The sequence below is a fragment of the Dyella silvatica genome, from assembly GCF_026283955.1.
Taxonomy (GTDB): Bacteria; Pseudomonadota; Gammaproteobacteria; order Xanthomonadales; family Rhodanobacteraceae; genus Dyella_C; species Dyella_C silvatica.
Window position 1 is genome coordinate 1 of record NZ_JAPDPE010000012.1, and the last position, 57,671, is coordinate 57,671.

A 57,671-nucleotide genomic window follows, 5' to 3' on the forward strand; every position below is an offset into this window, starting at 1 on the left:
GCATGAGCCCAACCAAACGCCCCCGCCGCCCCTCGGCGGGCGGTTACGCACGCGGCGACGAAACCCGCCAGCGAATCATCGCCGCGGCCGTGAAGCTATTCGGCGAGCATGGTTTTGCCGGCGCGTCGACACGCGACATCGCCGCTGCCGCCGGGGTCAACGCGCCAGCGTTGCAGTACTACTTCGAAAACAAAGAAGGCGTGTATCACGCCTGCGTCGAATACGTTACCAACGATCTCAGGGACCGCTTCGCACCGGCCATGCAGAAAGCCAATGACGCATTGAAAAACCAGGGCGACATGGACGCGCTGATCGACGCGTTCATCGGTATCCAGGAAGTGACTTTGGACAGTGTGCTTTTGAAATCGCATACGTCGAAAAGAAGACTCTTCGTTGCGCGAGAGCTGGGCGACGAAGAAGCCGATGTCGCCTCCAAACTACTGCACCGACGATTAAAGCAGCCACTGAACAAGGTCACGCTGGCGTTGCTCTCGCGCATTACCGGAGCCATGCTCACGCTCAAAGGCCAGATCATGCCGTTCTACCACCCTCCAGGCGCCTGCCTCGATGTGCTCGGATGGAAAGAGATCGATGCGGCGAAAGGTGCTTTGCTGAAGGCCAACGTGCTGGAACAGACCCGCACCTTGCTCAATAGCTGGCGTGCGGCATAGGCCACACGCCCTCGGCTTAAGTGTCCATCCTGTGACCTGTTGATCGGTTGAGGCCACCACCCAAGGCAGACCTCGCGAACTAGCTAAGCGATTGATAAGTAGCCTGTGTTTTCGCTTGATCAGGGATGCCTTGGCGCTGACTGCTGACAAGACGTTGGCAGCAGGCCTCTTCTATAACGTCTCTTTACGAAGCTCACCGAGATCGAAAGGGACCTGCCATGAAGTTCGCCTCCACCCGGATCATTGTTCGAGATATCAAAGCTGTCGTCGGTTTTTATGAAAAGCTGACTGATCAAAAAGCGGAGTGGCTTGCGCCCGTATTCGCCGAGATCGTGACACCAGGCGCCACGCTAGCGATAGGCAGCGCTGAAACCGTCGCCCTTTTCAAAGAGGGCACGATTGAGCCGGCAGCTAACCGCACGGCCATCATCGAATTTCAGGTCGACAATGTGGAACAGGAGTTCACCCGACTCAAAGACCAGCTGGAGGTAGTCCTTGAACCGAAGATGATGCCATGGGGCAACCTCGTGGCACAGTTTCGCGATCCTGAAGGCACTATCGTGGGCCTGTATACGCCGATATCCGAAGCGGCCAAGCAACGATTTGCTTCGCGTTAATCAGGCGCCCCTGACCGGCATGAATGCGCAACACTAGGCGCAGGACCGCCTTGCCACTTGGCCGCAGAGTTACCGGCGTACACTCTTTAGGCTTCATGCCCTGCCCCGCAAGCGCTTGACCCAGCCCAAGGGGAAATATTGGACAATCCGCCGAGTGGATAAGCAAGCCATGGGCTATGGCTACTGGCTTTATATTCAATCACTTGATCCCTCCGGGGCATGACGTAGCGCACCAACCGAAACAGCTCTTCGTGGTCGCTGGAACTCAATATGACTCTCCCAGAATTAATATTTTCGTCACCAGAAATTCACGCATTGCAACGTCGCTATCGCGAGGTGCGCGAATACAGTCTGGCGCTGGCAGCCCCCTTGTCCGACGAGGATCAATGCATCCAGTCCATGGCCGAGACGAGTCCGACCAAGTGGCATCTCGCGCATACCACCTGGTTTTTTGAAACGCTGTTATTGCAATGCCACGCTCAGGGTTACCAGGTATTCAACCCTCGCTTCGAATATCTGTTCAATTCGTACTATGACGCGCTGGGGCCTCGCCACCCACGCTCGCAACGCGGCCTGTTGACGCGGCCAGCACGGCAGGAGGTGCATGCTTATCGGCGCTATGTCGATCACGCCGTGCTGAGCCTGATGAGCCAGGCCGATACGAAATTATGGGCCGACATCGAGCCGATCATCACGCTCGGCCTTCAGCATGAGCAACAACATCAGGAGTTGATCCTGACGGATATGCTTCATGCCTTGTCGTGCAATCCCCTGCAACCGGCCTATCGGGCAAGCAACACCCAGCTACCAACTCAAGCCATGCAGACAAACCCAATGCACTGGATCGAGCTTGCCGGTGGCGCTGTCGACATCGGCCACGACAACAGCGATGGCAGTTTTGGGTTTGACAATGAAGGCCCACGCCACAAGGTTCTTCTTCGCCCCTATGCGATCAGCGACCGACTGGTCACCTGCGGCGACTATGCTCAGTTCGTTGCCGCAAACGGCTATCTGCGCGCCGACCCCTGGTTGTCGGACGGCTGGGCCATCGTGCAGGCCCAGGGTTGGCGACACCCCGCCTACTGGCTGCCACCTAACGACCCACGACTGTTTCATCTGGGCGAGGCGGCGCATCAGTGGCATGTGTTCGGGCTGGACGGGCTCCAGCCGCTGGATCCGAACGCACCGGTATCGCAGCTGAGCTTTTACGAGGCGGCGGCTTACGCCCAATGGGTAGGCGCAAGACTGCCTACCGAATTTGAATGGGAAGCCGCCTTCGCTGCGCCAGGTATCTCGCAGATGACCGGGCATGTATGGCAATGGACGCGATCTTCCTACGACCCGTATCCAGGCTTCAAACCGCTAGCCGGCGTAGCCTCGGAATACAACGGCAAATTCATGGTCGGCCAGTTGGTGCTTCGCGGTGGCAGCGCCGCAACACCGGCGGGCCATACGCGTTCGACCTACCGAAATTTCTTTCCACCGTCCGCGCGTTGGCAGCTCTCAGGCCTACGCCTAGCTCGTGACCTATAAAATGAAAAATTCCATTTCTGCCAATGCCCTGCCACGCCTGGACTCCGACGTCGCAACCTCGGAGTTCGCCCGCGACTTGCGTAACGGGCTAGCTCAGAGCCCGCGCAGCATCCCACCCAAATACTTTTACGACGCGGCGGGCTCGGAACTGTTTGATCGTATTTGCGAGCTGCCGGAGTACTACCTGACGCGAACCGAGCAAATGATTCTGTCCGAGCACGCCGCGGAGATCGCCGAGTGGATCGGCCCGAATGCGGAGATCATCGAGTTCGGTGCCGGATCGCTTAAAAAAATTCAGACCTTGCTGGATGCCTTTGACGATGAGCAGTCGCCCGCGCGATATCTTCCGATCGACATCTCAGGCGAACATATCGCCAGCGCGGCGAAACAGCTGAGAGCGCGTTACCCGCACCTGCTGATTCAACCGATCATCGGAGACTACACCGCGCCACTTAGCTTGCCGACCGCCGATGCGCGCATCGGGCAACGCGTGGGTTTCTTTCCCGGCTCCACGCTCGGCAACTTTCATCCCGATGAAGCGCTTGCATTTCTGCGTTCGGCCGCTGCCATGCTGCGTGGCGGCAGTTTGCTGATCGGCATCGATCTCATTAAAGATCCAGCCACGCTTCATGCCGCTTATAACGATAGCCAGGGTGTTACGGCAGCCTTCAACTTGAATGTTCTGCGCCGGGCGAACAACGAGCTTGGCGCCGACTTCAGCGTCGATGCGTTCCACCATCACGCGATCTACCACCCTGTACATCAACGCATCGAAATGCACTTGATCAGTCGGCGTGAGCAAACCGTCCATATCGATGGCCAGCGCTTTTTATTCAGTGAAGGCCAGACGATTCATACCGAGAGCTCTTACAAGTACAGCATCGATGGTTTTCGGTCGCTGGCCATGAAAGTAGGTTTTCGACCAGGCCCGGTCTGGACCGATCCGCAACGCCTGTTCAGCGTGCACTGGCTGCATGCGCCGGCGTAGTGGAACCGCCAGCAATCGGGCCACGCCCAGCGCAATCAGGCCAGGCGGGTACCGTTAGGTACAGCGCGCTCGATCGCCGTCACCACCACACCGTCATCGGTCGGAAAGCCGGTCAGCAAGAACTGGGAGCGGAATGGACCGATCTGCTTTTCGGGAAAATTGATAATGCCGACGATTTGCCGGCCCAGCAAATCTTCGGCGCGATACAAAGCGGCAATCTGTGCGCTGGTTTTCTTTTCGCCATAGGGGCCGAAATCCACCCATACTTTCCAGGCCGGTTTGCGTGCCTCGGGGAACGGCTCCACCCGTACCACGGTGCCAGCGACGATCACGACTTTCTCGAAATCGGCCCAGCTGATCTCGGCCTGGCCTTGTGCTTGCGTCTCGCTCATCCTTCCAACCTCGTCTTGAACCAGTCCTTGCCTTGCTGCCACCAGTAGCTGGCCTGCGCGGCGACATAACCGGCCGGCCGATGCGTATGGGCCAGGCCGTAAGGGGCGAAGGCCTTCCAGCCGTCATCGCCATCGGCCAGTGCCGCAGCGAGCAGACCACCGGCGGCGCAGGTCGGCGCCAAACCATGGCCGCCAAAGGCCTGCGCCCACCACAAACCATCGCCACTGCCGCCGATCTGCGGCATTTGATGGGTGGCATAACTCATCAGACCCGACCAGGCGTAGTCTATTTTTACGCCTTTCAACTGCGGAAACACCCGCAATAAGTCATGCATCAGTACATGCTGGACCGCGCGCGGGGAGCGATTGCGTATGGAGATGCGCCCACCCCATAGCAAGCGCGTATCGGGCAAGCCGCGGTAGTAGTCGAAAGCAAAACGCGTGTCGTACACCGCCGCCTGCGTTTGCAGGCATTCGTTGAGCCGGTCGTGCAGTGGCTCGGTCACCATCACATACGTGGCGATGGGCAAGATGGCACGGTCGATCCGTGGCTGCAGCCCGGCAAGATAACCGCCACAGGCCAGCACCACCTGATCGGCCAGCACCTCGCCTTGCGGCGCACTGATACACCAGCGCCGGCCTTCACGGCGCAGGCGCCAGACATCGCTGTTTTCATGGATACGCACACCCTGCCCGCTTGCCGCTGCCGCCAGGCCGATGGCGAAATTGAGCGGATGCAGGTGCAACGCATCGCGCTCATACAAGCCATCGTAATAGCGCTCGCTGCGAATCTTTTCGCGCAGTTCTTCTTGCGGTATCCAATCCCAATAGGCAGCGTAGTGCTCGGCCAGCAAGGATTGCCGCCGCCGCAATACCGATGGATCGCGAAACCGGTTCGCCCAGATCACCCCTTTGTCGACCAGCTCGCAGGGGATCGCATAACGCGCTACTTGCTGGCGAATACGCTCGACCGCTGCGCTGGTCAGCCCGAACATCGCTTTCGCCTGCAGTGCTCCGCGCTGATCGAGCAAGTCTTGCTCACCCAGCGAATAACCGGCAAAAACGAAACCGCCATTGCGGCCCGAGGCGCCAAAGCCGATTTGTTCGCGCTCCAGCAGCACGACATCGCGCACGCCGCGTTCGGCTAACCCGAGCGCCGTCTGCAGCCCGGCATAGCCACCGCCGATGATGGCAATAGCTGCCTCGGTACGGCCTTGTAAAGGCGCATACGCTTCATACGGTGTCGCCGTAGCGCGGTAATACGATGGAACCGGTGGCTGTTTCATGGGCGTGTCAGTAGTGCCTCACGGATCAGACTAGCAAGCATAGGTTAGAAACGCGCCTTGCGCGCCGTGACAGAATCTTTCCCATCACGATCTCGTGGTGAGATGCAGCACCGAAGCTTTTCGCTTAGAAGGCGCTGGCCCGAACAGATTACTCGACCAGGCTCACCCCAAGCGGGCGTTGATCGCTACGACCGCGATCATCCACCACGCGCAGTTCGTAATTGCCTGCCGTCGGCGGCTGCCAAAACAGTAATTCGCCGGGGGTACTGCGACCGATATAAGCATCGTTGACGAACCAGTACAGCTCACGCACCGATGCATCGCTGTTTGCACTGAAGGCTATGCGATCTTCGCCCTTTTGCTTCAAGCGCATGGTGTAGATGCTGCCGCGCAGCGGTGAGGTAATCCGCGGCGGATCGCCATCGGCGACACCACTGTCATCGCAGGCATCGTTATGCGGCGGCAAGCGGCGCGGCATACCCGCTTGCGCAAAAACCCGCTGCAACTCGGAGGGCCAGAATTCGTAGATCTCGGTATGCGTACGCTTGCCCGCATAAGGCGGACACGCGGGCTTGCCGGTAGCTTCGTCAATCACCACCGGCCGGTGTACCTGGCTGACCCGGATCGGTGACTTACCAGGAATGAACCAGGTCCAGCCGGTCTGTGGACACCATTGGTTCGGCAGCTCACCGCTGGCCAGGCAAACCTGCACACGCTTCAGGTTGGCCGGCATATGGCGTACCGGCTCGGCCAGGTTGGGCTGTTCGGCGTGGATCGCGTCAACGATTTGAAAAAACAGCGGCGCCGCCGCTTCGACACCGACAAAGGCCGGGTTGCCGCCGCCATCGAAATTGCCGACCCAGACCACCAGTACGTACGGGCCGAAACCGCCGGCGGTCCAGGCATCGTGGAAACCCCATGAGGTGCCGGTTTTCCAGTACACCGGCAAACGCGACGGTTGCGCACCGGTGGTTTCATCGGGGCGCGGGTTCTGCAACAACATGTCTTTGACCATGTAGCTCGCCTCGTCGCTCAGCAAGCGCGTGCCGCGTGTCTGCGGCTCATCGGCGAGCAAGCGCAGCGGCTTCAGTTCGCCGCGATTGGCGAGCATGGCGTAAAGCCCGGCCAGCTCCTGCATGGTGACCTCGCCACCACCGAGCACCAAGGCCAGGCCGTAGTGTTTTTCGCTGGCCATGCGGCTGATGCCGGCATCGCGCAGAAACTGATAAAAGCTCGGTTGTTGCAGCTGCGAGGCCACCCATACCGCGGGAATATTGCGGCTGCGAATCAACGCTGCCGTCGCGGTAACCGGGCCGAGGAAATGGCCGTCGAAATTCTCTGGCGTGTAAGGACCAAACGAGGTCGGTACATCGCGCAGCACCGTCTGCGGATGCAAGACACCTTGATCGAAACCGAGCGCATAGATAAAGGGTTTTAGCGTGGAACCTGGCGAACGCTTGGCCAGGGTGCCGTTTACCTGGCCCTGGATGCTGGCATCGGCATAGTTGGCCGAGCCCACCATTGCCTTTACCCCCATATCGCGCGTATCGACCAGGATAGCCGCCACGTTACGGATACCGCGGGCGCTATTGCGTTCGATGTAGCGGCCAACCTGCCGTTCAAGATTGCGTTGCAGGTCTAGATCCAGCGTGGTGGTGACACGGCTATCACTAGCCGTCGTGTCCGAAGCGGTGATCCGGCGAGCCGCCAGTACTTGCTCGACGGCATGTGGCGCATCGAACGGCAGCTGCGATAACGGGCGCAGGTTCAAAGGCAATTTGAACAATGGCTGCAAAGCCACGTCTTGCGGATGCCGATGTGTCCAGCGCGCATAAAGCCGGTTACGCGATTCGCTCAAGCGCGGATTGATGACATCCAGCGAGGCGCTGTCGTCATCGGGTGTGCTGGTATCGCCAGCAGGCATTGATGCTGGCGCGGGTTGCGCCGGGGCACGCAGGCGCCGGGTCGGATCTTGCGGGATCACTGCCAAGGTCAGCGCTTCAGGCAAGCTCAATGCGTTCGCTGATTTGTTGAAATAGGCCAGGCTGGCGGCGCCGACACCTTCGACATTGCGGCCGTAAGGCGCGTAGTTGAGATAAGCCTCAAGAATCTGCCGCTTCGAATAAAACAGCTCCAGTTGCACCGCTCGGCCGAGCTGACGCAACTTGCCCATCGGGGTGCGTGTATTGAGCCGCCACAACAGGCGCGCCAGCTGCATGGTGACGGTAGAACCACCTTGTGGGTTGCCATGCCGAACATAGGTCACCCACGCGCCACGCGCCAATCCATAAGGATTGAAACCGGGGTGCCAGCGGTACCAGTCGTCCTCGTGCAGCAGCACGCCCTCGACCAGCTGCGGCGAGATATCTTTCAGCGGCACCCATAAGCGATAGCGGTCATCGCTGGCCAGGGTCAAGCGCAGCAGGCGGCCGCGGGTGTCGTAGACCGCCGTAGACGACGGCAGCCAATCGCGCAAAGGCTGGTGCGGCCAGACCCGCAAACCTACCAGCACGGCAGCCAGCAAAACGGCGCCGACCAGCCAGTTTTGCCAGCGATGCAGCCAGCGAATAAACAAGGCAAGGAGTTTCATGGATAGGGTTCTAGCAGCAAGCCGCCGCTCGCCGCCCTCTCCCCGGCAGGGGGAAAGGGCAGCGATCAAGCTTACGGCTTGCGCACCACGGTCAAGCTGCCGCCGCCCGGCGCACGTGCCTGGACGCGACGGTCGTACAGCGATTCACCGAACGCAGGCGGCACGATGAATTTGCCGGCATTGGTCGCCTTGATGCGATAGACGAACTCAGCCACATCTGGACTCGCCATGCCGTAGAGCACCACACGATCCTCGCGGATATCGGCGTATCGCAGTTTCCAGGTGGAAGTACCCAGGCCGATCGGCGAACGCCAGGCGCTTGCCGCAACCGTGCTATCGCCACCTTCGTCGTGCTGCTCGCTGCCGTCGTCCTGATGATCGGTGACCACCGGTGCCGGCTCGATCACCGGCTCAAAACCACCCGGCAGCAGGTCGACGATGGCGACATCGTCGACCTCGCCGTCGGTCGCGCGGATTTTCACGTGGACGTCGATCTCTTCACCGATGGTTACCTGATCCAGCTTCTTGCCATTCGTATCGGTGTAATCACGCGTGATTTCGACACCCTCGCGCAGGGCTTTGCTCGGTGCATCGCGATCGTAGCCACCCTGGCTCGCCACGAACCACGCAGGCAGGTTGCTGCCGTTGGTAAAGCGCAGGCGAGCGGTCTGGTCGTCCCAGGTCGCGCTCTGCACCATACCTTCGGGCTTGCCGACCGGAACCACGCTGCCGTCCTTGATCTTCACCGCGCCAATACCCAGCAATGCGGTGTTATCCGGGGCCTGGGTGGCATAGGCATCCAAGGCCAAGACCGTCATGGACGATGACAAGGTGTTGAAGTTGCCGCGTTGCAGTGGGCCGACGATGTTGTTCAACGCTTCGGGCGGCAGTGCCTTGACCCGTTCCGGGAAGTGCTTGGCCAGCAGGTACAGCACCGTCGCGTCGCGCACCAGCGGATCGTAATAGTAGTCGTACTGCCAATCGCGACCGTTATCGCTGCGGGTAAGCAGTTTTTGCGGACCGGCGATCAAGTCGCTGGCCTGCTTGTCCTGCTTGAGCAACTGATACGAGGCAGCCAACCAGGCAGCGGCGAGATCGTTCTTCCACTCCTTCGCATAGCCTTCCTGCAGGCGCTTCTGCACCGCAGCCAGATAGTTGGTGGTGACGTTACCCTGGCGCGTCAGCAAGTACACCGCATAAGCACGCTGGCGCAAGCTTTTCAGCGAGTCCGCACCCTCGTCCGCCGCAATCTGTTTCAGGTAGGTATTGCCGGCGTCGAACATATCGCGCGGCACGCTCATATTGCGGTCGCGGGCCTCCAGCATAAAATGCATGGCGTAGTTGCTGAGGAAAGCATCGCCATCGGGCGTAGCCGACCACAAGCCAAAACCGCCCTGCCCGTTCTGCCGCGTATGCAGCACATCGAACAAGCTGGTCAGTGCATCGGCTTCGGTCGGGCTACTGCTGACTTCCGAGACTGCGGCAAACGACGATTTCAGCACACGCTTGAACTCCGGCCGTTGTCCGAAGATCAACGCCGGCATGGCGCGGCTAAGCACCTGCTCGGTGCAGTAGTGCTGAAAATCAGCCAGGTATGCGGTCAAACCCTGTGCCAACACCAGCGGCAGGCTGGAGATCGACACATCGCGTTTGGCATAGGCGTCGTACATCTTGCGCAGATCCGGCAGGTCAGCCTTGCCATTCGCCTCGACCCGGCCCACGCTGACCGTAGTGCGGAAGGTCGCTGCCGGGCGCACCGAAAGATCGACGCTTTGCTTGGCTGACTTGTCGCCATAGCCGGCGGTAAAGGTCAGATTGGCCGAACCCAGCACATCGGTAGCCTTGAGCCGGAACAGCGCCACGCCTTCGCGCATTTCACCCAGGCTGAGGCTTTGGCTGGCATTGCCGACCATTTGCAACTGCGGCCCAGTCTTCAACGACACCGCGACCGGTACCTGCTTGCCGCCCAGACCAGTGAGATTGTTGGCCACGCCGACGCTGACCTCTACCTCGTCGCCGGGCGCCAGTGTGGTCGGCACGTTGGGCGACAAGACGAAATCGCCGCGTACCGTCGTGGCCCCTTCGTAGGTGCCAATACGATCCGGTGCCACCGATACTGCCATGACGCGCAGCTTGCCGTTGAAATAGTCCGGCACTTTGTAGGTCAGGTCTTTCTCGCCATCCACGTCGACGATGCCGGACCAGTAAGCCACAGGTTTGTCGCGCTTACGCTTGAACGGGTTCAACTGACGGCCAATCGCCCCATCGGCATCGCCGCCCGGTGCTGCCATCGCCATCAGTTTTTCGAAGTCCGGCAAGATCAGATCGAGGATCTGCGAGGTGTTGACCTCCAGCATTCGCTTGCGGAAAAAGAACTTCACCGGATCGCCCAGCTTGTAGCGGGCCACTTGCAGAATGCCTTCGTCCACCACGAACACGACGGCCTTGGTCGGCTGCGGCGAACTGAGCTTGAAGGTCACCGTGTCACCGGGTTTCACCAGCGCGGGCGATGCCACCGTGATCGGATTGCGCCGCGCATCCAGATTCACCGAGAACGGCACCACGCCATAGCTCAGCGGGCTCATGAAGATCTCGTCCGAAGACGGATCGCGGATGTACTGCACGTTGATATAGCCGTTGCCTTCGAAATCGGCCGGCACGGTAATGTGTTGCACCGAGCTTGTGGTATCGGCATGGAACCAGGCGTGCGCATAGACCTTGTCGCGCTCGATGGTGATCAAACCGCTACCCGCATACGGTGCGTGCACCGCGATCTCCACCGCCTCGCCCTGCTTGTAATCCTGCTTGCTTAGATTGAGGTGCAGCTCGGCATTGCGATCCAGCGAACGCGACACATTGGCGGCACCGGCCACCGAGTATTCGACCCGATTCACTTCCGTGCGATCCATGCGCCGGATCACCACGGCATAGTTGCCTGGCTTATCGGTCGGCAAGCTGTAATCCATACCGCCCGCAGCGATGTTCAACGGCTGCTCGCTGATCGGCACTTCCTTGAGCTTGGACTCGTACTTATAGACGCCCGAATTTTGTTTGGTCAGCACCGAGATATAGCGACGTTCGATCAACTGGGCTTTCAAGTCCTTCAGTTCGATCGACTTGGCCTGATGATCGATCGCCACCAGGTGCACGCTGCGGCTGGCGCCGCGACTGACGTAGTCGAGCGCATCGGCGGCCTTGTAGCCGACCAGCCAGTCATTGCTTGAGATCAAGGTCTGCGCGGCGGCAGCCACACTGCGGCCGCCTTCGGCCTCGTAGGCCTTGCTGAGGAAGTACAGCTGATAGGTGGCATCCGCGTACTTTTTCAGGTCGAGCGCAAACTCGGCGTGACCTTTTTCATCGGTCTTGCCGTCTTGCAAGGCTTCTTCGTAACCCTCTTTGGCGCGGCGAACATCGTAGAAGTGATACGACGGCCAGCTGCGGAACTCCGGCCACGCGGGACGCAAGGTCAGCGAGGCTTCGACACGGCGATCCGCCGCCGGTGTGCCGAACAGGTTCTGCACATCGACGATGCCCTTGAGCTGATCGGGCTTGACCCAGCCTTCGGCGACTTGCTCCGAGAGCTTGGCATCGACCTTCCTGCGATCGGGCAAGAACTCCTTCACCTGCACCGTCGTGCTGCCAATCTGTGCACCGGACTTGCCGTCTTTGACGATATGCAAGTTCACCGTCCAGGTGCCGGTAGGCGCGGTTTCCGCCGGGGCGTAGGACAACTCACCGAAGCCGGACGGATCCATCGACAGCGGCACTTGCTTCACCATCACACCGCGCGGGTCGATGATTTCCGCCTGCAATGGAATGCCGGCGACGCTGTGGGTCCAACTGGCCGCGCGCACGATAAGACCGATATTAAAGGTATCGCCCGGGCGATAAATGCCCCGGTCAGAGAACAGATAGCTGGAAAGCTGGCCTTGGCTCGAGGCGTTGCGCTCTCCGCCGATATCGAAACGCGAATAGTCCAGCTGGCGGTCATAGCCATTGATCGGCAGGAAGGACAAATCGTCAGCCTTCTTCACCACATACAGCGTCGGGCGTTTGTCGCGCTCAAGACCCTTGAAGGTGGGGAAGTGCACCATGCCATCGGCGCTTGTCGTTTCGCTATAAAGCGTTTGCCCATTCAAGGCGAGCACGGACACACTGGCGCCGGCCACCGGCTGGCCATTGCGGATCGACTGCACAAACACATCTTGGCTGCCATCCAGTGCGCGCTTGACCAACATGCCGAGATCGGTGATGACGACCAGACGGGTATCGCCGGCGACTTGTGAATCACTATCGGTGTTATCGGCGTTGTTGCCGCTGTCATCGCCCTCGGCCATATCGCCTTCGCCTTCAGCCGTCTGTGCCTGATCGGCGGCATTGGTCGGCGCAGCGCCTTCCTGTTCGTCGGCCTCGGCCTTGGCGGCGGCTTTGGCGCGCTTGGCCTCGGCAGCCGGGTTGTAGCTCGACAGGTGCAGCAAGAACACGCCGCGCTTGCCTTCTTTCAGGTACTGACCGAGATCGACACCCTCGTAATGAGCCTTGCCCGGATCGCCCTTGGGGAAACCACGGGTTTGCTCGAAACGGTCGGTAATGTGATCTTCGCTGAAGCCGTAGCTCAACTCCGGGCGAGCGTAGTTGCCATTGTTCAAGCTCACCAGATGCTGCAACTGATCGGGCAAGACGCGGCCGATCTCGACCTTCATGCCGGGCAAGTTGCGCGATACCACCGAGACACGTTTGCTGCCGCTCATCGACAACAGCGAACCGTCTGCCATAAAGCGCAGCAGCTTCGGATAATCGGGCACGGTAACCAAGGTGGCGCGCGGCTCACCCAAAATATAACCACCGAACGATTTCAGCCCTTTCTCGACCCGCACATAGAGTTGCTGACCAGGCTCGGCGTGGTATTTGAAGCTTTGCAGCGCCGCGTAATCACCTTCGGTCGGCACCAGCTCCAGCTTCAGTGGCTGAGACTTGCGCAACACCTCCTCGCTGACCTTAGAGGCCGGCCAGCTATACGGCGCCTCGTCATCGTCTTGCTTCACTTCGGGGTTGCGCTTGGGCAGCACCCAGGCCTTGGTCAGCCCAGCCAGCTCGCTGTCGTGCACCGCACCGCTGACATTGACTACCAGCACCTGCTCGGGCTCGTACTTGTCGTTATCGACCAGGGTCGGGTCAATGCTTTGGATGGCCAAACTGTATAGGCCGGGCACCGCTATGCTGGCCTCGATCGGCTTGTCGGTGGCGTCGCCCCCACGCGAGCTGCGTACGCCTTTGCCAATGCTGTATCGCACTGAGCCGTCATCGCGCGGCAAGGCGAGAGGCTGCGAGTGAATCCATGCATTCAATTTGTACTGATCGTAGGTAACCGTGAACTTCAGCGAGCTGTCTTTGGCTCCGCGCTGGGATAGCGACAGCTCGATCTGCTTTTCAAACTGCGCCGGATCCACCGGGTAGTTGAATGCCACCGGCAGAATGGTTTTCTTCGCGGTAGCGTCTTGCGGATCTTGATAGAACTCGCCGCTGCCGGGCTTCGCCGTAAAGGCGACCGTATCGAAGGTGAATTGATCCTCAGCCATCAACACGTGGCCGGCAAAGGCCTTGGCGACGTCGAAACGAACCTCGTAGTGCTTGCCGACGGGCCAGTCTTCCGCGGGTACGAAGCGCAAAGTGCGGTCATCCAGCCAGCTCCACTGCCCTTTGACGGCCGGCTGTACGGCAATACCCGTGGTCACCGGCTTGCCGACCAGTTCAATCGGCGCCGCCGATTGCGAAAACTTGACCTGCAAGGGATGGATGGTGATGGGCTGCACGGTGTAATCCGTCAGCTCGGGGCGCTGCACCTGGAAGGTAATGCGCTGCGGCTCGACCGGCTTGGGGCGGTTCTTGTACCACTGCCAACCAAACCAGCCACCGGCCGCCAGCGCCAAGACGGCCACCAAAACCCCCGCGGCGTGTAGCGGGCGTCGACGAACCAGGGCTCCAGTCGCCGGCATCCACTGGGGCGCCGACCAGGAAACATGACCGATCAACGGCCGGAGGATTAGCGCGACCAGGTAAAGAAGGCCGTGTACCAGCCGTACCGGCAACATGAGCAGAAACCGCAACAGATCCATGATGATTCCTGACTATCGTCCAATGAAGAGAGACGGCACCATGCCGGCCCTGGGTCTATCAATGATGGGCTATGAAACCTGAGACTTCGATTGGTACGCATTGACACGCCCCGTTTGCACGGGACGCGGGATACATAGGCTCAATCGATTTCCCCATCCGCATACTGCCTGCTAAACATGGCAGAACGCGGCGCTGATTCTGACATGTTGCGAAGGCAACTTCAGTGGCGTTCGCTTATCGGCCTCGCGGGAAGCCCCACGGGCCGCGACAGCCGCCCTTGCCTTATGGACTGCGGCGGGCGGCGTCCAGCCAATGGCTTTACAGGTTGGCGAGGAACTCGCGCACGGTCGGCGCCAGCTTGGGATCCTGCATCGCCATATGCATGGTGGCGCGGACCAGCCCAGCCTTGTTGCCGCAGTCGAAGCGCGTGCCTTCAAAGCGGTAGGCCAGCACCTTGCCCTGCTCTTTCAATAGGGCATCAATGGCGTCGGTGAGCTGAATTTCACCACCGGCGCCGGGTGTGGTCTGCTCCAACAGCTCGAAGATGCGTCCCGGCAGCACGTAGCGCCCGACCACGGCGAGGTTGGAGGGTGCATCTGCGGGCTTGGGCTTTTCCACCATGTGGCGGATTTGCGCACTACGTGCGTCGATCGGAGTGGCGTCGACGATGCCGTATTTATCGGTCTCGTTATGCGGTACTTCCTCTACCGCGATGACTCCGGCCTGCTGAGCCTGGGCCAGCTCGGCCATCTGCCGCAGTGCGCCCTTGCCCTGGGCCCAGATCAAATCGTCCGGCAAAACCACGCCAAACGGCTCGTCGCCAACCACCGGCTTGGCGCAGAGCACGGCATGGCCCAGGCCAAGCGCCTCGGGCTGGGTGACGAAAATGGCGCGAACATGCCGCGGCAAGGTGCCCTGCACCAGCGCGAGTAATTCATCCTTGCCCTTTTCTTGCAGCTTGGACTCGAGCTCGTAGGCTTTATCGAAATAGTCGGCGATGGCGTGCTTATAGCGGTTGGTGACGAAGATCAATGTATCGGCACCGGCATCTACCGCTTCGTCGACCGCGTATTGAATCAGCGGGCGATCCAGTACGGGAAGCATTTCCTTGGCAACCACCTTGGTGGCCGGCAAAAAACGGGTACCGAGACCGGCAACAGGGAAAACCACCTTGCGCAAGGGCTTGCTCACTCACTTCTCTCCAGATTCACTGCGACGAATGGATACCACATTGCCCGGCTGCGCCGAGTCGCTCCAACGGAACGACGGCAACAAGCTGGATACGCAAGAGCGCAACCCCTCCTCGTCGAAAACAAGTGTCGCTTCACTTGCCTTCGCCAATTGGGCTTGCAGCAACTCCCACGGCACCTGCCGGTGCTGGGCCAGGAAAATCTTGGCATGCGTGGTTGCGCTGTAGTTCTCCAGCGGATGAAACAACTCTTCGAACAGCTTCTCGCCCGAACGCAAACCGGTGTAGATGATGGGAATTTCGCTGCCTGGCTTTTTGCCGGCCAGACGAATCATCTGTTCGGCCAAGTCGCGAATCTTTACCGGATCGCCCATATCGAGCGCGAAAATTTCTCCGCCGTTGCCAAGGCTGGCAGCCTGCAAGATCAACTGGCAGGCTTCGGGGATGGTCATGAAATAGCGCGACATCTCCGGATGCGTAATGGTTACCGGACCGCCGCTTTGAATCTGCCGACGGAATAGCGGCACCACCGACCCGGCTGAATCGAGCACATTGCCGAAGCGCACGGTAATGAAGTGGGTATTCGAATGCGCATTCAAATTCTGGCACCAGATTTCAGCGACGCGCTTGCAGGCGCCCATCACACTGGTCGGGTTGACGGCCTTGTCGGTGGAGATCAAGACGAAGCACTCGACTTGATTCAGATCAGACAGATCAGCCACGTTGCGCGTAGCCAGCACGTTATTACGGAAGGCCTGACGCAATTGCCCTTGCAGCATCGGCACATGCTTATAAGCGGCGGCGTGAAAAACCACTTGCGGCTTCATCTCGCCAAACAATTTGCGCATGGCGGCATGATCGCCGCAATCGGCCAGAATGCTTTCAAAAATCAGCTCAGGATATTCGGCACGCAGTTCCTGGGTGATCTGATAAAGATTGAACTCGCTGTGATCGACCACGGCCAAGGAATGTGCGCCCAGCCTGGCGATCTGGCGGCAAAGTTCGGAACCGATCGAGCCACCGCCACCGGTCACCAACACCCGGCGGCCGGTCAGGGTTTCACGAATAGCCGTCCAGTCCAGTTCAACCGGATCACGACCGAGCAAGTCTTCAATCGCGACCTCTTTGATCTCGTTGAACTGGGCGCGGCCGGCAATGACATCTTCCAGCTTGGGTACCGTGCGGTAGGGCAGCCCGGTCAAATCGCATAATTCTACGATGCGGCGCATCTCTGCGGTCGAGGCGCTGGGCATGGCGATTAACAGCATTTGCACGGCGGCTTCACGGGTCAACTCGGGCAGTTGCTCGATCCGGCCGAGGACCAGCCTACCATTGATGCTGGCCCCGCGCAGGCTTTCCCGGTCATCCACAAAACCGACCACGCTATAGCGCTTGTCGCGCTGCAAATCGCGGGTCAAGGCCTCGCCGGCACGATCGGCGCCGACGATCAATACCCGTTGCGCACCGTCTGCAGTAAACAGGTCGAGACGGCTATCCTTCCAAAACCGGTAAGCAAGGCGCGGCGCGCCCAGCAATACCGCCAGCACCACCGGATAGATGAGCAAGACCGATCGCGGCACCTCTTCGAGGCGGTTGTATAAGAACAACACCAGGCCGATGGCCAACGCACCGATCACCGTCGCACGCAGGATGTTCCATAGATCCGGCAGGCTGGCGAAGCGCCAAACCCCTCGATACAGGCCAGTCCAGCTCAGCACCGCGGCCTGTACCAGCAGCACCAGGGGGAATTCCAGCGAGTGAAAACTGTAGGAGTGATCGCTCATCAGCGCATAGCGCAGCGTCTTGGCAATCCACCAAGCCAACGCCGCCATGAACAGGTCGTGGGTCACGACCGCTGTCCGCGGATGAATCAAGCCGATCAGTTTACGTAGTGACATGATGAGCCTTGTGCGAAACGCGCCGCAGACAGTGGCGCTTGGCGAGCGTCCATGCTGCACACGCAGCCAGGTACACAACGGCACAAATCAGAAACGCCAGACGAGGAAAAACCCACGCCAGCATTGCCAAGGGTGCAGCAACCAAAACATTCCAAGCCAAATAGCACCCACCCCCCGATGAATGCGTAAAACCACTACGAACCAGCCATTGATACAGGTGTTCGCGGTGCGCAGTGTACCAGCGCCGACCGCGCCACATCCTGTTCAATAGCGTAAGCGCAGCGTCCACCATGAAAGCTGAACTAAGGATCAGCGCCGGCCACAGCAGGTCGGTTTCGACCCGCCACAGCATGGCCGTCAGCATAAAAATCAGCAGGCCCACCGTGCCGCTGCCCACATCCCCCATGAAAATGCGAGCGCGCGGTCGGTTGTACCACCAAAAACCCAGGCTAGCCGTTGCCAGACAGGCTGCCGAGGTTGCCAACGCAGGCTGCCCGGCAGCGACACCCAGCAAGGCCAGACCCAAGCCCACAAAGATGACTTGCTGCGCCAGCAAGCCGTCGATACCGTCCATGAAATTATGCAGGTTGACGCTCCATACACCGGCAAGCAGCAACAGCGGAAGCCATAGCCACGACAAGGCTCCGACCATCATGGCCGCAGAAAACAGCAGTACCGCAAGCAATTGCACGCCCAGTCGCGGCAACACCGGTAGCGCGTGATGGTCGTCCCACCAGCCCACGGCTGCCACCAACAGGGTAGCGATGGCCGATCCAGTGACTAGAACGGACGGCCAAACACCCGGCATAGTCGCCATGGCCGACGTCATGGTGAGCACTACCGCAACGACCAAGCCTGCCCCACCGCCGCGTGGCGTGGGTATGGAATGCGAGCGGCGCTGCCCCGGCTGATCGAGCATACCGCGACGATGCGCATAGGCAATCGCCGCGCGCACTAAAAGCATAGACAGCAGCAAAGACGCCAGCATCCATGCGATGGCCTGTACGAGCTGGGACATGCTTATCTCACTCGTTAGCTACGCCATGGATCGGACGAATCGTGCTCCAACCTTTGCAGCTTGGACACTGCCAATGATGCGCCTTGGCACCAAAGCCGCAGCGGCTGCAACGGTACATAGCCTGCCCCTCCAGCAGCTTTTTGGTGAGGTCGCGCAAGATCAGGAAATTCTCGCGCGCCTCACCTTCGATCTTGTCCATGGTGGCATCGATCAAAGCCATCAGGCCACGCACCGAAGGGCGCTGCCTGAGCTGCGAGGTAAGAAAGTCAATCGCCACACGTTCGCCATCACGTTGTTGATACAAATGAGTCAACGCCAATACCGGCGAAACACCATGATAACGAGCGAGTATGTCACGCAAGAAACGCTCGGCCCGCTCCATTTGCTGTGAGCGCGCATAGCTATTTAAAAGCGGCGGCAAAATTTCTGGCACGAAAGCGATGTCAGCCTCGACCGCAGCCTCGTAGACATCGACTGCTTCGGCATGCTCGCCATCTTCAGCATGCAAGCGCCCGGTCAGCATGAATGCGCGTACGCAATCGGCCTGGCTGATAAAAGCCTGCCTCAGGTATTCCCGTGCATCCTGTCGCGCGCCGTGCTGCCGCGACTGATCGGCCAACTCGCAATAAAACTGCGCGACCATGCCCGACTCGTCCTCACCGACCATCGCCTCCAGCCGGCGCGCGTGATCGATCGCCTTATGCCAATCGCGCTCGTGCTGATAAATAGCGATCAGATGCCGTAGCGCCGACGGGGCGTGGGCATCCATAGCCACCAGGTCGGAAAACAAGGTCTCGGCGCGATCGAGCAGACCGGCCCGCATATAGTCCTCACCCAGCTCGAGCAAGGCCACGGTCTTCATGGCGTCGGACAATCCCGGCCGCGATACCAAATGCTGGTGCAAGCGAATCGCCCGATCGACCTCACCGCGCCGACGAAAAAGATTGCCCAGCGCAAGATGTGTTTCCACGGTGTCGCGGTTGTATTCGGCCAGGCGCAGGAAGACCTCGATAGCCTTGTCCTGCTCCTCGTTCAACAGATAGTTGAGGCCGCGAAAATAGTCCGAGGAAAGCTCACTGACCTGCTCCCCCGAGCGGCGCACTCCGGCACGCCGCGCACTCCACCATCCACAGGCGAAGGCGGTGGGCACCAACAGAGCCAGCACATAGAGGGCGCTCATGCGTTGGCCGGGGTCTTCTTGCTCTTGTCCAGCGTCCGCTGTTCATGGCGGCGCTGACGTCGATGCTGCGCGCTTACGCCGAGCCAGGCGGTAAGACCACCCAGCAGCCAGCCGACGACCAGCATCACCAACAAGGCAGCACCCTTGGGCAGTTCGACATGCGCAAAAGCGAGGTCATAGCTGACCAAATCGACATTGAGAGCCCCCAGCACAATGCCGGCGGCGATAAATAGCAGCAGAATCAGTATCACGATCAATCGCATCAGGCGACTTTAACCGATTGCCCATGATCGGCACAGGCATTCGTTCTCAACAGCGAAAACTACGATTCAGCTGCGCATCGATACGGCATATTGGAACGGCGCAAACCCTGCTCACAAAAGCTTGATGGGCCACTCAGGACACCCTGCCGCCGCGTTTCGCCGCAAAGAAAAAGGCAGGCCAACGTCCGCTGGCCTGCCTTTGAATAGATGAAGCACCCTAAGCCCTCAACCTGCGGAAGACTGCTCCAACAGCATATTGACGCGCTCGCGCAGTTCCTTGCCCGGCTTGAAGTGCGGGACATGCTTACCCGGTAGCGCGACCGCGTCGCCGGTCTTCGGGTTACGTCCCATCCGTGGCGGCCGGAAATGCAGCGCAAAGCTGCCAAAACCGCGCACTTCGATACGTTCGCCGTTGGCAAGCGCATGGCTCATCTGTTCGATCACGCTTTTCACCGCGAGCTCGACATCACCAAACGCAAGATGCGTCTGGCGCCGCGCCAGCGCCTCGATCAATTCGGATTTGGTCATGGGTCCCCAATGTCCGTGACAAAGGCGACAGAGCGGCAAATCACCGCTCTGTCGCAGGCACGTTAGTCAGCCTTCTTGAGCTGTTCTTTCAGCAGTGCGCCGAGACTGGTCGTACCGGCACTGGAAGCTGAGGAGTACTCAGTCATCGCTTCGTCAAGATCTTGCTCGTCCTTGGCGCGAATCGACAGCTGGAGCTGACGCCCCTTGCGATCCATGCCGGTGAACTTGGCTTCGACCTTGTCGCCCACCTTCAGATGCTGGGTAGCGTCTTCGATGCGCTCTTTGGCGATGTCGTTGGCACGCAGATAACCCTCGACGCCCTCACCCAGGTCGATCACCGCACCCTTGGCATCGACTTCCTTCACGGTGCCATTGACGATGGTGCCGCGAGTGTGGACTGCCATGAACTGGCCGAACGGATCCTGCTCCATCTGCTTGATGCCGAGGGAGATGCGCTCACGCTCCGGATCCACGGCCAACACCACGGCTTCGATCTCGTCGCCCTTCTTGAAGTTGCGGACCAGGTCTTCGCCGGTACCCTGCCAAGTGATGTCGGACAGGTGAACCAGACCATCGATGCCGCCGTCCAGGCCGATGAAGATGCCGAAATCGGTGATCGACTTGATCTGACCGGACACCTTGTCGCCCTTCTTGTGCATCGCTGCGAAGGCTTCCCACGGGTTCGAACGGGTCTGCTTGATACCCAGCGAGATGCGGCGACGCTCTTCATCCACGTCCAGCACCATCACTTCGGTCTCATCGCCAACCTGCACCACCTTGGCCGGGTTGACGTTCTTGTTGGTCCAATCCATTTCGGACACGTGGACCAGACCCTCGACGCCCGGCTCGATCTCGACGAAGCAGCCGTAATCGGTGACGTTGGAGACCTTGCCGAACAAGCGGCTGCCCACCGGATAACGGCGAGCGATGGCGACCCACGGATCATCGCCGAGCTGCTTGAGGCCCAGCGAAACGCGGTTGCGCTCGCGGTCGTACTTGAGCACGCGGACATCCAGCTCGTCGCCGACATTGACCACTTCGGACGGGTGACGAACGCGCTTCCACGCCATATCGGTAATGTGCAGCAGACCGTCGATACCGCCCAGGTCCACGAACGCGCCGTAATCGGTGAGGTTCTTGACGGTGCCCTTGACCACGGCACCCTCGGTCAAACGCTCCAACAGCTTCTCGCGCTCTTCGGAGAACTCGGTCTCAACGACGGCGCGGCGGCTGACCACCACGTTATTGCGCTTGCGATCGAGCTTGATGATCTTGAACTCGAGCTCTTTGCCTTCGAGGTAGACCGGATCGCGGACCGGACGGACATCGACCAACGAACCCGGCAAGAATGCGCGGACGTCTTTGATATCGACGGTAAAGCCACCCTTGACCTTGCCGGAGATCATGCCGGTGATGGTCTCTTCCTTGTCGAAAGCCTGCTCGAGGTCATCCCACACCATCGAACGCTTGGCTTTCTCACGGGAGAGCTTAGTCTCGCCGAAACCGTCTTCCAGAGCGTCGAGGGCAACCTTCACCTCGTCGCCCACCTGCACTTCCAGCTCACCCTTTTCGTCCTTGAATTGCTCGATCGGGACGATGCCTTCGCTCTTCAGGCCTGCATTGATTACGACGACGTCGTTGCGGATTTCCACAACGATACCGGTAACGATGGCACCCGGCTTGAGCTTGGAGATGGCCTGTTGGCTCTGTTCAAACAGTTCGGCAAAACTTTCAGTCATGTTGATTCCAGAAATGAGAAAAGGCCGTGGTCTGCGTACGCCATCGGATAAATGCGTACAAACAGATCGGCCCACCGGTTATGGGTGTCTACAGGAATTGCTTCCTTGGCACCGTTGACCAAAACTCCATGCCGCGACATGGAGCACCAAAGCCGTGTGCAGCCACTCAGGGCTTCACGACGGCAAGTACTTTCGCGACCACATCCTCGATCCCCATGCCGGTGCTATCCACCAATACGGCATCGACGGCGGGCTTGAGCGGCGCAACGGTTCGCGATGCATCGCGGGCGTCACGCGCTTCAATTTCGCGCTGAAGGCCAGCAAGTGTAACGCTAAGCCCCTTTTCCTTCAACTGCTTATAGCGTCTTTTCGCCCGCTCGCCGGCACTGGCGGTCAGAAACACCTTGAACGGCGCATCGGGGAAGATCACGGTGCCCATGTCGCGCCCGTCGGCTACCAGCCCGGGGCTCTTGCGAAAGCCCAACTGCAGAGCCACCAACGCCTGCCGCACGGAAGGCATGGAGGCAATCGCGGACGCCGCCGCCCCTGCCGTTTCAGTACGCAGCTCGTCGGTGGCGTCATGCCCGTTGACGATAACCCGGGTGTCACCCCCATCGGCCGCCGCCCGAAAGTGAATTTTGGTGGTCTCGGCGCAGCGAGTCACCGCCTCGGCATCGGATAAATCCAACCCAGCCATGCCAGCGGCATACCCTACCGCACGGTACAGGGCCCCCGAGTCCAGCAGGCGCCAGCCCAAATGCTCAGCCACCAGGCGGCTAACCGTCCCCTTACCTGACCCCGAGGGTCCATCAATAGTAAGTACGGGAACGATTTGGCTACGACTCATGGTGGCTCCTGACGGAAAATAGTTGGCTCACGGCTATGCCAGCCGCACTCAAGTCGGCTATGTTATCTCGTTGACTCGCTCCTGAACGCGTATCATCAGGTTCCGACCCTTTCGTCCGCCCCACCGCAGCCCACTTATGACCGATCTTCGCCGCGAGTTTGAGCAATCCGCCGAAGATATTCAGCGACTAGGAGTGCGGCCGGACAACGACACCTTGCTCAAGCTTTATGCGCTTTATAAGCAGGGCTCGGAGGGCGACCTGCGTAGCTCACAGCCGGGCTTTTTTGATTTCGTGGGCACAGCAAAGTACGAGGCCTGGGGCCAGTTGCGCGGAACACCCAAAGACGAAGCCATGCGTCGCTACATTGAGCTGGTGCGGCAGCTGCTCGACGCCTGAGCGGATAGCGATAGCAGCAAACCCTCAGCCACCGATGCCGCCGTGCAAGCACGGCGGCAAACAGAAGTGGGCAGCACCCGCTTAGCGCATATTTCCGGTATGCCCGAGGGAATAGCGCCCAGGCTGCGGCCACACGGTCAAACCATGCGGCTCCATGCCGACCTTGATGGATTTGACATCGCCCGTCGTCGTGTCGATCGCATAGACCATGTCATCGAAGCGACCCGATAGCCAAAGCTTCTTGCCGTCAGCACTGACATTGCCCATGTCCGGGCTGCCGCCACCGGGAATCGGCCAGGTCTTGATGACCTTGCCGGTGGCGAAATCGATCACCGCCACACTGCCCTTACCGCGAACAGGCTTGCCATGAGCCGCATGGTCCTGGGCAGGCCCATGGATACGATTGGAACCGCGATTGGCAACATACAGCCGGGTACCATCGCGACTCGGGTACAACCCATGTGCGCCCACACCCGTGGCGACGAAGCCGGTCTTGGTGAAATTGTCGCCATCGATCACGAATACGCCATCGGCCATCATGTCCGCGACATAGAAGACCTTACCGTTCGGCGAGACGCGAATGTCTTGCGGCATACCCTTGGCCGCCAGCTGCAGGTAGCCAGCCACCTTGCGGTTCACCATATCGATCTTGGCGATACCGCCACTGAATTCACAGGTGAAGATGGCGTACTTGCCGTCGATCGAGAAATCGGCGTGGTTGATGCCCTTGCACTGCGGCACCTCCAGGCTCGACTTGAGCGCCATCGTCTGCGGATCGCGGAAATCTAGCCGCGCATGCGCCTCGGCGACCACGATGGCTTCTTTGCCATCCGGGGTGAAGTACATGTTGTAGGGATCGTCTACCGGAACCGCCTGACCCGGCTTGCCGGTCTTGGGATCGATCGGCGTCAGGCTACCGCCCGCCTTGCCTTCGTCATTGTTAGCCACCCACAAGGTTTTCAAATCCCAGGCGGGAACCACATGCTGCGGGCTACGGCCGACCTTGAATTTGTCGACCACCTTCAACGTGGCGGGGTCGATCACGTAGATATCGTTGGAGCGAAGGTTAGGCACATAGACACGCTGCAATGCCGATGCCACCACCGGACTGAGATGATCAGCGCCCGCTTCACTATAAAGATTGTCGGGATTCACCACCGGCGCCATACCCGGCACCGTGGTGATGGCGGATGCTGCAGTCACGCTGCAGGTAACGCCTAAACCGGTTAAAGCGAGACCGATCAACGGTACCAAGCGAGACCAACGACGGGCATTTAAATACATAGAACACCTTTATCCAGAAACATGAAAAACAGCGAGTTCACCACCTGGCGGTGAACTCATCAACGACCCGCAGTATCTCGCTTGATGGCTTGAATGGTTTGCGCCACGATCAGCTCGACGCCCATCTGCCCAAGCTCGGCGGTCGCACGGTGCGGATCGCCACCGTAGACGCCATCTGCGGCCCCCAACTTCAAATCATTGTGCAGCCGATCTTGCCGAACCATATGCGGTGCCACGGCAAGCTGCAGTGAAGTGTCGGCAAGGCCGGCATGCGTGCCGATCTCGTTATCGCGATAACCGTGCTGACGCAACAACTGCGCATAACCGTCCGAGCTTGCGCCGTAGTACTCCGGCGGCACGAACGCCTTGGCCGCGGTACCCGACCAAGCCTTGTTGAGTCGGGCCACCACGCGCTTGATATCGGCCTGATAACCACCGTGATCGCCGAGGAAAACAATATGACTAAACCCATGCACCTTAAAGCTGTTCGCAGCGGATTCCAGGGTTTTCTCGAAGGTATCGTCAGTCACCGTGATGGTGCCGGGAAAACGCATATGCGAGGTCGGCGGCGCATAGCCCCCCTCAGGCACATAAGCGATCACCGGCGCAACGAGGGCGTTGCCCAAGCCCTGGGCGATCAGTTGCGACAGCGCCTTGGCCCGCGCGTTGTGTTTGCCGACGGCAACATCTGGCCCGCTTTGTTCGGTCCCGCCGATGGGAATAATGATGGTGGTCTTGCCCGCCTGGATCTGATCGCGCAGCTCGGTCCAGGTCAAATCCTCAAGCAATACGGTCTTCGGCACTTGTGCAAAAACCGCCTGAGTGGCGACGAGAAAAAAAATCGCGCAAGCGAGAGCTCGTCGCAAAAAAAGCCGCATAAAAGGTTCTCGCGTGAAATGCATACCCGATTATCAAGGATGAGATCGGCGAAGTGCACCGTTGACATAAGCATCAAGCTGGCTGCCGTACAGCAATGAGGCCGCCGGGCTGACAAGCAAGCCCAGCATGCACGCTTGCAATTACGCCCCGACCAAGGCAGATTCATACGATCGTTTTAATTCGGCCAGCCGCATGCGCTACCCGCATCTATTCGCCCCACTCGATCTCGGCCACACCACCTTGCCCAATCGCATCCTGATGGGCTCGATGCATACCGGCCTGGAAGACAAGGCCAGCGACTACCACAAGCTGGCCGGCTATTTCGCCGAACGAGCGCGGGGCGGCGTGGGCCTGATGGTGACCGGCGGCATTGCGCCCAGCATCGAGGGTTGGTTGAAACCGTTCGGCGGCCGCCTATCGATGCCATGGCATGTCGCCAGGCATCGCACACTGACCACCGCCGTGCATGCGGAAGGTGGGCGGATCTGCATGCAGATTTTGCATGCGGGCCGTTATGGCTATCACCCCTTGTCGGTAGCGCCATCGAAAATCAAATCGCCGATTACCCCGTTTACTCCGCGCGCACTATCCGCTCGCGGTGTGGAACGCAGCATTCGTGACTTTGTCCGCTGCGCTCAACTGGCCCAAGAAGCGGGTTACGACGGCGTCGAGGTGATGGGCTCGGAAGGTTATTTCATCAATGAGTTTCTCGCCGAACGCAGCAACAAGCGCAGCGACGCCTGGGGTGGCGATGCCACTCGGCGCATGCGCCTGCCACTGGAAATCGTGCGGCGAACCCGCGAAGCGGTAGGGCGCGATTTCATCATCATCTATCGCCTGTCGATGCTGGACCTGGTCGACGGCGGCCAGGACTGGAACGAAATCGTCACCCTGGCTAAAGGCATCGAAGCGGCTGGCGCCAGCATTATCAATACCGGCATCGGTTGGCATGAAGCGCGCGTGCCGACCATCGTCACCAGTGTGCCGCGCGCAGGCTTTGCCTGGGTGACGCGCAAACTCAAAGGCGAAGTGTCGATTCCATTGATCGCCACGAATCGCATCAATATGCCGGATGTGGCCGAGCGCGTTCTCGCCGAAGGCGAGGCCGACATGGTCTCGATGGCCCGTCCGCTTCTGGCTGATCCCGAATGGGCACGCAAAGCCCAGGCAGGCCAAAGCGACCGCATCAATACCTGCATCGCCTGCAACCAGGCCTGCCTCGATCATGTATTCCAAAACCGCCGCGCCAGCTGCATGGTCAACCCGCGAGCCTGCCACGAAACCGAATGGCCGATGACAGCCACCGCTACACGCAAGCGCATCGCGGTGATCGGCGCAGGCCCAGCAGGCATGGCCTGCGCCAGCACGCTTGCCGAGCGCGGCCATAGTGTGACCTTGATCGACCAGGCCGAACGCATTGGTGGCCAGTTCAATTACGCCAAGCGCAGTCCCGGCAAGGAAGAGTTTGAAGAAACCCTGCGCTACTTCCGCAACCGACTGCACGACCTCGGCGTAGGACTACAGCTAGGTCAAACCGCCGATGCGGCCTCGCTGCAAGCCAGTGGGTATGACGAGGTTGTCATCGCCACCGGCATCACCCCGCGCCGGGTGAGCTTTGCCGGCAGCGACGATCCGCGCGTACTGAGTTATCTGGACGTGCTGGCTCACGACAAACCGGTGGGCGCCCGGGTAGCCATCATCGGCGCTGGCGGCATTGGTTTCGATGTCGCCGAATTTCTCGCCGAGCACGCCCCCTCGCCCACTACCGATGTCCAGCGCTGGACTCGCGAATGGGGGGTGAACATGCAGCTCGATACCCGCAGCGGCCTGCAGCCGGCACAGCCGGAAGCGCCAGCCAGGCAAATCTGGCTACTTCAGCGTAGCCAGGGTCGCCCCGGCGCTCGCCTCAACAAAACCACGGGCTGGGTTCATCGCGCCACGCTGAAGGCCAAGCGAGTCGCCATGCTTGGCGATGTCAGCTACGAACGCTTTGATGATCGGGGCCTGCATATCAGCGTGAAAGGTGAATCGCAGATTCTGCCTGTCGATAGCGTGGTGATTTGTGCCGGGCAAGAGCCCAATCGCAAACTCGCCGATGCATTGACAGCCATGGGCATCAAAGCCCATGTGATCGGCGGTGCCGATGTAGCGGCTGAACTGGATGCAAAACGCGCGATCGCCCAAGGCACTCAGCTCGCCACCCGCCTTTGATCGCGAGGCGGGTTACGCCGATGCGGCAAACGCAAAAAGAAAGCGCCCCGCTAGGCGACGCCTCGATAACGGTTCAGGGGGAGGGAGACCGTATATCGGGGGGATAGCGTCGCTGCGGGGCGGGGGTCGCCGCCACCTGGGGGGAGGGGACGGTGGCGGGACAAGCGCGATTATAGGTCGACGTCGCAACGAATCAAATATATATTTATCGCACTACTTATTCGATTTCCCTATATGTTTGATTTCCGCCAGCTGCGCTACTTCATTGCCGTCGCGGAAGAATTGAGCTTTAGCCGCGCCGCACAGCGACTGCATCTGTCCCAGCCCCCTTTATCCCAGCAAATTCAATCTCTTGAAAGAGACCTTGGGGTCCGCCTGCTGGATCGCGACAAGCGCAATGTGGCCCTGACCGACCCCGGCCGCGTATTCCTGGAGCAAGCCCGGCAAATCCTCGCCAAAGCCGACGAGGCACGCATCCAAGTCACTGAAGCGGCGGCAGGTTTCAGCGGTCATCTGCGGCTGGCATATACGGTATCGGTAACCTTTCATCCGACCCTGCCGGAAACCTTGCTGCGCTACGGCCAGCTGGCCCCGAATGTCCGTGTGCAACTGAACGAGATGTATACCGAATCGCAATTCGATGCCTTGCTGGCCGGCCAGCTCGATGTCGGCTTTGTCCGCGACGAGCCTAAACATGAGGCCGACCAACAAGCACTGCGGCTGGATTTGATCGATCGCGAGCCACTCTTGCTCGCCCTGCCCTCTGGCCACCCCTTGGCGAACCGCAGCAGCGTCAAGCTGCGAGAGGTATCGACCGAGCCCTTTGTGGTACAACCCCGCGAACTGGCCGCCACGCTTTACGACCGCCTGGTACACATTGCGATCAAGGCGGATTTTCACCCGCTGATTCGCCTGCATGCCCAACAAATCAACGGCTTGCTGGTGCTGGTCGCCGCCGGCATGGGACTGGCGCTGGTACCCGCCTCGATGCGCAGCGTCGGCCTGGCCGGGGTGCGCTATGTGCCCCTGGATGACCCGGACGCCTATATGCTGCTGGCCGTTGCCAGCCGGGCCGATGACCCCTCGCCGGTGGTGGCTAAATTCCTCTCCACCGTGACTGAATCTAAAAGAGCTACGGACTTGTGATAAGCCTTTCAAACGATTACACTTCCGCGCTTATCTTATCCATTAGTTTCAGGAGCTGGCCGTGAAGGTGCTTTCCTCTTTGAAGTCCGCCAAGGCGCGGCACCGTGACTGCAAAGTCGTGCGCCGTCGTGGCAAAGTGTTCGTGATCTGCAAGAGCAACCCCCGTTTCAAGGCTCGTCAGCGCTGATTTCAGCTGCGACGTGTCAGTAAAAAAGGCCGCGAAAGCGGCCTTTTTTGTGCCCCAGGCCTGCCAACCGCCTTCGCTGATAGCGCGCTTACCTCGGTTACGACGCGCGGCGCGATGGCTGCCGGCACGATAGCGAGAACAGCGCCGCCGACATCAATAACGAAACCCAGTAATCGGTCGGGGCCACACCCCACCAGTGGATATGCCAGGGAATAAAGCGCGGCGCGAAATGCGTCCAGCCAAACGCCGGATTCAAGACAAACCAGAGAAAGTCCTCGGCAATCCAGAACAGCATGATGCAGGCGAGCGCACGCGCCTCGGCACGCCAGCTCCAATGCCCGGCAAATATCAGGGGAAAATGAAAAAACAGCGCTACGCAGGGGAAAATCCATGCGTGGTAGCCGGTCATCGGCCGGCCGCCCCAAAAGATATCCAGTAGCCAATGGTGCTCAATCCGCCAGGTAGGCAGATTCGCCGCCCACCCCGCCCTACCCTCGATCTGGATTTCCACATTGGCAAAAAAGAACGCCAATAGCAGTGTCCAGAGAATAGTCAGCGATAACACCCAGGGGCGGGCAGATACCTCGTTACCAGTACGCGTGCCTAAGTACATCTGATCTTGTTCTTCACTGAAGCCGGCCTGCGCCGGCTTCAATTTGCCTGGTCGAGTTGTTCCAGCACGATATCGAGCACGCGCTGCGCCGCCTGAGGCCGGCCAAGACTACGCGCCCGCGCACGCATCGATTCCAGCCGCTCGGGCTCAGACAGCAACAGACGCACCCGATATTCCAGCGAAACCAGGTCGACCGCCTTGAGCGCAGCTCCTTGCTCGAGCAGATAATCGGCGTTGCGCTCTTCCTGGCCCGGAATCGGTGCATTCACCACCATCGGCACGCCCATCGCCAGACACTCGGACGTCGTCAAGCCACCGGGCTTGGTAATAACCAGGTCGGAACAAGCCATCAGTCGCTCCACCTCGTTAGTGAAACCAAAGGGGAAAAGCCGCCCAGGATGCTGGGCCGCGATGGCCTGAAGTTTTTTCAGCGCGACCTCGTTACGGCCCGCCAGCACAATCAGCTGGAAATCCTGCTGATCCGCATGATCGAGCTGCAGCAACGCTGCCGCCACCTCATCCAGCTTGCCCATCCCTGCGCCACCACCCATCAGCATGATGGTGCGCCGACCCGGGTCCAGGCCAAAATGCCGGGCACAAGCTTGGCGATCTTGCGGCGAAGCAAAAGCAGGAACCACCGGAATACCCGTCGTGTGGATACGCTCGGCTTCGATGTGATTGGCGCGCATGCGGAAAGCGATTTCATCGCTAGCGGCGAAAAAGCCGGTCATTTTCGGAATAACCCACATGCCGTGCAAATCGAAGTCGGTGACCTGCACCCATACCGGCACTGTCAACCGCTCACGTCGAATCTCGTGCATCAAGATTTCGGCAGGCAAGAAATGCGTGCAGACGATGGCGTCGGGGGCGAATTCGTCGATGGCGCGGCACAAGGCGCGCGTGCTCAAACGCTCGGCGGCGCGGCGTATTTTCTGCGACGGGCTGCCCGGATCGGCTTCATTCGTGCTTTGGTACAACATGCCCCAAAGCGTAGGGTAGCTATTGACCAATTTGATGTAGAAATCGGTGTAAAGCTTGCGAAATGCCGCGGGGACGTAAGCCATCACATCCAGATGCAAGGTCTGCACCTCGGGCAGATTCGCCGCCGCCGTCAGGCGCAAAGCTTCAGCGGCTCGCACATGGCCAGCACCTGCCGAAACGCTGAGAAAAAGAATCTTCCGCTGGGACATCATCTCTATCCTTAATAAGCGCATCTTGCTGGCAGAAGCTGCCGATCACTCAGCGGTGTTTTGCGCGACGGCGAGACCGCCACGCAAAACACCGTACCCGCTCATTTAGCTATAACGCACACCGACAATCGCATAGGATTTCACGCCATTGGGCGCGGTGAACTCAAATTCGTCGCCATTGTTCTTGCCGATCAGCGCACGCGCAATCGGTGACGAAACCGCAATCAGGCGCTGTTTGATATCCGCCTCGAGATCGCCAACGATTTGATAAGTCACCGCTTCGCCACTGTCGATGTCTTCCAGATCGACGGTGGCACCGAATACCACGCGATTGCCCGCAGCCAGACGGCTGACGTCGATCACCTCGGCCGTCGACAGCCCGGCCTCCAGCTCGGCAATACGCCCTTCATTGAAACCATGCTGCTCACGCGCCGCATGATATTCAGCGTTTTCTTTCAAGTCGCCGTGCGCACGTGCCTCGGCAACCGCGGCGATAATGCGCGGCCGCTCGACCGACTTCAGACGTTCAAGCTCGGCACGTAAGCGCTCTGAACCAACCTTGGTAATAGGGGCGCGACTCATGCGCTCAATTCCTTGTGCAATTCCTGCAGGCTGTGCACTTCACCGGTGCCGTGGAAATCCAACGAATGCACCAATGCTCGCGCGCCCGCAACGGTAGTGGAGTAAGTAACGCGATGCTGCAAAGCCTCGCGCCGGATCGAGAACGAGTCGGCGATCGCCTGCTTGCCCTCGGTGGTATTGACGATATAAACGATCTCGCCGTTCTTGATCAAGTCGACGATATGCGGTCGCCCTTCGGCCACCTTGTTGATGCGCTCGCAGAGCACACCGTGCTCGGCCAGATAGCGGGCCGTGCCCTCGGTGGCGACAATGCTGAAACCACGAGCGATCGCATCGCGCACGACCGGCAGCAAGCGGTCCTTGTCGGCATCGCGCACCGATACAAACACCTTGCCCTTGGGCGGAGTCTTGATCCCAGCGGCGTCGTGACCGCGGGCGAAAGCGGCGCCAAAGCTACGGCCCACGCCCATGACCTCGCCGGTGGAACGCATCTCGGGACCAAGAATCGGATCGACGTTCTGGAACTTCAGGAACGGGAAGATCGCCTCTTTCACCGAGTAATACGCAGGAATCACTTCACGCGTGGTGCCTTGCTGTACCAGGGTACGGCCAGCCATCGCCCGCGCGGCAATCTTGGCCAACGGCACGCCGGTCGCCTTGGAGACAAAGGGCACCGTGCGCGACGCGCGCGGGTTCACTTCCAGAATGAACACGGTGTCGCCTTGAATCGCAAACTGCGTATTCATCAAGCCGATCACTTTGAGCTCTTTCGCCATCATGGCAACCTGGCGCCGCAGCTCGTCCTGCACCTCGGCGGTAAGCGAGTACGGCGGCAGCGAGCAGGAGGAATCGCCCGAGTGCACGCCGGCCTCTTCGATATGCTCCATGATGCCGCCGACCAGTACGTTGCCCTCGGTATCGGCAATGATGTCGACATCGACTTCGACCGCGTGATCGAGAAAGCGATCCAGCAACACCGGCGAATCATTGGAAACCTGCACCGCTTCGCGAATGTAGCGCGACAGATCGGCATCGTCGTAAACCACTTCCATCGCCCGGCCACCGAGCACGTAGCTGGGCCGCACCACGAGCGGATAGCCAATCTCACGCGCCAGCACCAAGGCCTCGTCGGCATTGCGCGCGGTGCGATTCGGCGGCTGCAGCAGGCCCAGCTTGGTAATCATCTGCTGGAAGCGTTCGCGGTCTTCGGCCAGATCGATCGAGTCGGGCGACGTGCCGATAATCGGCACACCGGCGGCTTCCAGCGCACGCGCCAGCTTCAGCGGCGTCTGGCCACCGTACTGCACGATCACGCCCTTGGGCTTCTCGACAGCCACGATTTCCAACACGTCTTCCAGCGTCAGCGGCTCGAAGTACAAGCGGTCTGACGTGTCGTAGTCGGTGGAAACCGTCTCCGGGTTGCAGTTGACCATGATGGTCTCGAAACCGTCTTCGCGCAGGGCAAGCGAGGCATGCACGCAGCAGTAGTCGAACTCAATGCCTTGACCGATGCGGTTGGGACCGCCGCCGAGCACGATGATTTTGTCGCGATCGGTCGGCTGGGCTTCGCATTCTTCCTCATAGGTCGAATACATATAAGCCGTGGTGGTAGCAAACTCCGCCGCACAGGAGTCCACCCGCTTGTATACCGGGCGCACACCCAGGGTATGACGCAGGTGACGCACCGCCGTTTCGTCGGTACCCATCAGCTCGGCCAGACGCGCATCGGCAAAACCCATGCGCTTCAGTTCGCGAAACCGCGGAGCGTCGAGCGCGGTGATGCCTTGCGCCGTCACTTCAGCCTCGGTCAGCACAATGTCTTCAAAGGCAGCAAGGAACCATGGATCGACGCGGCTGAGGTTGTGCACCTCCTCCAGCGAAAGACCGGCGCGGAAAGCATCCGCCAGATGAAACACACGATCAGGCCGCGGCTCACGCAATTCGCGCTTGAGCACCGCCAAGCCATCCTCGGTGCTGATATCCAGCCCGGTCGGATTGAGGCCGGTCTTGCCGATTTCCAGCCCGCGCAGCGCTTTTTGCAAAGATTCATGGAAGCTGCGCCCCATCGCCATCACCTCACCCACCGACTTCATCTGCGTCGTCAGGCGGGCATCGGCTGAAGGGAACTTCTCGAAGGCGAAGCGCGGAATCTTGGTGACCACATAGTCAATGGACGGTTCGAACGATGCCGGAGTCAGACCACCGGTGATGTCGTTCTTCAATTCGTCCAGGGTGTAACCGACCGCCAGCTTCGCGGCGATCTTGGCGATCGGGAAACCGGTGGCCTTGGAAGCCAGCGCCGATGAACGCGACACGCGCGGATTCATCTCGATGACGACAACGCGACCATCTTCGGCATTGATGCCGAACTGCACGTTGGAGCCGCCCGTGTCCACGCCGATTTTCCGCAGCACCGCGATCGAGGCGTTACGCAGGCGCTGATATTCCTTGTCGGTCAGCGTCTGTGCCGGTGCGACGGTAATCGAGTCGCCGGTATGCACGCCCATCGGATCGAGGTTTTCGATCGAGCAGACGATGATGCAGTTGTCCGCCTTGTCGCGAACCACTTCCATCTCGAACTCTTTCCAACCCAGCACCGATTCTTCGACCAGCACTTCGCCGACCGGCGAGAGGTCCAGGCCGCGCTTGACGATCTCTTCGAATTCTTCGCGGTTATACGCGATACCACCGCCCGAACCGCCCAGCGTGAAACTGGGCCGAATGATGGTGGGGAAACCCACCTTGGCTTGCGCCAAGACGGCTTGCTCGAAAGTGCGGACCACTTCGGCTTTCGGACATTCCAGGCCGATTTCGGCCATCGCCACGCGGAACAGTTCGCGATCTTCGGCCATGCGGATGGCTTCGCGCGAGGCACCGATCAGCTCGACGTTGTACTTCTCCAGTACACCGTTATCGGCCAGATCCAGCGCGCAGTTCAAGCCGGTTTGGCCGCCCATCGTCGGCAGCACCGCATCCGGGCGCTCCTTGGCGATAATCCGCTCGACCGTCTGCCAGTTGATCGGCTCGATATACACCGCGTCGGCGGTTTCCGGGTCGGTCATGATGGTGGCGGGGTTGGAGTTCACCAGGATCACCCGGTAGCCCTCCTCCTTCAGCGCCTTGCATGCCTGGGCGCCCGAGTAATCGAACTCGCAGGCCTGGCCGATAACGATCGGGCCAGCGCCGATGATGAGGATGCTTTTGATATCAGTACGCTTGGCCATCTCAGCGGGTCCCCTGCATCAGCGCGGCAAAACGGTCGAATAAATAGCCGATGTCATGCGGCCCCGGACTCGCTTCGGGATGACCCTGAAAGCAAAACGCCGGTCGGTCGGTGAGCGCAAAGCCCTGCAACGAACCATCAAACAACGAGCTGTGAGTAATGCGCACATTGGCCGGCAAGGTGGCAGGATCAACCGCAAAGCCATGGTTTTGCGAGGTGATCAGCACCCGACCGTCGTCCAGGTCTTTCACTGGATGATTGGCGCCGTGGTGGCCAAACTTCATTTTCAGCGTCTTTGCGCCCAAAGCCAGACCCATGATCTGGTGTCCGAGGCAAATGCCGAACAAGGGAATCCTGGCTTCGAGGAACTCGCGCGTGGCGGCAATCGCGTAGTCGCAAGCCGCCGGATCGCCCGGGCCATTGGAGAGGAACACACCATCGGGCTTCATCGCCAACACGTCGGCGGCTGGCGTCTGCGCCGGCACCACGGTGATATCGCAGCCCTGTTCGGCCAACAGACGCAAGATATTGTGCTTGGCGCCGAAGTCATAGGCCACGACTTTGAAGCGCAGCGCCGGCTGATTGAAGGCGGTGCGATCCAGGTCGTAAACGCCCTGCTTCCATGGGTAAGGCTGGGTAACGCTGACCACCTTGGCCAGGTCCATGCCGTTCAGGCCAGGAAAGGCCCGTGCCTTGGCCAGTGCCGCCTCGGCGTCCACCTGCTCACCGGCGACGATGCAGCCGCTGAGCGCGCCCTTGTCGCGCAGGATACGGGTCAGCCGGCGGGTATCGATCCCGGCGATGGCCACGATGCCATGACGCTTAAGGTAATCGGGCAGGCTTTCGGTGCTGCGCCAGTTACTGGCACGGCGCGGCACGTCTCGCACAATCAAGCCCGCCGCATGTACAGCGGTGGACTCGGCGTCCTCGGCATTGATGCCGGTATTGCCGATGTGCGGGTAAGTAAGAGTGACCAACTGGCGAGCGTACGAGGGATCGGTGAGGATCTCCTGGTAACCCGTCATGGCGGTGTTGAAAACGACTTCGCCAACGGTTTCACCAGTCGCGCCCACGGCATGACCGTGAAACACGCTGCCGTCTTCGAGGGCAAGCAGAGCAGGGATAGGCATCGGGAGAACCGCCTTCGTAGGTGCAGCAAAGTCCGCAAGCCTTAGTACTACTGGCTTGTGGACCTTGATCGAGGAAAGTTACAGGGCGGGTCGCAATGATAGGTGTGACGAGGCTTTCTGTCCACCGGATAAAGCATGAATGACACACGCCCGTCACATGAAGGGCTCCGCGGTCAGCGCTACACTACGCCGCGACACCCATGGAAATTCACCACGCCTATGAGCGCAGCCGTTCTTCTCGATCCTGCCCGTCTCGACCGCCCGGATACGGACATACGACAAGAACCCTTTCCGTTCATGATCGCGCACGGCCAATTGCCCGACGAGGCGCGCACCGAGCTTGAAAACGACTTTCCCGGTTACACCAGCGCGGGCTTCTTCCCCTACGATCCCAGCGATTGCGGCCTCTCCGTCAACCTGCTGATCCAGAACCTGACCACACCGGAGTTCGCTCGCGCGGTCGGGCGCCGGCTGGGCATCGAGCATCTGGACCAATACCCGACGCTGGTGACGCTGTGCCGCTCGCTCAACAAGCGCCACGGCACCATCCACACCGACAGCAAGTCCAAGGTCGCCACCGCCCTGCTCTATCTCAACTCGCAATGGCCCGATACCAGCGACGGCTGCCTGCGTTTTCTCAATCGTGTCGATGACATCGACGATCTGGTCGCCCCGGAATTGAAACCGCTTTACGGCGAGTTTGCCGTGTTCAAGCGTTGTGACAACTCATTTCACGGCCACCTGCCGTTCGAAGGCGAGCGCCGGGTCATTCAAATTGCCTGGCTGACCAGCGAAGAAGAAAAGCTGCGCAAGACCAAGCGCGGCAAATTCTCGCGGGCGTTCAAAAAGCTGTTTGGCTCACTGGATCGCAAACTCGGCGCCGACCGCGACCGCAGCGCCGCGCACCGGGACTAAAGCGCCGCCCCTCGCGGATTTCACCCAGCACTCACATGGCCTGCGCCACAGCGGTAACATCCGCGACCAGTTGATCACCGCATCCAGGGAAGTGGCATGCCTATCGTTCTGTTTCTGTCTATCGCACTGCAGGTCGCGTGCGCCGTCCACGTGGTGCGCAGCGGCCGCCCGCTGTACTGGATCTGGCTGATCCTGATCGGCTCTTATCTTGCGGTGGTGGTGTATGCGCTGGTGGCGATCATCCCTGATTTGCGGCACGACCCGCGCGGGCGCAAGGTAGCCAATAAAGCCATGCAGGCGATCGACCCGCAACGCCGCCGCCGCGAGCTGCAAGGGCGGCTGGAGCTGGCCGACACGGTCGACAATCGCCGCCACCTGGCCGAAGAAAGCCTGCAACTGGGCGACTATCTCAATGCCCAAGAGCTTTACCGCAGCCTGCTTACTGGCATGTACGCCACCGAGCCCGGCTTCATGCTGGGCCTGGCTCAGGCCCAGGCCGGCGGCGGCGACTACGCCGGTGCCCGGCACACCCTGGAAGCGCTGATCCAGGCTAACCCAAGCTTCAAATCCAGCGAGGGTCACCTGCTCTACGCACGCTGCCTGGAGGAGCTGGGCGAAACCGACGCAGCCTTACAGGAATACAGCGTCCTGGCCGACAGCTACCCCGGCGAGGAAGGCCGCTTTCGCTACGCCTGCCTGCTCGGCAAGAGTCAACGCGCCGCCGAGGCGCGCCAAGTCTTCGAAGGGCAGCTCAAGCGCGCCAAGCTGATGCCTAGCTATTACCGCCGCAAAGAAGACTCCTGGCTCAAGGCTGCCCGCCGTGAACTGGCTCAGTTGGACGAATCCGGCGCGTAACTCAGCCAGGGTTTCTGAAATGCCAGCTGACAAAGGCTGCGAACACCGCATAAAGCAGGCCGACCGGCGCCAACCAGCGAGCGTCGACCCGGCCACGGCGGAACAACCACCACAAATACACAATGGCGATAGCCGTCAGCGCACCCGCCACCATCAACGGCGCGTCGAATAGCCAGGGAGTGGCAAATAGCGCGAACGAACTGGGAATGGTTGCCTGAATCATCATCGCGCCGGAAATATTCGCCAAGGCAAGTCGCTCTTTACCCTGACGCACCCAGATCAGTGCGTTAACCGTTTCAGGCAGCTCAGTCGCCACCGGACTGAGAACTAAGGCCACCAGATGCGGCGAGAGCTGCAAGGCCAGACCAATCGCCTCAATCTGCTTGACGAAGGTGTGCGAAGCAAACGCAATCACCAGCAAGGCCAGCACTGTTTGCAACAGAACGCGTGACATCGCCGGGTCCAGTGCCGCAGGCTGAAACTTCAGCGGCTCCAGTTCCTCCTCTTCGGGGGCCGTATCGCTACTTTGCAGTTCACGCCACACATACATGGCATACGCAGCCAGAAACAACACGCCCAGCCAGGGCTTGATCGCAAACGCGATCAAGCCCAGCCCGCATTTGACGACAAAGATGGCCAAAAACCAGGCCTGATCACGCGCCAGTCGCCGATGCTCGACGCGCACAATGCAGTCAGCCTGTTTGATCCGGCGCCGATTTCTCCACAGCGCCAGACCGACCACCGCATAAGCAATCGTCGCCAGCACCAGTGGGCCACCCAGTGCGGCGCCCACGCCGATATCTTTCTGCTCGGCTGTCTTGCCGAACACCACCGCGACAAAGGTCACCGCGCTCTCAGGCAAGGCCGTGCCGAAGGCAGCCAGCACCGTACCGGTAGCGGTCGCGCCCAGGCTGAGCTTGCGCCCAAACCATTCAATCCCGTTGACGAAGTACTCGCAGGCGAAATAAATCGCGCCAGCGGATAACAAGAACCACAGTGCAATAAGCATGGAAAAATCCACAGCCGGGCGAGCGGATAACCAATGGCGCATTGACGTCGCTCGCCCGGCAGGGTGAGCACGTCAAGGCCAAAGGTCTCGCCGGGCGGGCACAGCTCCAAGCGGAGCCGTAACAACCATTCGCGCCATGAAACCTCGGCTTAAAAAGCCAGTGCTTCAAGTCTGTTGACGCGAATTCCTCTGCTGCGATAGCCCGACAAACACAGGGCTATCAAGGGGGTGAGGATGGCTACTCCCCAATGACAACACGGCGCGATGGTAACCGTGAAGCGGTACCGCGGCAAGTGAAGCGGCCCGCAGGCCGCACCAAGAAGCCGTTTAGCCCGTGCTGCTAGCCCGTACTGAGCATCGGCCATACCTGGATCAGCCCCACCCCGTGGACCGCGCCATAGAACAAGCAGACCAAAGAACTCCACAACAGGAATGCATTTACTCGCTCGCGAGCAAACAACAGCATCGGCACAATCACCAGGCCGCGTAGCAGATAGATGGCGGTGACCGCGCACAACACCGTGCGCAGCAACGGCAACCGTGGCAAGACGCCGGCAGCGGATAAGGCATACGCGGCCCAGACGGCCAACACGCTGGCGATAACCGCGGTGATCGCAGTCGGATACCAATGCCCAGCCTTTGACAATTCGACGATACGCGCGCCTGCGCCAAAGCGGTCATACCAGGCGGGGCCGCCAAATAAAATGACGATGTGCAGCACCGACGCTATGGCGCTCAGCGATGCAGCGAGGATAAGCAGGGAATGGGCAGGCAAGGTCATAAGCTTAAAATGCACGATTTATCGCAGGCAAAGTAACCCTGCGGCAATCAGACGCGTTGCGCGGGAAAACGCACCAGACCCAACTGCCCGGCTACGGCAGCAGCCACCGTGATATCCAGCTCTTCGTGCTGCGCGGCGAGGGTGGATTCCAGGGTCGCATGCACACCCGCCACCGCCCGCTCCAAAGCACGCGGCATCGTCTCGCCTTCAAGCAGAAAGGCGACCAGCAACGCGGTCAGTACATCGCCGGTACCGGCAACGTCGATAGGCAGTTCGGGGGTGGCGATCTTCCAACATGCATCGCAACTGATTGCCAGCGTCAGCAGCTCGCTCGCGGCACCGCGCACGCTGTGCGTCACCACCCATTCGGGCCCCTGCATCAGCAATGGCTGCGCCGCAGTGATGGCTTGTGACTCGGTGACCACGTCACTATCGGTGAGCCGCCCCAGCTCAAACGCATTAGGCGTAAGCAACCAGGCGTGCGGCAACAACCGATGGCGAAAAACCGCCTCCAGCCCTGGCTCGACGTATGGCCCGGTATGCGTGTCGCCGATCACCGGATCGAGACAGAATTTCAACTGCGGCGCCTCCGGCAATATTTGCTCGAGCCAATCCGCAAACGCTTCGCCATTACTGACACTGCCAAGATAGCCCGACATCAACACACGGGCCCGTTGATGCACCCCGCGCTCGCGCGTGCCGAGCAAGAGCTCGGCAAACCAATCGCTAGGCAACACCCGTCCGCGCGTGGTCGGATAGAACGGTGCATTGCTGAGCAGGGTCGTCGGCACTTCCGCCACCCGCAAGCCAAGCTGGCGCAACGGTGGCATCGCCGCACTATTGCCGGCATAGCCGTAGACCAGCTGCGACTGCACAGAAATGATATCGACCGGCGCCGGACCTTCCGGACGTTGGCGTCGGCCATGAACAAGATGAGCGTCGAGCTGGGTCATGCGGATGACCTTTGTTGGAGGGGAACGGGGAACGGGGAACGGGGAACGGGGAACGGGGAACGGGGAACGGGGAACGGGGAACGGGGAACGGGGAAAAGCGTAAAAAGCAGGAGCTAAAAAGCAAGAGAAAAAAAGGGCAACAAAGATCAAAAAGAGCGCTGCACCACCACTCGACCTTCATGTTCCCCGTTCCCCATTCCCTGTTCCCCGCTCGCAACTCCGTTTCCCGATTTAACCCGCTCTAACCCGTACGCTCAGCCAGCATCGCATCAAGGTCGTAATGACCCGCCGACTTGCCGGCCAGCCAATGAGCCGCCTCCACCGCACCGCGGGCAAAGATCAAGCGGTCGGTGGCGCGGTGGGCTAGCTCCACCCGTTCGCCCGGGCCGATCAGCAAGGCTTGGTGTTCGCCGACAATGTCGCCGCCACGGACGACGGCAAAACCAATCGTGCCTGCCTGGCGCGGCCCTGGACGCCCTTCGCGGGTATACACCGCATCCTGTGCCAGCGTGGTGCCGCGTGCCTCCGCGGCAGCCTCACCCAAGGCAAGGGCAGTACCGGACGGGGCGTCTTCTTTGCGGCCGTGGTGTGCCTCGATGATCTCCAGATCCCAGTCGCGCAAAGCGGCCGAAGCCTCGCGCAGCAAACGCGTCAGCACGGCGACGCCAAGACTGAAATTGGCAGCACGCAACAAGGGAATGTGCGCGGCCGCGCTATCCAGCCGCTGAGTCAGTGCAGCATCCAAGCCAGTGGTGCCGGTGACCAGGGCAACGCGATGGGCAATGCAGTAGTCCAGGGTGGCCGACAAGCCGGCGGGGCCACTGAAATCGATCACTACATCCATGTCGCGCGCCGTACTCCAGTCGTGGGCGTAGCGCAATGCATCGGACAGCTCGCGATAAATCGGCATGCCATCGTTTTGCGAGCCGGGCGAAACCACCGCATGCACCAGCTCAAAACGACGATCGGCGCGTACCAGGGCTTGCAGCGCCTGCCCCATGCGGCCAGAGGCTCCATTGATAGCGACCCGTAGCGGACGGCTCATGCGAACGTTCCTGAAAGCGTGAATAAGCGAACGATGCTAGCAGGCCTGAATCGTAGATCCCTAGGCATCGGCAACCTCACCGGCAACATCTTGTCGCCGGTGATTTTCAAGACATCGCTCGTTAAAGGCCATACGCCTCGATGATGCCCTCGTGACGATCCACGTCGTGGCCAGCCTCCTCGGCCAACTGTCGCCAGCACCATGGATGCTCCCAGCCGGCGGTTAACTCACCCAGCTGGCGATCGATCAGTATCGGCGAGGCGTCCGGTGGCGTGGCCAGCAACAAGTAGATGCCGGGCAGGCGCGCATCGTCTTGCTGCACTGGATCCAGCACGCTGTAGTCCTCTGGGCTGGTCACCCACATGGACCATTGCATGCCTTCAATAGCTTCGCGCAAAGTCTCGAAACGCTGCTCACCAGGGTGCGCACCGTCCACAAACCAGCTGCGGTAGTTAGCCTGCGATAGCGTATGCACGACCCGGAAGGGAGAAAGCCAGCCTTCGCGCTCCTCCTCGTTCTCCGGCGGCGACTCCAATGGCTGCGCATCGAACACAACCTGGTCGCGCACATGCTGTTGCCGGCGCGGCCCCGCGATAGAAGCCACCTCGGCGGTAACCGGCCCGGTACGGCGGCCAAAGTACTCGAAGGTCTCGCCATCTTCTTCGTAGCGCAAACGCAGCCAGCCCCATTGCTCGCGCACCGGGCCTTCTTCGTTGCTCAATTGCATGCCTACACGAGCGGCGCATTGACGGACTACCGCCCAGTCACCGGCAGCACTGGCCGCAGTCATCAGATCCCAATCGTCGTCGCTTGGCGCTTCCGATGCATCGACCAGGGCCTGCCGCAAAGCCACGGCCTTGTTGAAATCGTGGTCGGCCATCGCCGCTGCCGCCCACAAGCGCCGTGCGCCGTGCGAATCGGGCGCCAGTTGCAGCAAGGGCTCGACGTGCTCGCCGACCTGTTTCCAGCGTGACCGCTCAAACGCAAGCCGCGCCAGGCACCACTGCGCAAACACCGGCCGCACCGGTTCGAGCAAGCTCGCCAACTGAATGACCTCGGCATCGTCGCCTTGCAACAGCAATTGCAGCAAGCGCGAGGTCGGCCCGTCTTCCTGCTCGGGGTGGCGCCGCACAAACGCCCACAAATGCGCCTTGGCTTCGTCGTTCGCGCCGCAGGCACTCATGGCAGACCCAGCTAAGTCGGCCAGCTGGGCATCATCAGGCCGCTGGGCATAGGCCGCCAGCACAATGTCGATGTCCTGCTCGGGGTTGGATTCTTCTTGTGCCCGCAGGTACTCGTTGATCTGTTCGGCAGGAACCGGCAGCGTGACGGCCACCGTGGATTCCGCAGCGACACGGCTGGCGAAGTCGGCGATGGCCTGGGCGGCCCCGCCATCGATACGCAGCAAGGGCAAATGCCGTTGCGCCGCAGCCAAGGCGCGCTGTGCGGTCCAATAGGCCTGTCGCCGTAGCGCCAACTCGCCGTGGCGCAAGGCAAGCACGATGCATAGGCGATGTGCGCCGACGCTATCCATGTGGCTGACCATCGATGCGGTCAGGCGGCCAAGCTGCCAGGTATTACGCTCAGGGTGTCCCTCAAGCAGTAAAGCCACCGCTTCGGACCACTTGTCATACAGGCTGGGAACCAGCTCCGAATTGAAGGAAGGAAGCATCTCCCAGGCTTCATCCGTGCGCCCCAGCTTTGCCAGCGTCAAGGCCCGCCACACATTCCGGCTCAGCCGATCGCCGTCGTCATCGTCTTCTTGGTTGGCCTCGTCGATCCGCTTCAATTCGGCCAGCGCCTGCTCGAACTGCCCCAGCTTGAACAAGACATGAGCCCGATATTCCTGATACGCCACACCGGGTTCGCCGCCGGCCTGCAAAATGGCCTGCGCCTGGCGCTCCAGGTATGCCTTTGCCTCGGTGTTGCGTTCGGCATCCATCAACGCATCCGCGTACTCGCGGCTGATGCAGTCGTAGCACGGGCGCGATGGATCGATTCGGCTCAAGGTCTCTTCGCACAAGGCCAGTCGCTCAGGCACCCAGCCTGGGCCATCGACATTGCCGTAACAGATGGCGATGTCCTGCGTTACGCAAATGGATTGCGGACAATCGCGGGTCTCATCGCGATGGGCGAATTCGAGCAAGGCCACAGCTTCGGGCAAGGCTTTTTCGCCCTCGAACAAATTGCGCATGCGATTCTGCATGGCACGCGCCGCCGCCAGTGCCTCGGGCAGCATCGCCTCGACACGCTCGGGGTGATTTTCGTGCAGTTCGTGCGGAATGCGCTGAATCAGATCGGCGATACGGTGTTGCCCCGATTCGCGCAAATCATCGTCAAGATCCTGCACCCACTTCCAGATGTCCATATCGTTCCTTATCGATGAATTCAATAAATAGCCGGGTCACGCGCGGCGGTTAATGCTGGGATGTTTGAAGCAATAACAAAGCACTGTGACCGATGACTTTGAGCGCGCCGTTGAGACCCGCGCCCGGGCCCTCGTTGTCGTTACGCCCCTCAAGCAATTGCTTGACCGCCTTGAGCAGCTGCGCCGCAGAAGTGGCTTGTGCCGGGTTGTCGCGGGCCACTTCAAGCAAAGCCTGAATCGCCGGGTTATCCAGATTGATGTACAACCGCGCTACCGCCGAGCCATCGATGCCCGCGGTAAAACCGCGCACCAGGCGCAGGGCGGTCAGCGAAATCCGCTTGTCGGCCTCGTCGCTTTCCAACAGGCGCTTAAGCTCGGCTTCGCGGTCGGGTACCACCATCAGCGGCAATTCGGCCGGTGCAAAACGTGCAGGCACGACCTTTTCGCCATCGGCCAGCGCCGTCGTCAACCACTGCAGATCGGCTGGGGCCAGATCTTGCTCGGTAAACATATGGCGATTGCCCTGCTCGGTGCCGATCTCGACCAGGCGCCCGCCATGACGCTGCGCCCATTGCCGCAAAAACGGCAACACCGCATAGCGGTCGCCACGAGCCACCGGCACACCAAGCATGCGAAACAGCATGTCTTCAAAACCGCCGGTGCTCAGGCCTACGTGAATGGCGCCATCGCTGCGCAAGGCCGCCACGCGCAAATCGCCTTGCGAGGTAGGTACTCGCACCTCGTTCGCCAGTAGCTCGAACAAGCGCGAATCGCACAACGCCGCGCCAAGCAGTGCCTCGTTATGACGTTTGATAATGCGCCGCCAGGTTTCCGGCTGGCTGCGCGCGATATCGGCAAGGCCAGTGATCAAAGCCTCGCTGATCGCCTGCTGCGCGGCCCGATAGGCGTCATTGCGTTGCAGGTCTTCGCGGCTTGCGGTGGGCATCAGCTGATTAGACTCAACCACGCCTCCGACGAAACCCGCCCAGCTCGGCAGCAGGTCGCGTGCATCGTCATCGAGCAACATGCCGCGCACGAAGACGGAGAGATTGCGATTGTCGTTATTGCCGTAGGTGCCGCCGTCCTGCACCCACAGCATGCCGCGCAGAGGAGCATCGTCCTCGCTGCGAATCGGCAGCGTGCAAATTGGCTCGAAGTCGCGCTCAAAACGACTGGCAAAACGAAGATTGCGCTTGCGCGCCTGCACCGGATGCTCGGTCACCGAGGTGTCTTCATCACGCCAGGGCGGCGCCTCCAGATTCAGCGGCGTGGCGGCGTTACCAATATGGATGGGTGCGCGCAGCAAGGCACAGTAGCGGCCAAGCACATCAGCGAGATAAGCCTCACCCGCCAGCCTCGCATATTCCGCGCGCAGTTCCAGCTCGACTACCGTACCGACCTCACCGGCGGGTACGGCATGCAAGCTGTATTGCTCGCCATTGCTGGATTGATAACGCCAGCCGCGGTCGGGCTGTTGGAACGAGGTGGTGGTCACCGTGACCCGCTCGGCCAGCACGAAGGCCGATAGAAAACCCAGGCCGAACATGCCGATCAGCTCGTCTGCCGAATCTTTGTTCTGCCGCAGGCTGCGCGTATAGCCGGTGCCGACGGTAGCCAGATATTGGTGGATCTCTGCCTCGGTAAGGCCCGACCCCGTATCGGTAATACGTATCGTGCGTGCCGCGATATCACCGCTGACAGTAATGCGCGGCACGCCGGGTTCGGCCGGGTTTTCCACCCGGCGCCGCACCAGTGAGTCATGTGCGTTTTGCACTAGCTCGCGCAAAGCCACTAGCGGCGTTGAATAAAGGTGCTGACTCAGCACCGTCATCAAGCCGCTGAGGTCAACCCCTGCGGTGCGCAGTTGGGCGGGAGTATCGTCCATGGTGATCCCTTGAGCTGGTGCAATAAACGCCGAAATGTAAACGCGATGGCAACTTAAAGGAAGTGCGCTACAAAGCGTTTACCGTTTACGAAGTGACTCGCGACCAGAACTGCTTGACGCCATCGACCCAAGTCTTGGCACGCGGCATGTGTTTGTCGGCCGCACCATTGTCGAACGTGGCCTCCAGTTGCTCGAGCAAATCCCGTTGCTGCTTGGTCAAGCGCACTGGGGTTTCCACCACCACGCGACAGATCAAATCGCCCGAGCGGCCATTGCGTACCGACTTCACACCGCGCCCGCGCAAGCGAAACTGTTGGCCGGTTTGAGTCTCGGCCGGGATGTTGATCGGCACTTCGCCTTCCAGGGTCGGCACCGGGAGTTCGACACCGAGCGCCGCCTGCGAGAAGCGAATCGGCACTTCGCAATACAAATCGTTGCCTTCGCGCTGGAAAATCTTGTGCTCGCGCACGCGCATTTCGACGTACAGATCGCCGGCCGGCGCACCGCCCGGACCTGCCTCGCCCTGCCCGGTAAGCCGGATCCGATCGCCATTATCGACACCGGCCGGAATACGCACCGACAGCGAACGGGTTTCTTCCAGACGACCTTCGCCGCGGCACTGGCGACACGGCTTTTCGATTACTTGACCGTTGCCACCGCAATGCGGGCAGGCCTGCTGGATCGAAAAGATGCCATTCTGCATGCGCACGCGACCATGCCCCTGGCAGGTCTTGCACTGCACGACCTTGCCGTCCTCCGAGCCACTGCCATTGCAATGATGGCAATTGACCTGGGTTGGCACATCGATCTTCTTTTCGACGCCGAAGACGGCCTCCTCCAGATCGAGCTCCATCATGTAGCGCAGGTCGGCACCGCGGCGCTGACGTCCGCCGCCACCGCCCATGCCAAAAATATCGCCGAAAATATCGCCGAAGATGTCGCCCATGTCGCCGAACCCGGCGCCACCGCCGCGACCGCCCATGCCACCGTCGAAGGCAGCATGGCCGTGCTGGTCGTACATCGCGCGCTTCTGCGGATCGGCCAGCACTTCGTAGGCCTCTTTGGCCTCTTTGAATTTGTCCTGCGCCGCCGGATCGTCCGGGCAACGGTCAGGGTGGTACTTCATCGCCAAACGGCGAAAAGACTTCTTTAACTCGACCTCAGTCACCGTGCGTTCGACGCTGAGGACTTCGTAATAATCACGCTTGCTCATTTCATAATCCGCGATTCGATGCGCCGATCTGGGATAAACCACATCGCAGCCACCGTGGCGTAAAGTGCACAAGATATCCAGGGCGCCACAAACGCCAGCAAGATACCCATCAAATACACGACCGACGCTACCTTGCCCTTCCCATCGGAACCCAAGGCCTGCGCCAGCTCGGACGTCTTACCGCCATTGGCGGCAATCAACGAATACTGCAGAGGCAACCAGGCCAGAGCACACATGAGCAGCACCACGCCATAGACCGCTACCGGCAAGGTGGCGAAATGGTTTTCGCCCATCCAGCCGGTGGCAGCAGGCATCAGCGACAACCAGAACAGCAAATGCAGGTTGGCCCACAACACCCGTCCACTGACGACTTCCGCCATTCTCAGGAAATGATGATGGTTGTTCCAGTAAATGCCCACGTAGATGAAACTCATCACGTAACTAAGAAACACCGGCCACAACGGCTTGAGCGCTTCCCAGTGATCACCGTGGGGCACATGCAGCTCAAGCACCATGATCGTGATGATGATCGCCAACACACCATCACTGAAGGCTTCTAGCCGTCCCTTTTCCATCGTCGATCACCCCTCCCCAGAAACGACGAGCGCCCGACCAGGGCGCTCGTACGTATGGACGCGAGCTTAAGACGATTTACCGTCGTTTTTCACTTCGGTGAATTCAGCGTCGACCACATCGTCCGGCTGAGCCGAACCAAGCGGACCCGGCTGTGCACCCGGATCAGCCTGACCACCGGACTGAGCCGCGGCATACAGCGACTGCGCCGCCTGCTCCAGCTTCTCGACCTTCGACTCGATGGCCGCTTTGTCGTCGCTGTCCTTGACCTTCTCCAGATCGGCCAAAGCACCCTCGATGGTGCTGAGCTGCTCGGCCGGTACTTTGCCGCCATGCTCTTTCAACGCGCTACGGGTGGCATGTACCAGCTGATCCGCCTTATTGCGCACGCCTACCAGCTCGTGGAATTTCTTGTCTTCTTCTTTGTTCGCTTCGGCGTCGGCAACCATCCGTGCGATCTCGTCCTCGGACAAGCCCGAGCCGGCCTTGATTTCGATCTTCTGCTCTTTGCCGGTTTTCTTGTCTTTGGCCGACACGTGCAGGATGCCGTTGGCGTCGATGTCGAAGGTGACCTCGACCTGCGGCATGCCACGCGGTGCCGGCTCGATGCCGGACAGGTCGAACTTGCCCAGCGACTTGTTGGCGCTGGCGCGCTCGCGCTCGCCCTGCAACACGTGCACGGTCACGGCGGTCTGGTTGTCATCGGCGGTGGAGAAGGTCTGCGCTGCCTTGGTCGGCACCGTGGTGTTCTTCTCGATCAACTTGGTCATCACGCCGCCCATGGTCTCGATACCCAGCGACAGCGGGGTGACGTCGAGCAGCAGCACGTCTTTCACCGAACCACCGAGCACGCCGCCCTGGATGGCCGCACCTGCCGCAACGGCCTCATCCGGATTGACGTCTTTGCGCGGTTCTTTGCCGAAGAAATCCTTGACCGCTTCCTGCACCTTGGGCATGCGGGTCTGGCCGCCGACCAGGATCACTTCGTTGATGTCGGACACACGCAGCCCGGCATCGTTAAGTGCCGTGCGGCACGGCTCGATGGTGCGCTTGACCAGGTCTTCCACCAGCGCTTCGAGCTTGGCCCGGGTCAGCTTGATGTTCAGATGCTTCGGACCGGAGGCATCGGCGGTGACGTAGGGCAGATTCACTTCGGTCTGGTGCGCCGACGACAGCTCGATCTTGGCACGCTCTGCCGCGTCCTTCAGACGCTGCAAGGCCAACGGATCTTTGCGCAGGTCGATGCCCTGGTCCTTCTGGAATTCTTCGACCAGATAGTCGATGACGCGCATGTCGAAGTCTTCGCCACCCAGGAAGGTGTCGCCATTGGTCGCCAGCACTTCGAACTGCTTCTCGCCGTCGACTTCGGCGATTTCGATGATCGACACGTCGAAGGTGCCGCCGCCGAGATCGTAAACGGCGATCTTGCGGTCACCGCCTTTCTTGTCCATACCGTAAGCCAGCGCAGCCGCGGTCGGTTCGTTGATAATGCGAGACCGGCAATGCGGCCGGCATCTTTGGTGGCTTGGCGCTGGCTGTCGTTGAAGTAAGCCGGCACGGTGATCACCGCCTCGGTGACCGGCTCGCCCAGGTAATCCTCGGCGGTCTTCTTCATCTTCATCAGCACTTTGGCGGAGATTTCCTGCGGCGCCATTTTCTTGCCGTCGGAGGTCTCGACCCAGGCGTCGCCATTTTCATGCGCACTGATGCCGTAGGGCACGATGTGCAGGTCTTTCTGCACTTCGGCATCGGCGAATTTGCGGCCGATCAGGCGCTTCACCGCGTAGAAGGTATTTTTCGGATTGGTCACGCTCTGACGCTTGGCCGGCGCGCCCACCAGAACGTCGTTGTCCTTGCTGAATGCCACGATGGATGGCGTGGTGCGATCGCCTTCTGCGTTCTCGATGATCTTGACGCTGGTACCGTCCATGACGGCGACACAAGAGTTGGTTGTACCCAAATCGATGCCGATGATCTTGCCCATGTATATGCTCCGAATGCTTGGTGCGGCCCCCGCGGCCGCGATGAATTTTCAGATGGGGCCCGTGCCTGGCGATTCAATGCTGGCAAGGCCTCCGATGCTCTTTGTGCCGGCTGGATCAGGCGCCTTGTTCAGGTCGCCGCCAGCCAACGATGTGCGCTCAATCGTCTTTGGCGACGGCGACCAGCGCCGGACGCAATAGACGGTCGTTCAGCACATAACCCTTCTGCAGCACGCTGACCACCGTGCCCGGCGCCTTGCCTGGCGCCTCGACCATGCTCACCGCATGATGACGGTCAGGGTCCAGTGGCTGATCCATCGGATCGACCTGGGCCAGACCGTTGTTCTGGGCGATACGCAGCAACTCCTTCAAGGTGAGGTTGATGCCTTCGCGTACCGTGGCGATATCGCCACCCTCCACTGCAAGCCCGCGCTCCAGGCCGTCATAGATCGGCAGCAGCTCGTTCAGCAGTTTCTCGTTGGCAAAGCGGCGAGCCTGCTCCAGGTCCCGCTGCAAACGGCGGCGCTGGTTTTCCAGCTCGGCCTTTTCGCGCAGCACGGTATCGCGCAGCTCGGTATTGCTAGCCTCCAGCTCGGCCACCCGCGCCTTAAGCGTCTCCAGCTCAGCGCCTTGCTCGTTCGGCGGGTTGGCATCCGGCGCCCCGCTGGGTGCCTGCGAATCATTGTTCTGCATGAAAAACTCCAAGCCATATCCAAGGCCGGCATCAAGTGCCGACCGTCCAACATCGCGGGGAACCCCGCCTCCCGCAGCGGTTTATAAGGCCGTCGCAGCCCGATTCAAGGCATCGCTAAGTAAACCCGCCGTTGCCTGCACCACGGGAATCACCCGTTCGTAGGCCATGCGGGTGGGACCGATAACGCCCACGGCACCCAAAACCCGGCCCTGCGCACCATAGCTGGCGGTGACTACGCTGCAACCATCCAGCGCGGTGAAGCCCGATTCCTCGCCGATAAACAGCCGTACGCCCGGGGCTTTGGCGCACACCTCCATCAACTGCAATAACTCGTTTTTTTTCTGGAACGCCTCAAACAGCTCCCGCAAACGCTCTAGATTAGCTAATTCTGCGTAAGCCATCAGGTTGGTCTGGCCGCTGACCAGCACATCGTCGCCGCCCGCTTGCGGGGCAAATGAGGCCGCAGCTAGCTCGACAGTGCTTGACAACAGCTGATTCAGCTCGCTGCTTGCCTCGCGCAACTCACGCAGCAAATGCTCCAGCTCATGCGCCTCGACCGACTTGGCCAGCTGCACGATCCGGTTTTGTACCTGATTGTCGGAGAACACCAGGATGACCAGCACCCGGGCGTCCGGCAGCGAGACGAAATCGATATGCCGCAACGGAAAGTCGACCTGCCGCGGCACCGTGACCACGCCGGCAAAGCGGGTCATCGCCGAAAGCAGGGTGGAGACATTGCCAAGCAGGTCCAGCGTGGTGGTCGGTCCAGGCGGCAGCTCGCGCCGCAGCCGCGCCATATCGTCCAGCGCCAGTGGCTGCAATTCGAGCAAGCTGTCGACGAACAGGCGCAGGCCGCGCGGCGTGGGCACGCGCCCGGCCGAGGTATGCGGCGAGGCGACCAGGCCGGCATCCTCCAGGTCGGCCATGATGTTGCGAATCGTCGCTGGGCTCACATCCAGACCTGACGAGCGCGACAGCGTGCGCGAGCCTACCGGCTCGCCATCAGCCAGGTACTGCGCAATCAGCGTGCGCAACAAACGTCGCGCGCGGATATCTAGGTCGAGGCCAAGTAGTTGGGGCATGCGCTGTGGCAATCCGTGAGACTGCATTGAAATAAGGTCTGCGCCGGCAGTTTGCAAGAAATCCACCGCCATTGCCGGGTTGCCGCCATGAAAACATAGCTTAGTTGGCTTTTCGCCCACCCGGTGGGCTCCTACAACCCATCCCTACCCTTACAATCCCCCGACTTCACACCGCCGCTGCCTATGCTTACCTCGCTCTACGTACGTCATTTTGCCGTTGTCGAAGAAGCCGAGATCACCTTCGGCCCTGGGCTGACCGTGGTCAGTGGCGAAACCGGTGCCGGCAAGTCGCTGCTGGTCGACGCGCTGCTGTTACTCGCCGGCGCCCGTGCCGATAGCGGCATGGTTCGCGCCGGCAGCGACCGCGCCGAGCTGGCCGCGGAGTTCGACCTGAGCGACCTGCCCGAGGCCCGTGCGTGGCTGAAGCAGGAAGAACTGGACGAAGGCGATTCCTGCCAGCTGCGCCGGGTGATTCGCGCCGAAGGCAGCTCGCGTGCCTGGATCAACGGCCGCCCGGCCAACGCCAGCCAACTCGGCGAAGTAGCCGCCCTGCTGGTCGAGATTCACGGACAGCACGAACACCAGGCACTGCTGGCACGGTCGCATCAATTGGCCTTGCTCGACGCCTACGCCGGACATGACGAACTACTGGCGCAGCTGCGCGATAGCGCACAGCAATGGCGTGATATCGGCACACGCATCCGCAAGCTGAGCGGCGGCGAGGATCGCGAGCAACGTATCGAGCTGCTGCGTCATGAGCTGGCCGAACTGGAAAAATGGGCGCTTCCCACGGCCGAACTGGCCGAGCTGGAAGCCAGCCATAAACGCCTGTCCAACGCCGACCGGCTCGCCGAAGGCGCCGCTGGCGTCGCCGAATTGCTCGACGGCGATGGCGAATTCGCCCTGCGCCGCGCGCTGGGACGGGCTCACACTGAGCTGGGCAAGCTTGCCGTGATGGACGACAAACTCGCCCCATTGCTGGAGTTGCTGGACAACGCTGCCATCCAACTGGGAGAGGCGGCGGACGGCTTGGGCCACTACGCCCAGGATGTCGATCTCGATCCGGATCGCTACGCCCAGGTCGATACGCACCTCACCCGGCTACACGAACTTTCCCGCCGCCACCGCCTGCCAGTGGCGGAACTTCACGATAAGGCGAGCGCCCTGAGCGCCGAATTGACCGAGCTGGAGGGTGCCGGGGACGCCCTGGAGCAGTTGGCCAAACAGCGCTTGCACTTGCAGCAAACCTACGATCAGGTCGCCAGCGAGCTAAGCCACGCTCGCACCGCCGCTGCGCAAAAGCTTGGTGAAGAAGCCAGTGTGTTGATGAGTGAGCTGGGCATGACCGGCGGCCGCTTGATGGTCGAGCTGGAACCGACCAACGGCAGCGAGCCCGATAGCCAGGGCCGCGAACGCTGCGAGCTGTTGGTCAGCGCCAATCCAGGCCAGCCGCTACGACCGCTGCGCAAAGTCGCCTCGGGCGGCGAGCTGGCGCGTATCAGCCTGGCGATCGAGGTGGCAACTCTGGGCAAAGACACCGTCGGCAGCATGGTCTTCGATGAGGTCGACACGGGTATTGGCGGCGCGGTCGCCGAGGTGGTTGGGCAGAAACTTCGCGCGCTCGGCGCGCAACGCCAGGTGCTATGCGTTACCCATTTGCCGCAGGTGGCAGCCCAGGGGCACGCGCATCTAAGGGTGGCCAAGCATAGCGATGGCTCCAGCACGCACACCCAGATCAGCAAGCTCGACGCCAGCGGACGCCGCGATGAACTGGCCCGCATGCTCGGTGGCGTGGAAATCACCCGTGAAACCCGCGCCCATGCAAAGCAAATGCTGGAGCGCGCGCAAACCGCGGCCTAAACCACCGAGAACCCTCAAGGCCGCCTTGCACAAGGCAGCCCCTTTGCCGGCGCCATCACCCCCGTGGCGGCAACAAGCCTCGATCGCTGGCCATGCGATACAGATCCAGTTCCGAGCCAGCCCCCAGCTTGCCCATCAGGCTGGCGCGGTGGATGTAGATGGTTTTCTGGCCGATACCCAACTCGGCCGCCGCCTGCTTGGGCGCACGCCCCGCCGCCAACAACAGGAAAACCTCGCGCTCGCGCACCGTAAGCCGGCTGATCGGGTCGAGCGCCTCACTCGGTCGTTCCGCACGGCGCTGGCGCAGGTCCGAGCTCAAGAAACACTCACCCAGCATCACCGCGCGTAATCCGGCCACCAGCTCCTCCGGCGCCACCCCCTTGGTGACATAGCCACTGGCGCCACGGCGCAGCGCCTCGGATACGTAGGGCTCGCCGTCGTGCATGCTGAGCACCACGATGCGGGTATCCGCGGCCACGCTCAACAAATGCTCGATCAGCGGCAGGCCGCTTCCATCCGGCAACGACAAATCCAAGGCGACGAGGTCGGGTCGGCGCAGGCCGACCGCCTCCACGGCGTCATCCGCACTGCGGCATTCGGCGACCACCTCAAGATCCGGCTCCATTTCAATGAGCCGTTTGAAGCCTTCGCGGACAATGGCATGGTCGTCGACCAAAACGATGCTGTACATAGCCGCACTGTATAGCAGGCGAGCGCATCAACACATCGACTTTGTGATGTTGCGGTGAAATGCATCTCGCTTGCCACGTGGCAATCCACGAACATCGTAAAACCGTGCCGGAAGCGAGCACTCTGAGCGGCCTCTTTCGAGCCGAAAACATCCTCCCCTTACTTGACCAAGTATCGACCTACACTGCCCTTGCGCACCTCAGCCCGGTGCGCAAGGGCTACTCAGAGATCCTGAACAGGCTTTAATCTCCCGCATGACCTCGAAACCCGCTTCGTCCCTCAGCGTTGGCCCGCTCTACGCCATTGGCTACTTTGTGCTCTGGCTGTTGCTGTGGCCGACCGAGCAACCGTATTGGATGCTGCCCTACGGCTTGCGCTTCGGCGCCCTGTTGCTAGCGCCGTTTCGTTACTGGCCCTGGCTGATCGGCGCTGAGATGGCGGCCACCGGCACCATCATCGCGGCCAAAGAGCTGCCTATGGGCTGGCTGAATTTTGCCGGGGACGAGCTACCTGAGCTGCTGGTCGTCGCCATCAGCCTGTGGCTTATGCGCCGAGCCAACCTGCACGCCAGCCTGCGCAATCCCGAGGATGTTTCGCGATTGCTGCTATCGGCCGCCTTTACGGTGGCTGCGAGTACCGCCGTCGAAGGCGCACTACTGGCCGCATTTCATCCCATTTCGTCTTCGGACCTGCTGGTGCAGGCGCTGGGGCAAGATCTGCTGGGCAACTATGTCGGCGTCCTGCTGGCTGTTCCCTTGATGATTCTGCTGGCACGCGCCCGACTGAGTCGACGCGCCCTGATGCGCCTGATAACGGATGGCTTGCTGGTGATGTTGCCGGCGCTGACGATCTTGTTGGTGCTCACCGCCCATGCCGCCCCGCAGCCACAATTTGCGCGCGTCTTGTCGCTGGCACCGGTGCTGTTCTTCGCCTTCCGCCACGGCTGGCGCGGCGCCAGCCTGGCCATGCTGGTATCCAGCCTGGGCATGACGGCCGTGGATCACTGGGTCGGCCATGCCCCGCCGAATGCTTCGGCCCATCTCTTTCTGGCGGTTGCCGGTACCGGCGCATTGATGCTTGGCTCGGCGACAGATGCCTTGCGCCGCAGTAGCGAGCGCGTGGCTGAGCAAAATGTCTATCTGGCCGCGGTTAACCGGCGCCTCGATCACCTCGCGCGCCAGCTGCGCGACGCCGCGCGCGGCAACCTGCAAGCCGAAGAAAATCAGCGCCGGCACATGGCCTCTGAACTGCATGACGAACTTGGCCAAAACCTCACCGCGATCCAGACCCACGTCAAGCTCGCACAATCACGACTGGCGCAAGTCGGCATGGAGGATATCGGCACTTCGATCAATGCCATTCTTGGGCATATGCGTCGCGCCCTGCACCGCATGCTGGACGATTTACGCCCCGCCGTGCTGGATGAATTCGGCTTGCTACGCGCCTTGGACGAAGGCCCCATCCGTGACCTGCTAAGCACCGCCGGCATTGCCTATCACACCGACTTACACGGCGACCCACGCCTGCTGGACGAAGATGCCCGCACGGCGATCTATCGGTTAGTGCAAGAAAGCGCCACGAACGCGGTCAAGCACGCGCAAGCCCACAGTTTCCAGCTACGCCTGCGCATCGGCGAACGCCAAGGTAGCGTGCTTGCCCTATTGGACATTCGCGATGACGGTATCGGCCTGCCCAGCCGCATGCCGCGAAACGGGCGTGGATTGCAGGGCCTGCGCGATCGCGTCACCTCGCTTGGCGGGCTATTTCGCCTTCGCCCTGAAGCGCAAGGCGTACATCTACGTATCCTGCTGCGCAGCAGCAATGCCACTTCCGTCACAAACCGGATCTAGGAATGCCTCAACTAGGAAATTTTCCAATACCGGGCTCGTGAAGTGTTCGTTAGGATTTGTTCATTGATGTGGGGGAGCCACCATCGCGAGATGGTGTGCCGTACCAACCGTGGGGACGGTTGGTACGAAGAACGGCAGGAAGCTGTTCCGCCGGTATTGACGGTAAGCCTTGTGCCAGCGAGCAATTCGCACAGCCAAGAGCCGATTGATAACGGATCAGCCGCTGGGTGGACAGGAGTCCTCCCGCGGCTTTTTTTATGCCCGGGCGTAATTCGTCCAGGCATTGAGCCCATCCGGCCCTGCCAGCCAGCCCCGCCCCTGAAATGCAAAAAGGGCCGGCAGCGCAAGCCACCGGCCCCCATCGTGCTTTAACGAGGAATTACTTGGCGCGCTGCTTCGGACGCACGTACAGCACCAGGCTGTGATCCTCGATCACATAGCCATGGCGAGCCGCAATTTCTCGCTGCAGGCGTTCAATCTCCTCACTGACGAACTCAATCACTTTGCCGCTGTCCACATCAATCATGTGATCATGATGCTGGCCGCGATCCAGCTCGTAGACAGCCTGACCGCCCTCGAAATTGTGCTTGACCACGATACCGGCCGCCTCGAACTGGGTCAGCACACGGTAGACAGTGGCCAAGCCAATGTCCTCCTGGTGAGCAAGCAATTTTTTGTAAATATCTTCGGCGGTGAGGTGATGCGCTTCCTCATCTTCGAAGATCTGAAGGATCCGCATACGGGGGTGGGTGACTTTCAGTCCAGCCCTGCGCAGTTCCTTAGTTTCCTGTTCCATAGCAAGCTCCAGGCACACACGGTGCTACCAAGCCGTTAGTGTATCATCCGACACCTTTACGATCCGGACGCAACACGCATGCATAACCTGATTCGCACGCTGGGTTTCGCCATGCTGGCACTTTCTCTTGCCAGCTGCCGCCTCGTGTATACCCCCGACGTGCAACAAGGCAACCTGCTCGACAAGAAAAATGTGGCCCAATTGCAGCCCGGCATGACCAAACGCCAGGTACTTGTCTTGCTCGGTTCGCCCTCGGTCAGCACCCCGTTCGACCAGAACCGCTGGGATTACGTCTCCACCCAGCAGCATCGTGGCGGCCCGATCAAGGTACGTACGCTTAGCCTGGCCTTTAATAACGACACGCTGGTGCGCACCGACGGCGACTTCTTCGCCGAAGACGCGCAACAGCTAGTCAAGGACAGCAAGAAATATCACGCCAGCTACCCTGTCGATGAAACCCAGGGCGACAAGAGCAAGACCCCTGACGAAGAAAAGAAAGACAGCGGCGACAGCGACAAAAAGTAACGGCTCTGGGTTGGGTTGATCGCAAACTCAACACCCCAAAGTTAAGGCCCATGGGCGCGCCGACGGCGCGCCTCTTTGGGATCCAGCGAAAGCGGCCGGTAAATTTCGATGCGGTCGCCTTCGCGTAATACGTCATCGAGCGCGACCTTGCGCGAAAAGATCCCGAGTCGAGTCGGATCGATTTGCAATCCCGGCACCGCCGCAACGATATTTGAAGCATCGATGGCTTGTATCACCGTACTGCCCACAGGCAGGCTTACGCGCCGCAGGATTTGATAATCGGCGGCTGCGTAGACCACCTCTACTGTCATGCGGTCAGCCATAGGCCCGCTCGGCTTCCCGGCAAAAGTCGTCGACCATACGGCTTGCCAACCCCTGGAAGCCAAGCTTGAGAGCGGCGCCTCCAAGTCGGTTGGCATAATCGAAATCAAGCGTGAAGGCAATTTTGCAGCCGGCATCGCCAAGCGCGGCGAACTCCCACAACCCATCCAGACTACGGAATGGCCCCTCAACCAGACTCATTTGCAGGCGACGCGGCCGCTCCGCGGTATTACGGGTAGTGAAGCTATGGCGGAAACCGGCAAATTTCAGATCTAACCGGGCAACCAGCATCTCGCCCTCACGCTCTAAAATTTCGGCGCCAGAACACCAAGGGAAGCGCTTTGGGTATGCTTCGACTTCATTGACCAGGTCGAACATCTGCGCTGGTGAATACTTCACCAAAGCACTACGGCGAATTTCGATCACGTCAGCCTCATCGAATCATTCAGTATCTGGCCCCCTCTCTGGCCGGATCACCAGCAGGGCATATAGCCCGAAGTTTAACGGACATGGCCAAGGCGAAGGACAAAGACAAACAAGGTGGCGGCACGATCGCGCTCAACAAGCGCGCCCGTC

General features: G+C 60.5%; 47 protein-coding genes, 1 pseudogene and 1 riboswitch (1 of these 49 running past the window's edge). Of the genes and pseudogenes, 14 read left to right on the plus strand and 34 right to left on the minus strand.

The window, feature by feature from the left end; genetic code table 11:
- The 4 genes from OUZ52_RS04230 to egtD all read left to right on the plus strand — a co-directional run.
- A partial coding sequence (locus tag OUZ52_RS04230; RefSeq protein ID WP_266157074.1) for a TetR family transcriptional regulator occupies positions 1–671 on the plus strand: 671 nt, incomplete at its 5' end.
- A gap of 218 nt (positions 672–889) precedes the next feature.
- A complete protein-coding gene (locus tag OUZ52_RS04235; RefSeq protein ID WP_266157075.1) occupies positions 890–1,288 on the plus strand; it encodes a VOC family protein in 399 nt (132 codons plus the stop codon).
- 270 nt (positions 1,289–1,558) lie between these two features.
- Complete coding sequence (gene egtB / locus OUZ52_RS04240; RefSeq protein WP_266157077.1) at positions 1,559–2,821, plus strand: ergothioneine biosynthesis protein EgtB; 1,263 nt, start codon at positions 1,559–1,561, stop codon at positions 2,819–2,821.
- 1 nt (position 2,822) lies between these two features.
- Positions 2,823–3,809: an L-histidine N(alpha)-methyltransferase gene (gene egtD, locus OUZ52_RS04245; protein WP_266157079.1), complete on the plus strand. Its 987-nt coding sequence runs from the start codon at positions 2,823–2,825 to the stop codon at positions 3,807–3,809.
- A 35-nt stretch (positions 3,810–3,844) separates the two neighbouring features.
- Here egtD and OUZ52_RS04250 read toward each other — a convergent pair whose 3' ends face one another.
- The 12 genes from OUZ52_RS04250 to cmk all read right to left on the minus strand — a co-directional run bounded on the left by OUZ52_RS04250 (position 3,845) and on the right by cmk (position 22,856).
- Entirely contained in the window at positions 3,845–4,201 is a 357-nt protein-coding gene (locus OUZ52_RS04250) for a tRNA-binding protein (protein WP_266157080.1), read from the minus strand.
- Entirely contained in the window at positions 4,198–5,487 is a 1,290-nt protein-coding gene (locus OUZ52_RS04255) for an NAD(P)/FAD-dependent oxidoreductase (RefSeq protein WP_266157081.1), read from the minus strand. Before OUZ52_RS04255 ends, OUZ52_RS04250 begins: the two co-directional genes overlap by 4 nt.
- Before the next feature lie 148 nt (positions 5,488–5,635).
- Complete coding sequence (gene pbpC, locus OUZ52_RS04260) at positions 5,636–8,077, minus strand: penicillin-binding protein 1C (RefSeq protein ID WP_266157082.1); 2,442 nt, start codon at positions 8,075–8,077, stop codon at positions 5,636–5,638.
- Between the two features lie 71 nt (positions 8,078–8,148).
- A complete protein-coding gene (locus OUZ52_RS04265) occupies positions 8,149–14,193 on the minus strand; it encodes an MG2 domain-containing protein (protein WP_266157083.1) in 6,045 nt (2,014 codons plus the stop codon).
- 319 nt (positions 14,194–14,512) lie between these two features.
- Positions 14,513–15,385, minus strand: coding sequence for a UTP--glucose-1-phosphate uridylyltransferase GalU (gene galU / locus OUZ52_RS04270; protein WP_266157084.1), 873 nt, complete (start codon positions 15,383–15,385; stop codon positions 14,513–14,515).
- Complete coding sequence (locus tag OUZ52_RS04275; protein ID WP_266157085.1) at positions 15,386–17,281, minus strand: polysaccharide biosynthesis protein; 1,896 nt, start codon at positions 17,279–17,281, stop codon at positions 15,386–15,388.
- Entirely contained in the window at positions 17,268–18,299 is a 1,032-nt protein-coding gene (locus OUZ52_RS04280) for an MraY family glycosyltransferase (protein ID WP_266157086.1), read from the minus strand. The genes OUZ52_RS04275 and OUZ52_RS04280 overlap by 14 nt, the downstream gene beginning before the upstream one ends.
- A 7-nt stretch (positions 18,300–18,306) precedes the next feature.
- Positions 18,307–19,479: a lipopolysaccharide assembly protein LapB gene (gene lapB / locus OUZ52_RS04285; protein ID WP_266157087.1), complete on the minus strand. Its 1,173-nt coding sequence runs from the start codon at positions 19,477–19,479 to the stop codon at positions 18,307–18,309.
- Positions 19,476–19,742, minus strand: a complete 267-nt coding sequence (locus OUZ52_RS04290) for a lipopolysaccharide assembly protein LapA domain-containing protein (RefSeq protein ID WP_266157088.1) — start codon at positions 19,740–19,742, stop codon at positions 19,476–19,478. Before OUZ52_RS04290 ends, lapB begins: the two co-directional genes overlap by 4 nt.
- 225 nt (positions 19,743–19,967) lie before the next feature.
- Positions 19,968–20,270, minus strand: a complete 303-nt coding sequence (locus tag OUZ52_RS04295) for an integration host factor subunit beta (RefSeq protein ID WP_114845960.1) — start codon at positions 20,268–20,270, stop codon at positions 19,968–19,970.
- Between the two features lie 62 nt (positions 20,271–20,332).
- Entirely contained in the window at positions 20,333–22,009 is a 1,677-nt protein-coding gene (gene rpsA / locus OUZ52_RS04300; protein ID WP_266157089.1) for a 30S ribosomal protein S1, read from the minus strand.
- 166 nt (positions 22,010–22,175) lie between these two features.
- Positions 22,176–22,856 carry a (d)CMP kinase gene (cmk, locus tag OUZ52_RS04305; protein ID WP_266157091.1) on the minus strand — a complete coding sequence of 227 codons (681 nt, stop codon included), beginning with the start codon at positions 22,854–22,856 and terminating at the stop codon, positions 22,176–22,178.
- 136 nt (positions 22,857–22,992) lie between these two features.
- On the opposite strand from cmk, the gene OUZ52_RS04310 reads away from it, so the two are divergent.
- Positions 22,993–23,253 (plus strand): acyl-CoA-binding protein, encoded by a 261-nt coding sequence (locus OUZ52_RS04310; protein WP_266157093.1) that lies wholly within the window; start codon positions 22,993–22,995, stop codon positions 23,251–23,253.
- Positions 23,254–23,334: 81 nt separating this feature from the next.
- Here the strand turns inward: OUZ52_RS04310 and OUZ52_RS04315 are convergent, their stop codons facing one another.
- Complete coding sequence (locus OUZ52_RS04315) at positions 23,335–24,456, minus strand: YncE family protein (protein ID WP_266157095.1); 1,122 nt, start codon at positions 24,454–24,456, stop codon at positions 23,335–23,337.
- A gap of 140 nt (positions 24,457–24,596) precedes the next feature.
- Entirely contained in the window at positions 24,597–25,340 is a 744-nt protein-coding gene (locus OUZ52_RS04320) for a creatininase family protein (protein WP_266157097.1), read from the minus strand.
- A gap of 268 nt (positions 25,341–25,608) precedes the next feature.
- Between OUZ52_RS04320 and OUZ52_RS04325 the strand changes: the two genes are divergently transcribed.
- The 3 genes from OUZ52_RS04325 (at position 25,609) to ykgO (ending at position 28,960) form a co-directional block, all read left to right on the plus strand.
- Positions 25,609–27,627: an NADPH-dependent 2,4-dienoyl-CoA reductase gene (locus OUZ52_RS04325; RefSeq protein ID WP_266157135.1), complete on the plus strand. Its 2,019-nt coding sequence runs from the start codon at positions 25,609–25,611 to the stop codon at positions 27,625–27,627.
- A 234-nt stretch (positions 27,628–27,861) separates the two neighbouring features.
- Positions 27,862–28,773 (plus strand): LysR substrate-binding domain-containing protein, encoded by a 912-nt coding sequence (locus tag OUZ52_RS04330; protein WP_266157099.1) that lies wholly within the window; start codon positions 27,862–27,864, stop codon positions 28,771–28,773.
- Between the two features lie 61 nt (positions 28,774–28,834).
- Positions 28,835–28,960 (plus strand): type B 50S ribosomal protein L36, encoded by a 126-nt coding sequence (gene ykgO / locus OUZ52_RS04335; protein ID WP_010342887.1) that lies wholly within the window; start codon positions 28,835–28,837, stop codon positions 28,958–28,960.
- Positions 28,961–29,057: 97 nt separating this feature from the next.
- On the opposite strand, the gene OUZ52_RS04340 is transcribed toward ykgO, so the two are convergent.
- The 5 genes from OUZ52_RS04340 to carA form a co-directional block, all read right to left on the minus strand.
- A complete protein-coding gene (locus OUZ52_RS04340) occupies positions 29,058–29,615 on the minus strand; it encodes a hypothetical protein (RefSeq protein ID WP_266157102.1) in 558 nt (185 codons plus the stop codon).
- Positions 29,612–30,763 (minus strand): MGDG synthase family glycosyltransferase, encoded by a 1,152-nt coding sequence (locus tag OUZ52_RS04345; RefSeq protein WP_266157103.1) that lies wholly within the window; start codon positions 30,761–30,763, stop codon positions 29,612–29,614. The genes OUZ52_RS04340 and OUZ52_RS04345 overlap by 4 nt, the downstream gene beginning before the upstream one ends.
- A 105-nt stretch (positions 30,764–30,868) precedes the next feature.
- On the minus strand, positions 30,869–31,345 hold the full coding sequence (greA, locus tag OUZ52_RS04350; RefSeq protein WP_266157104.1) for a transcription elongation factor GreA: 477 nt from the start codon (positions 31,343–31,345) through the stop codon (positions 30,869–30,871).
- Positions 31,342–34,569, minus strand: a complete 3,228-nt coding sequence (gene carB / locus OUZ52_RS04355; RefSeq protein WP_266157105.1) for a carbamoyl-phosphate synthase large subunit — start codon at positions 34,567–34,569, stop codon at positions 31,342–31,344. Before carB ends, greA begins: the two co-directional genes overlap by 4 nt.
- Before the next feature lies 1 nt (position 34,570).
- A complete protein-coding gene (gene carA / locus OUZ52_RS04360; protein WP_266157107.1) occupies positions 34,571–35,698 on the minus strand; it encodes a glutamine-hydrolyzing carbamoyl-phosphate synthase small subunit in 1,128 nt (375 codons plus the stop codon).
- Between the two features lie 219 nt (positions 35,699–35,917).
- On the opposite strand from carA, the gene OUZ52_RS04365 reads away from it, so the two are divergent.
- Both OUZ52_RS04365 and OUZ52_RS04370 read left to right on the plus strand, forming a co-directional pair.
- Positions 35,918–36,613: a 2OG-Fe(II) oxygenase gene (locus OUZ52_RS04365; RefSeq protein WP_266157108.1), complete on the plus strand. Its 696-nt coding sequence runs from the start codon at positions 35,918–35,920 to the stop codon at positions 36,611–36,613.
- Positions 36,614–36,709: 96 nt separating this feature from the next.
- Complete coding sequence (locus OUZ52_RS04370; protein ID WP_266157109.1) at positions 36,710–37,468, plus strand: tetratricopeptide repeat protein; 759 nt, start codon at positions 36,710–36,712, stop codon at positions 37,466–37,468.
- Position 37,469: 1 nt separating this feature from the next.
- Here OUZ52_RS04370 and OUZ52_RS04375 read toward each other — a convergent pair whose 3' ends face one another.
- The 11 genes and pseudogenes from OUZ52_RS04375 to OUZ52_RS04425 all read right to left on the minus strand — a co-directional run bounded on the left by OUZ52_RS04375 (position 37,470) and on the right by OUZ52_RS04425 (position 51,053).
- The gene (locus OUZ52_RS04375; protein WP_266157110.1) at positions 37,470–38,477 is read right to left on the minus strand and encodes a sodium:calcium antiporter; all 1,008 of its coding nucleotides are present in this window, start codon (positions 38,475–38,477) and stop codon (positions 37,470–37,472) included.
- A gap of 81 nt (positions 38,478–38,558) precedes the next feature.
- Positions 38,559–38,736: riboswitch (yybP-ykoY riboswitch) on the minus strand.
- A gap of 81 nt (positions 38,737–38,817) precedes the next feature.
- Entirely contained in the window at positions 38,818–39,273 is a 456-nt protein-coding gene (locus OUZ52_RS04380; RefSeq protein ID WP_266157111.1) for a hypothetical protein, read from the minus strand.
- A 32-nt stretch (positions 39,274–39,305) separates the two neighbouring features.
- Positions 39,306–40,211, minus strand: coding sequence for a pyridoxal kinase (gene pdxY, locus OUZ52_RS04385; protein ID WP_266157112.1), 906 nt, complete (start codon positions 40,209–40,211; stop codon positions 39,306–39,308).
- 241 nt (positions 40,212–40,452) lie between these two features.
- The gene (gene dapB / locus OUZ52_RS04390) at positions 40,453–41,256 is read right to left on the minus strand and encodes a 4-hydroxy-tetrahydrodipicolinate reductase (RefSeq protein WP_266157113.1); all 804 of its coding nucleotides are present in this window, start codon (positions 41,254–41,256) and stop codon (positions 40,453–40,455) included.
- 121 nt (positions 41,257–41,377) lie between these two features.
- On the minus strand, positions 41,378–43,624 hold the full coding sequence (locus OUZ52_RS04395; RefSeq protein ID WP_266157114.1) for a hypothetical protein: 2,247 nt from the start codon (positions 43,622–43,624) through the stop codon (positions 41,378–41,380).
- Positions 43,625–43,673: 49 nt separating this feature from the next.
- Positions 43,674–45,509, minus strand: coding sequence for an ATP-binding protein (locus tag OUZ52_RS04400; RefSeq protein ID WP_266157115.1), 1,836 nt, complete (start codon positions 45,507–45,509; stop codon positions 43,674–43,676).
- A gap of 85 nt (positions 45,510–45,594) precedes the next feature.
- Complete coding sequence (gene dnaJ / locus OUZ52_RS04405) at positions 45,595–46,722, minus strand: molecular chaperone DnaJ (RefSeq protein ID WP_266157116.1); 1,128 nt, start codon at positions 46,720–46,722, stop codon at positions 45,595–45,597.
- Positions 46,719–47,297: a TMEM175 family protein gene (locus OUZ52_RS04410; RefSeq protein ID WP_266157117.1), complete on the minus strand. Its 579-nt coding sequence runs from the start codon at positions 47,295–47,297 to the stop codon at positions 46,719–46,721. Before OUZ52_RS04410 ends, dnaJ begins: the two co-directional genes overlap by 4 nt.
- A gap of 66 nt (positions 47,298–47,363) precedes the next feature.
- Positions 47,364–49,279, minus strand: a pseudogene (gene dnaK / locus OUZ52_RS04415) (molecular chaperone DnaK).
- Positions 49,280–49,436: 157 nt separating this feature from the next.
- Entirely contained in the window at positions 49,437–49,970 is a 534-nt protein-coding gene (gene grpE / locus OUZ52_RS04420; protein WP_266157118.1) for a nucleotide exchange factor GrpE, read from the minus strand.
- Between the two features lie 81 nt (positions 49,971–50,051).
- Positions 50,052–51,053: an HrcA family transcriptional regulator gene (locus OUZ52_RS04425; RefSeq protein WP_266157119.1), complete on the minus strand. Its 1,002-nt coding sequence runs from the start codon at positions 51,051–51,053 to the stop codon at positions 50,052–50,054.
- A gap of 183 nt (positions 51,054–51,236) precedes the next feature.
- Between OUZ52_RS04425 and recN the strand changes: the two genes are divergently transcribed.
- Positions 51,237–52,913: a DNA repair protein RecN gene (gene recN / locus OUZ52_RS04430; RefSeq protein ID WP_266157120.1), complete on the plus strand. Its 1,677-nt coding sequence runs from the start codon at positions 51,237–51,239 to the stop codon at positions 52,911–52,913.
- Between the two features lie 55 nt (positions 52,914–52,968).
- Here recN and OUZ52_RS04435 read toward each other — a convergent pair whose 3' ends face one another.
- Positions 52,969–53,604 carry a response regulator transcription factor gene (locus OUZ52_RS04435; protein WP_266157121.1) on the minus strand — a complete coding sequence of 212 codons (636 nt, stop codon included), beginning with the start codon at positions 53,602–53,604 and terminating at the stop codon, positions 52,969–52,971.
- Positions 53,605–53,857: 253 nt separating this feature from the next.
- Here OUZ52_RS04435 and OUZ52_RS04440 point away from each other — a divergent pair, with 253 nt between their 5' ends.
- Positions 53,858–55,453: an MASE1 domain-containing sensor histidine kinase gene (locus OUZ52_RS04440; RefSeq protein ID WP_266157122.1), complete on the plus strand. Its 1,596-nt coding sequence runs from the start codon at positions 53,858–53,860 to the stop codon at positions 55,451–55,453.
- A gap of 379 nt (positions 55,454–55,832) precedes the next feature.
- Here OUZ52_RS04440 and fur read toward each other — a convergent pair whose 3' ends face one another.
- Positions 55,833–56,249 (minus strand): ferric iron uptake transcriptional regulator, encoded by a 417-nt coding sequence (fur, locus tag OUZ52_RS04445; protein ID WP_266157123.1) that lies wholly within the window; start codon positions 56,247–56,249, stop codon positions 55,833–55,835.
- Positions 56,250–56,327: 78 nt separating this feature from the next.
- Here fur and OUZ52_RS04450 point away from each other — a divergent pair, with 78 nt between their 5' ends.
- Positions 56,328–56,774, plus strand: coding sequence for an outer membrane protein assembly factor BamE (locus OUZ52_RS04450; protein WP_266157124.1), 447 nt, complete (start codon positions 56,328–56,330; stop codon positions 56,772–56,774).
- 41 nt (positions 56,775–56,815) lie between these two features.
- Here the strand turns inward: OUZ52_RS04450 and OUZ52_RS04455 are convergent, their stop codons facing one another.
- Together OUZ52_RS04455 and OUZ52_RS04460 are read right to left on the minus strand one after the other, a co-directional pair.
- The gene (locus tag OUZ52_RS04455; protein ID WP_266157125.1) at positions 56,816–57,085 is read right to left on the minus strand and encodes an RnfH family protein; all 270 of its coding nucleotides are present in this window, start codon (positions 57,083–57,085) and stop codon (positions 56,816–56,818) included.
- A 4-nt stretch (positions 57,086–57,089) separates the two neighbouring features.
- The gene (locus OUZ52_RS04460) at positions 57,090–57,521 is read right to left on the minus strand and encodes a type II toxin-antitoxin system RatA family toxin (RefSeq protein ID WP_266157126.1); all 432 of its coding nucleotides are present in this window, start codon (positions 57,519–57,521) and stop codon (positions 57,090–57,092) included.
- 83 nt (positions 57,522–57,604) lie between these two features.
- Here OUZ52_RS04460 and smpB point away from each other — a divergent pair, with 83 nt between their 5' ends.
- Positions 57,605–57,671, plus strand: partial view of an SsrA-binding protein SmpB gene (smpB, locus tag OUZ52_RS04465; protein ID WP_114845932.1) — the 5' end (the start) only. Its footprint extends 425 nt past the window's final position; 67 of the gene's 492 nt are visible here — the first part of the coding sequence; its start codon is at positions 57,605–57,607; its stop codon lies off the right edge, out of view.

Bases quoted from the DNA above. Each gene is read 5' to 3' on its own strand.
- OUZ52_RS04235 (WP_266157075.1), top strand. From the start codon at position 890: ATGAAGTTCGCCTCCACCCGGATCATTGTTCGAGATATCAAAGCTGTC.
- egtB (WP_266157077.1), top strand. From the start codon at position 1,559: ATGACTCTCCCAGAATTAATATTTTCGTCACCAGAAATTCACGCATTG.
- egtD (WP_266157079.1), top strand. From the start codon at position 2,823: ATGAAAAATTCCATTTCTGCCAATGCCCTGCCACGCCTGGACTCCGAC.
- OUZ52_RS04250 (WP_266157080.1), bottom strand. From the start codon at position 4,201: ATGAGCGAGACGCAAGCACAAGGCCAGGCCGAGATCAGCTGGGCCGAT.
- OUZ52_RS04255 (WP_266157081.1), bottom strand. From the start codon at position 5,487: ATGAAACAGCCACCGGTTCCATCGTATTACCGCGCTACGGCGACACCG.
- pbpC (WP_266157082.1), bottom strand. From the start codon at position 8,077: ATGAAACTCCTTGCCTTGTTTATTCGCTGGCTGCATCGCTGGCAAAAC.
- OUZ52_RS04265 (WP_266157083.1), bottom strand. From the start codon at position 14,193: ATGGATCTGTTGCGGTTTCTGCTCATGTTGCCGGTACGGCTGGTACAC.
- OUZ52_RS04275 (WP_266157085.1), bottom strand. From the start codon at position 17,281: ATGTCACTACGTAAACTGATCGGCTTGATTCATCCGCGGACAGCGGTC.
- OUZ52_RS04280 (WP_266157086.1), bottom strand. From the start codon at position 18,299: ATGTCCCAGCTCGTACAGGCCATCGCATGGATGCTGGCGTCTTTGCTG.
- lapB (WP_266157087.1), bottom strand. From the start codon at position 19,479: ATGAGCGCCCTCTATGTGCTGGCTCTGTTGGTGCCCACCGCCTTCGCC.
- OUZ52_RS04290 (WP_266157088.1), bottom strand. From the start codon at position 19,742: ATGCGATTGATCGTGATACTGATTCTGCTGCTATTTATCGCCGCCGGC.
- OUZ52_RS04295 (WP_114845960.1), bottom strand. From the start codon at position 20,270: ATGACCAAATCCGAATTGATCGAGGCGCTGGCGCGGCGCCAGACGCAT.
- rpsA (WP_266157089.1), bottom strand. From the start codon at position 22,009: ATGACTGAAAGTTTTGCCGAACTGTTTGAACAGAGCCAACAGGCCATC.
- cmk (WP_266157091.1), bottom strand. From the start codon at position 22,856: ATGAGTCGTAGCCAAATCGTTCCCGTACTTACTATTGATGGACCCTCG.
- OUZ52_RS04310 (WP_266157093.1), top strand. From the start codon at position 22,993: ATGACCGATCTTCGCCGCGAGTTTGAGCAATCCGCCGAAGATATTCAG.
- OUZ52_RS04325 (WP_266157135.1), top strand. From the start codon at position 25,609: ATGCGCTACCCGCATCTATTCGCCCCACTCGATCTCGGCCACACCACC.
- OUZ52_RS04330 (WP_266157099.1), top strand. From the start codon at position 27,862: ATGTTTGATTTCCGCCAGCTGCGCTACTTCATTGCCGTCGCGGAAGAA.
- OUZ52_RS04345 (WP_266157103.1), bottom strand. From the start codon at position 30,763: ATGTCCCAGCGGAAGATTCTTTTTCTCAGCGTTTCGGCAGGTGCTGGC.
- greA (WP_266157104.1), bottom strand. From the start codon at position 31,345: ATGAGTCGCGCCCCTATTACCAAGGTTGGTTCAGAGCGCTTACGTGCC.
- carB (WP_266157105.1), bottom strand. From the start codon at position 34,569: ATGGCCAAGCGTACTGATATCAAAAGCATCCTCATCATCGGCGCTGGC.
- carA (WP_266157107.1), bottom strand. From the start codon at position 35,698: ATGCCTATCCCTGCTCTGCTTGCCCTCGAAGACGGCAGCGTGTTTCAC.
- OUZ52_RS04365 (WP_266157108.1), top strand. From the start codon at position 35,918: ATGAGCGCAGCCGTTCTTCTCGATCCTGCCCGTCTCGACCGCCCGGAT.
- OUZ52_RS04370 (WP_266157109.1), top strand. From the start codon at position 36,710: ATGCCTATCGTTCTGTTTCTGTCTATCGCACTGCAGGTCGCGTGCGCC.
- OUZ52_RS04375 (WP_266157110.1), bottom strand. From the start codon at position 38,477: ATGCTTATTGCACTGTGGTTCTTGTTATCCGCTGGCGCGATTTATTTC.
- pdxY (WP_266157112.1), bottom strand. From the start codon at position 40,211: ATGACCCAGCTCGACGCTCATCTTGTTCATGGCCGACGCCAACGTCCG.
- dapB (WP_266157113.1), bottom strand. From the start codon at position 41,256: ATGAGCCGTCCGCTACGGGTCGCTATCAATGGAGCCTCTGGCCGCATG.
- OUZ52_RS04395 (WP_266157114.1), bottom strand. From the start codon at position 43,624: ATGGACATCTGGAAGTGGGTGCAGGATCTTGACGATGATTTGCGCGAA.
- OUZ52_RS04400 (WP_266157115.1), bottom strand. From the start codon at position 45,509: ATGGACGATACTCCCGCCCAACTGCGCACCGCAGGGGTTGACCTCAGC.
- dnaJ (WP_266157116.1), bottom strand. From the start codon at position 46,722: ATGAGCAAGCGTGATTATTACGAAGTCCTCAGCGTCGAACGCACGGTG.
- OUZ52_RS04410 (WP_266157117.1), bottom strand. From the start codon at position 47,297: ATGGAAAAGGGACGGCTAGAAGCCTTCAGTGATGGTGTGTTGGCGATC.
- grpE (WP_266157118.1), bottom strand. From the start codon at position 49,970: ATGCAGAACAATGATTCGCAGGCACCCAGCGGGGCGCCGGATGCCAAC.
- OUZ52_RS04425 (WP_266157119.1), bottom strand. From the start codon at position 51,053: ATGCCCCAACTACTTGGCCTCGACCTAGATATCCGCGCGCGACGTTTG.
- recN (WP_266157120.1), top strand. From the start codon at position 51,237: ATGCTTACCTCGCTCTACGTACGTCATTTTGCCGTTGTCGAAGAAGCC.
- OUZ52_RS04435 (WP_266157121.1), bottom strand. From the start codon at position 53,604: ATGTACAGCATCGTTTTGGTCGACGACCATGCCATTGTCCGCGAAGGC.
- OUZ52_RS04440 (WP_266157122.1), top strand. From the start codon at position 53,858: ATGACCTCGAAACCCGCTTCGTCCCTCAGCGTTGGCCCGCTCTACGCC.
- fur (WP_266157123.1), bottom strand. From the start codon at position 56,249: ATGGAACAGGAAACTAAGGAACTGCGCAGGGCTGGACTGAAAGTCACC.
- OUZ52_RS04450 (WP_266157124.1), top strand. From the start codon at position 56,328: ATGCATAACCTGATTCGCACGCTGGGTTTCGCCATGCTGGCACTTTCT.
- OUZ52_RS04455 (WP_266157125.1), bottom strand. From the start codon at position 57,085: ATGACAGTAGAGGTGGTCTACGCAGCCGCCGATTATCAAATCCTGCGG.